We start from the raw sequence: 56,655 nt of genomic DNA, 5'->3' as shown, positions 1-56,655 counted from the left end.
CATATCCCTGACGGGAAGCTCGGGTGTGTCGCGACGCTCCCTGCCTGGATCGACGCGCAACACCTGCGCGCGGCGCGCTGATCCCGTAACGTCGCGCCCATGCGCCCGGAGATTCTCAACCCGCTGTTCCGGCCCGTCTCGTCGCTGAAGGGCGTCGGGCCGAAGCTCGGCAAGGCATTCGAACGGCTGCTCGATCCGCCCGACGGCGGCGAGCCGCTGATCGCTGACCTGCTGTTCCATCTGCCGACGGGCATCGTCGACCGGCGGCTCCGGCCGGGCGTCGCCCGGATGCCGCACGGGTCGGTGGTGACGCTGACCGTGCGCATCGACCGCCACGAGCCGCCGCGGCCGGGCTCGCGGGCGCCCTACAAGGTGTTCGGCCACGACGAGACCGGCGAGGTGGCGCTGATCTATTTCCACCCGCGCGCCGACTGGCTGGAGAAGCAGCTGCCGGTCGGCGCCGTCCGCCACGTCTCGGGCTTGGGCGAGTGGTTCAACGCGCGGGCGCAGATCGCCCACCCGGACTATGTCGTCGCCGAGGACGACCTCGCCAGCCTGCCACTGGTAGAGCCGGTCTATCCGCTCACCGAGGGCGTCGGACAGAAGAGCCTCGCGCGGGCGGTGGCGGCGGCGCTCGCGGCGGTTCCGGTGCTGCCGGAGTGGCAGGATGCGGCGTGGCTGGCGCGTCAGGGGTGGCCCGGCTTCCGCGAGTCGCTCGCCGACGTGCACGAGTTGAGGTCCGCGGGCCTCGACGGGCCGGGCCGGTCGCGCCTCGCCTATGACGAGCTTTTGGCGAGCCAGGTGGCGCTGGCGCTGGTGCGGGCGCGCCAGCGCAAGGCGGTCGGGCGGGCGCGGCCGCCGAACGGGCGGATCACGGAGAAGCTGCGCACAGCCCTGCCCTTCGCCCTCACCGGCTCGCAGGACACCGCCATCGCCGAGGTCGCCGCCGATCTCTCCGCGCCGCACCGGATGCTGCGGCTGCTGCAGGGCGACGTCGGCTCCGGCAAGACGATGGTGGCGCTGTTCGCGGCAGCGATGACCGCCGAGGCGGGCGGCCAGTCGGCGCTGATGGCACCGACGGAGCTGCTCGCGCGCCAGCACTACGCCTCGATCGCGCCTCTCGCGGAAATCGCAGGGCTGCGGGTGGCGCTGCTGACCGGCAAGGACCGCGGCCGCGATCGGCAGGCGGCGCTCGCCGGCCTCGCCGACGGCACGATCGACGTCGCCATCGGCACGCACGCGCTGTTCCAGACCGGCGTGGCGTTCGCCGATCTGGCGCTCGCCGTCGTCGACGAGCAGCACCGCTTCGGCGTCCACCAGCGCCTGGCGCTGACCTCGAAGGGCGCCGGCGTCGACGTGCTGGTGATGACGGCGACGCCGATTCCGCGGACGCTGGTGCTGTCGCTGTTCGGCGACATGGACGTGTCGCGGCTTACGGAGAAGCCCGCCGGTCGCCGCCCGATCGACACCCGCACGGTGCCGTTCGAGCGGATGGAGGAGCTCGTCGAGCGCCTCGCGGTGGCCACTGCCGAGGGCCAGAAGGCCTATTGGGTGTGTCCGCTGGTGGAGGAGAGCGAGCTCGTCGACCTGTCGGCCGCCGAGGAGCGCTTCACGGCGCTGAAGGCGCGCTTCGGCGGGATGGTCGGGCTGGTGCACGGGCGGATGTCGACGGCCGAGAAGGACGCGGCGATGGCGGCCTTCCGCTCCGGCGAGACGCGCATCCTCGTCGCCACCACCGTCATCGAGGTGGGCGTCGACGTGCCGGACGCGACGATCATCGTCATCGAGCACGCCGAGCGCTTCGGCCTCGCGCAGCTGCACCAGCTGCGCGGCCGCGTCGGCCGCAGCGACCGGGCCTCGGTGTGCCTGCTGCTTTATCGCGGACCGCTGGGCGAGACGGCGAAGGCGCGGCTCGCGGTGCTGCGCGACAGCGACGACGGCTTCCGCATCGCCGAGGAGGACCTGAAGTTGCGCGGCGAAGGCGAACTGCTGGGCACTCGCCAGAGCGGCAGCCCGGGCCTCCGCATCGCCGATCTGGCGTTGCACGCCGAGCTGGTCGAGGCGGCGCGGGACGATGCACGGCTGATCCTGGCGACCGATCCCGAGCTCGCCGGCCCGCGCGGGCAGGCGCTGCGCGTGCTGCTGCACCTGTTCCGGCGCGATGCGGCGGTGCGGCTGCTGCGGTCGGGGTGAGCTACTCGGCCGCCGCCGGCAGCGCCGCCGCCACGGGAACGGGTGGTACGGGCTGCACGCTGCCGGGCTTGTCGCCGGGCATGACGAGGCCAGCGGAGATGACGAGCTTCGCCGCCTCCTCGACGGTCATGTCGAGCTCGAGGATCTCCGAGCGGCGCACATAGAGAAGGAAGCCGGACGTCGGGTTCGGCGTCGTCGGCAGGAACACCGAGACGACGTCGTCGTCGCCGGGCAGCTTTTCGGCGACCTCGCCGCGGGCGGTGGACGAGATGAACACGATCGACCACAGGCCGAGCCGCGGATACTCGATCAGGCCGGCTTTCTTGAAGGAGTTGTCCGAGCGCGTCAGCACCGTCTGGAAGATCTGTTGCAATCCCCGGTAGAGATTGCGCACCAGCGGCATGCGGTCGAGGGCATGCTCGCCGACCCTCAGCAACGAGCGGCCGACGAAGTTCGCGGTGAGGAAGCCGAGGAGCGTCAGCGCGGCGAGGGCGAACAGGAGGCCGACGCCGGGGACCGAGAACTCGAGATAGGCGTCGGGGTTGTAACCGGCCGGGATCAGCGGTTTCACGATGGTGTCCACCCAGTGGATGAACGACCACGTCAGATAGAACGTGATGCCGAGCGGCCCGGCGACGATGATGCCGGTGAGGAAATAGTTGCGCAGGCGCGTCATCGCTGTCCCGTCGGCTCGGCCACGACCCCGACCTCCATGCAATCGCCCGGCCACCCAAATGGCAAGGCGAACCTTCGCAGGGGCCGCTATGCCGCGGCGACGGCGCTATTCCACCGTGACGGATTTGGCGAGGTTGCGCGGCTGGTCGACGTCGGTGCCGTTCACCACCGCCGTGTGGTAGGCGATCAGCTGGATCGGCACCGCATAGACGAGCGGGGTCACCTCCTCGGGCATGTCCGGCAGCACCAGCGTCTCGGCCGGATCTAGGCCGGCGTTACGCCGCCCTTCCGCATCGGTGAGGAGGATGATGCGGCCGCCGCGGGCGGCGACCTCCTGCATGTTCGAGGCGGTCTTCTCGAACAGGCGGTCGGACGGGGCGATGACGACCACCGGCACCTTCTCGTCGACGAGCGCGATCGGGCCGTGCTTGAGTTCGCCCGCCGCATTGCCTTCGGCGTGGATGTAGCTGATTTCTTTCAGCTTCAAGGCGCCCTCGAGGGCGATCGGGTAGCTCAGGCCACGGCCGATGTAGAGGACGTCGGCCGAGCGGTGGATGCGGCGGGCGAGTGCCTCGATCTGCGGTTCCAGACGCAGCGCCTGCGCCATCAGACGCGGCACCTCCGACAGCGCCCGCACCAGCCGCGCCTCCTCCGCCGCGTCGACCCGGCCCCGGGCCTTGCCCGCGACGATCGCGAGCGAGGCGAGCACGGCGAGCTGGCAGGTGAAGGCCTTGGTCGAGGCGACGCCGATCTCGGGCCCGGCGAGCGTCTTGAAGACGGCGCCGGCCTCGCGGGCGATCGTCGAGGTGGTGACGTTGACGATGGCGGCGATCGGGCTGCCGCCGTCCTTGCAGTAGCGCAGGCTTGCGAGCGTGTCGGCGGTCTCGCCGGACTGCGAGACGACGAGGGCGAGGTCGCCGGGCAGGATCGGCGCCTCGCGGTAGCGGAACTCGGAGGCGACGTCGATCTCGACGGGGATGCCGGCGATGCGCTCGAACCAGTACTTGCCGACGAGGCCGGCATAGAAGGCGGTGCCACAGGCGGTGATGGTGATGCGCTTGACGTCGGCGAAGTCGAAGGCGAGGTCGTCGAGGGGGCGCACCGTCTCGGTGGCGAAGTCGAGATAGTGGGCGAGCGTGTGGCCGACGACCTCCGGCTGCTCGTGGATCTCCTTCGCCATGAAGTGGCGGTAGTTGCCCTTGTCGACGAGGAAAGCGCTCGCCGCGGCGACCACGACGGGGCGCTCCACCGGCCGGTCGTGCTCGTCGAAGATCTCGACGTTCTCCCGCGTCAGCACCGCCCAGTCGCCGTCGTCGAGATAGACGACGCGGCTCGTGAACGGGGCGAGCGCGATGGCGTCGGAGCCGAGATAGACCTCGCCGGTGCCGAGGCCGATGGCGAGCGGAGAGCCGCGACGGGCGGCGAGGAGGAGGTCCTCCTCGCCCTTGACGATGGCGGCGAGCGCGAAGGCGCCGCGCAGCCGCTTCAGCGCCTGTCCCATCGCCGCGCGCGGCGAAAGTCCCTCGGCGAGGCCACGGGTGATGAGGTGCGCGACGACCTCGGTGTCGGTATCGCTCTCGAACTTGGCGCCGCCGGCGACGAGCTCGTCCTTGAGCTCGCGGAAGTTCTCGATGATGCCGTTGTGGACGACGGCGACGCGGTCGGTGGCGTGCGGATGGGCGTTACGCTCGGTCGGCGCGCCGTGGGTCGCCCAGCGGGTGTGGCCGATGCCGGCGGTGCCGGTGAGGGGCGCACGGTCGAGGGAGGCCTCGAGGTTCTTGAGCTTGCCCTCGGCGCGCCGGCGGGTGAGATCGCCGTGCTCCAGCACGGCGACGCCGGCCGAATCGTAGCCGCGGTATTCGAGCCGCTTCAGCGATTCGACGATGCGCTCCGCCACCGGCCGCGTGCCGAGGATGCCGACGATGCCGCACATGGACGCGTTCCCCGTACCGTTTCCGTTCCGCCGTCGGTGTAGAGGAGCGGACGGCCGGCCGCCAATCAAACTCGGTGTCGGTTTGTGACCGCTCGGCAGCACTTTGCGCCACCGCCTCTTGCTAGTGTGTGGACGAGCAGCGGCGCTCCGCGTGCCGCTGTCCGCCCGCCCTGCCCTTTTCCCCCACGCGATCGGAAGCGATGCCAACGTTCAGCCCGGCCGGCGACTTCTTCCTGATCCTCGCGGCGGTGTCGGTCGTCGCCGTGCTTCTCCACCTCGCCTTCTACCTTCCACGGCTGCGCGGCGAGGACGGCAAGTCGAAGCCGAGCGAGAACCTCCAGGGTGTCTTCGGCGGCATGTTCGCCCTGTCGATGGCGTTCCTGGCGAACGCCACCTGGGCGACGGACGACCGGGCCCGGGAGGCGGTGAACGCGGAGGCCCGCAGCATCCGCCTGATGGAGATCTATTCGGCTCCGCTCGGCCAGGCTCTCAACCAGGACCTCGACCGCCTGCTGGCGGAATATGCCGAGGCCGCGGCGCGGGAATGGAAGGACATGGTGGACGGCCGGGCGAGCGAGGCGGCGGAGCGGGAGCTGAAGGAAGTCTACGATTTCGTCCTCGGCGGCCTGCCTGCCGACGGCTTCACGCCGCTCGTCCAGCAGCGGCTCCTCGTGACGCTCGACAGCCTCTCGGCGGCGCGTCAGCTGCGGCTGTCGATCGCCCAGGAGAGCGTGCGCGGCTGGCAGTGGTTCCTGGTCGTCGGACTGGCGCTGATCCTGATGGTCGCCGTGGCGACGGTCCACGCCGCCGTTCCGGCGGCGCGGCGTCGGGCCCTCGCCATTACCGTCGCGGCGATCACCACGATGTTCTTCGTCGTCCTCGCCTACCAGCACCCCTTCAGCGGCTTCGCGTCGCTGACGCCGGCACCAATCCTGGAGGCCGCGAAGGCGCTGCGGTGAGGGTGGGAGGATTTGAGAACAGGCAATTCTCAGCTTGAGAGTGGCACACAATCGAGGCATCCACTTGGTCTCGGCTGCAACGGCGCAATGTGGGTCGTTGGCGATGCCGCCCTCTAGGAACGGCCACAACGGGCCGCCGCATCTATGGAAGTGATCGAGACGACGCCGGGCAGCTCAGTGATCCGACTGACCGACGATGAACTCATGATGCTGAAGAACGCCATGAACGAAGTATGCAATGGCGTTCACATCGGCAATGGTTTCGAGACGCGATTGGGCGCAACGAGATCTGAGATGCGCGAGCTACTGGAAGAGCTTTACCGTCTGTACGCCTCGCAACGTCGTCGCTAACTCACTCCCCGCCCCGCTGCTTCGACCGCGCCCGGATCTCACCAGCGCGGCCTTCCTTCACGACCTGTCGGCCGCGGGCGATGGCGAGGGCATCCGGCGGGACGTCGTCGGTGATGACGCTGCCGGAGCCGACGTAGGCGCCGGCGCCAATCGTCACCGGGGCGACGAGGGCGGAGTTGGAGCCGATGAAGGCACCCGCGCCGATGTCGGTGAAGTGCTTCGACCCGCCGTCGTAGTTGCAGGTGATGGTGCCGGCGCCGACGTTGGCGGCGCGGCCGACGCGGGCGTCGCCGATGTAGGAGAGGTGGTTGAGCTTGGCGCCGTCCTCGACAGTGGCGTTCTTCACCTCGACGAAGTTGCCGACCCTGGCCCCGGCACCGATCGCCGCCCCCGGCCGCAGCCGGGCGAACGGGCCGATGCTGGCGCCGGCGGCCACCGTGGCACCTTCGAGGTGGGAGAAGGCGTGGATCACCGCCCCCTCTCCCACCGTGACGCCCGGCCCGAAGACGACGTTCGGCTCCACGAGCACATCGCGGCCGAGCACTGTGTCGGTGGAGAAGAACACGGTCTCTGGGGCGATCAGGGTGGCGCCGGCGACGAGTGCCGCGGCACGGGCACGGGCCTGGAACACCGCCTCGCAGCGGGCGAGCTGGGCGCGGTCGTTGACGCCGAGCACCTCCTCCTCGCCGGCGACGACCACCTCGACCTTGAGGCCGCGGGCGTTGGCCCCGGCGACCGCGTCGGTGAGGTAGAACTCGCGCTTGGCGTTGTCGTCGGAGATGTCGTCGAGGAGCGGCAGCACGCGGTCGCCGCGGAAGGCGAGGATGCCGGAGTTGCAGAGGCGCACCATCCGCTCGGCCGGCGAGGCCTCGCGGTCCTCGCGGATGGCGACGAGCCGGCCGCCGTCGACGATCAGCCGGCCATAGCCGGTGGGATCGGCCGCCTCGAAGCCGACGACGACGACATCGGCGCCCTCGGCGAGGCGGGTGCGGGCGGCGGCGATCGTCTCCGGCCGTACGAGGGGCGCGTCGCCGCAGAGCACGACGACGTCGTCGGCCGGCGCCTCCAGCGCCTCGCGGGCGGCGAGAACAGCGTGGGCGGTGCCACGACGCTCGACCTGAACGAAGGTCTCTGCCGCCGGCGACAATGCCTGAACGGCCGCCGTGACCTTCTCGGCGCCGTTGCCGACGACGACCGCGAGGCGTCCGGCGCCCGCAGCTTCCGCCGCGGCGACGACATGGGCGATCATCGACCGGTTGCCGACGGCATGCAGGACCTTCGGGCGCGCCGAGCGCATCCGCGTGCCTTCACCCGCCGCGAGTACCACCGCCAGGCAGCCGCGTTCGCTCATCGTCTTCTCCTTCGTCCTCGCCGACCCGCGCCGTTTGGCCGAACGGCGGCCGTCCTCGGCAGCGGAGGCGCACTTGTCCTCGCCGTCACGAGCGCGTCAAGGCGACGGCGCGCGCTTGCTCCGTCGCGGTCCCTCCCCCAAAGTGCCGACGAATTGATGGCGGCCGCGGCGCCGGCCGCATTGGTGTGACGATCACGGCGAGTCTCGTCCTGCGGCCTCTTTGCCGACGCGCGTGACGCCCGTCACAGCGTCGCCGGGGTGACCCGTTAGTCTGAATGTCTCGATTCCAGACGCCGCCCCCCGGCGTCCGCCTCTCGTCTCCGGTGCCGCCCGCGACACCGCCCCGTCCTTCCGAGTGCCGCAATGCGGTGCTTTCTCTCCCCGGTCCGAACCGGACCCCCCAAGGAGCCTTCGATGCCCCGACTTCCGCTACGCCTCGCCGGACCCAGCCTCGCCGTCCTCATCCTCGCCGGCGCGCCGGCGCTCGCGGCCGACCCCACCGGCAACGCCATCGCCGATGCGGTGATCGCGGGCATGGAGTCGGGTGGCGCCACCAACATCAGCTGGGGCGGCGTCAGCGGCGATGCCGACACCGCCACGATCACCGACCTCAAGGCGACGACGGCACCGGGCGAGAACGGCAAGACCTCGACGCTGACGATCGGCTCGCTGACGCTCGACGAGGCCTCCGTCGCCGACGGGCGCATCGAGGCCGGCGCCGTGGCGGCGACCGCGATCGCCATCAAGGAGGACGGCGGCAGCGCCGGCGTCACCATCGCGCAGATCACCGGCGCCGGCGTCGCCGGCTCGGTCGAGGACGCGGTGTCGCCGGATCTCGACACGACGCTCGGCGAGATGACCGCGACCGGCGTCGTCATCACCGTCGATGACGGCACGTCGATCCCGATCGAGACCGTCGAGGTGAAGACCGGCGACGTCGTCGACGGCACGCCCCGCGAGATGTCGTTCGCCGCCGACAACATCGTCATCGACGTCGCCAAGCTGCCCGACGAGGACACGAAGGCGCAGCTGACCCGCCTCGGCTACGACACCCTGAAGCTGTCGCTGGTGCTGGCCGGCGGCTGGGACGCCGACGAGGAGAGCCTGACCGTCGAGGAGATCACCATCTCTGGAGACGCCATGGGCTCGCTGTCGCTCTATGCGAGCCTCGGCGGTCTCACCGAGGAGGTGATGGCGCAGCTGAAGGCCGACGGCAACGACGATCAGAAGATGCAGTTGCTGCAGGGCCTGACGGTTGAGGAGCTCGAGATTTCCTTCGAGAACCAGTCGGTGGTGAACCGCCTGATCGACGCGCAGGCGAAGGACGCCGGCACCACGCCGGAGGCCCTCGTCGACCAGCTGACCCAGGCGCTGCCGCAGATGCTGCAGATGATCGGCAACCCCGACTTCGAAGGCAAGGTGGCGGCCGCCGCCACCGCCTTCCTGAAGGCGCCGCAGAACCTGACGATCACCGCGGCACCCGCCCAGCCGGTGCCGATCGCCCAGCTCGTCGGTACCGCGATGATGGCGCCGCAGTCTCTGCCGACGGTGCTCAACGTGACGGTCGACGCCAACCAGTGATAGCATGGCGGGCGCCGCCCTTCGGCGCCCGCCACGGCCCCCTCGCCTGCCGCCGCGACCTGACGACAACCGCGGCCGCACGCGTCGGCAGAAGCGACTTCACCGCCGCTACGATCCGCCTTCCCCTCCAAGACCTCTGCGAGACGCCCCATGACGCGACGTTCCTGGCCTGCCATCGGCGCCGCCGCCCTGTTGTCGGCGACCGCGCTGCCGTTTCTGTCCCTCCCCGTCGCGGCCGCAGAGGGCCGCGACATCGTCGAGGGGTGGAAGGCCTGGGCCGCGGGGCTGAACGTCGAGGGTCTCGATTTCGAGATCGCCGCGGTCGAGGAGGCGGAGGGCGGCGCCGTCACGGTGATGAAGGGCCTGGAGCTCACCTGGACCGGGGTCATCACGATGCCGTCCAGCGACGCGAACACTCCGGCGGAGCGCCTCACCTACGCCCTCGAGGCGTCGATCCCGGAGATGCGCTTCACCGACCTCCGGCGGACCAGCGAAGGTTTCGCGGCGGCCTCGTTCGCGGCGCCGGTGATGACGCTGGCGGCCTCCGGCGAGGTGGGTGGCGAGGGTCTCGGCTTCCGGGAGGTGCTCCACGACTACACCTCGACTGAGCCCCGCTGGGCGGCCTGGCCCGATATTCCCGCCGACCCCGACCGGCCGTTCTCTCGCTTCGAGCCGCTCTGGCGGATGGGCGTGCAGTGGTCGGCGAGCGCCGACCGCGTCGAGCGCACCGAGGTGGAGATCATCCAACCGGACGGCGGGCAGACTATGACGATGGGGCCGATGGAGGTCTCCGGCACGTCCGGGGGCACCTTCGAGCGCGTCCTGATCGGCCCCTCCGAGGGGACGATGATCATGGAGGTGGCGAACTTCACGCCGGGGCCTGACGGCACCCTGCCGCCGCCGACGCGCCAGGAGATGACGGTTCGCCAGGGCCCGCAGGAGCTTCTCGGCTACGCCTATGCACCCTTCTACGACGCGATCTTCCGCGGCGGGCCGGGCCTCGGCAAGCCGCCGGTGTCGATGCTGGCGAGCGCCAAGGTCGGTGCCGTGGAGGTGAGCGGCGCGGACCTCGGCTACACCATCGGCGCACAGTCGATCGAGGACGTGCGCGTCGGCGTGCCGGAGGTGAACGTCGCCCGCGAGATCGACCGGCTGATCCTCGCGGCCCAGGCGGGTTCCGTCGATCCCGCCGACGTCGCCGACCTCGCGCTGACCGTCTACCAGGGCTTCGCGGTCGGAAGGCTCTCGGCCGAGGGCTTCTCGTTCGACATGCCGGAACTCGCGATGAGTTTCGGCGAGATGGTGCTGGAGCGCCTCTCCAAGGACGGCATGGGGCTGTTCTCGATCGGCAAGATCGAGGCGCGCGGCGAGGACGGGCCGAACAATCTCGGCACCTTCGCGCTCGGCCGCTTCGCCATCCGCGATGTCGTCTTCCCGACGAAGGAGGCGATCATGGCGCTCGCCCGGCTGGGCAGCGATCCGCTCGGCGGCGGCCAGCCGATCGAGCCGTCGACGCGGCAGATCCTCGACGTCGTGCCGATGATCGGCGGCGTCGAGCTCGAAGGCCTCGCCGTCGACAGCGACATGACTGGGCCGGTCGCCCTGGACCGCTTCGCCCTCACCCTCGGCGGCTTCGTGCCGCCGGTGCCGACGGAGACGGCGATCGAGCTTTCCGGCCTGTCGTTCCCGACCGCGCTCGTCACCGATCCGGACGCCAAGGCCTTCCTCGAGCAGGCCGGCATCGAGCAGGTGAACATCGACGGCCGCTACGTGACGACGTGGACGGAAGGGGCGAACACCTTCGACCTCGACCCGTTCGCGCTCACCGTCGAGGGCCTCGGCTCAGCGGAGGTGACGATGGCGCTGTCTGGCGTGCCGCGCACCGTCTTCGAGGCGCCGGACAAGGCACAGCTCGCGATGCCCGAGGTGATGGTGGACGGCGTCACGGCGCGCTTCTCCAATGCGCCGAAGCTCGCCGGCCCGCTGGCCGACTTCGCCAAGGAGCAGCAGATCTCGCCGGAAACGGCGATCGGCGTGATCGGCGACGTCATCCGCAACGAGCTCGCACCGATGTCCGGCGACGGCTTCGCCGACAGCCTCGGCAGCGCGGTGAAGCAGTTCCTCACCGGCCCGACCGGCAGCCTCGAACTCGTCGCCCGCCCGGCCCAGCCGGTGCCTCTGGTGCAGGTCGTCGGCGCCGCGACGCTGGCGCCGGGCTCGCTGGTGAAGCTGTTGAATGCGGTGGTGGAGTACCGGCAGTAGGGGAAGCGGTGCGCAAGCATCGACGCCTCGCTCCGGCGCGCACCACCGACGTCATCCCGGACAAGCGAGGCGCAGCCGAGCGCTGATCCGGGACCCAGCGGGACATTGCGCGCCGGAGGCGCGTCTATTGCGTCGCGCTCTGCGCGACGACCCTTCCGCTGGGTCCCGGATCGCTCCGCGTTGCTTCGCGTCCGGGATGACGGCTGGAAGGGCGGCGCCGAGGGCGGACGGACTCCCCCTCCCCGCCTCAGGCCGGCTTGACGACCCGGAGGTTGAGCTCGCGGAGCTGCTTCGGGGTGGGGTCCGCGGGGGCGCCCATCAGCAAGTCGATCCACTGCTGGTTCATCGGGAACAGCGCCACCTCGCGCAGGTTCTGGACGCCGCAGATCAGCATCGCCACGCGGTCGACGCCGGCCGCCATGCCGCCGTGCGGCGGAGCGCCGTACTGGAAGGCGCGGTACATGCCGCCGAAGCGCTCGATCAGCACGCTCTCGTCGTAGCCGGCCACCTCGAAGACCTTCTTCATGATCTCCGGCTTGTGGTTGCGGATGGCGCCGGAGGCGATCTCGTAACCGTTGCAGACGAGGTCGTACTGGTAGGCCGACAGGGCGAGCGGGTCGGTGGATTCGAGCCCCTCGAGGCCGCCCTTCGGCATCGAGAACGGATTGTGGGCGAAGTCGACCCGCTTCTCCTCCTCGTTCCACTCGAACATCGGGAAGTCGACGATCCAGGCGAGGGCGAAGCGGTCCTCGTCGATGATGCCAAGCTCGCGGCCGATGCGCGTGCGCGCCGCACCCGCAAACGCCGTGAACTTCTCCGGCCGGCCGGCGACGAAGAAGCAGGCGTCGCCGACGCCGAGGCCGAGCTGGGCAGCGATCGCCGCCGTGCGCTCCGGGCCGATGTTCTTGGCGAGCGGGCCCGCGCCGCCCTCCTCGCCCTCGCGCCAGAAGATGTAGCCGAGCCCGGGCTGGCCCTCGCCCTGCGCCCAGGAATTCATGCGGTCGCAGAAGGCGCGGTTGCCGCCCTTCGGCGCCGGGATCGCCCAGATCTCGACCTTCGGGTCGTTGGCGATCATGCCGGCGAAGACCTTGAAGCCGGAGCCGGCGAAGTGGTCGGTGACGGCCTGCATCTCGATCGGGTTGCGCAGGTCCGGCTTGTCGGAGCCGTACTTGCGCATCGCCACCGAGTGCGGGATGCGCGGGAATTCCTGGGTGACCGGGAAGCCGTTGCCGAACGTCTCGAAGACGCCGCGCATCACCGGCTCCATCGTCTCGAAGACGTCGTCCTGCTCGACGAAGCTCATCTCGAGGTCGAGCTGGTAGAACTCGCCCGGCAGTCGGTCGGCGCGCGGGTCCTCGTCGCGGAAGCACGGGGCGATCTGGAAATAGCGGTCGAAGCCCGCGACCATCAGCAGCTGCTTGTACTGCTGCGGCGCCTGCGGCAGGGCGTAGAACTTGCCGGCGTGGATGCGCGAGGGGACGAGGAAGTCGCGCGCGCCCTCGGGGCTCGAAGCGGTGAGGATCGGCGTCTGGAACTCGGTGAAGCCGGAAGCCTGCATCCGCTTGCGCATCTCGGAAATGACCGCGGTGCGCGTCATGATGTTCTTGTGCAGCGTCTCGCGGCGCAGATCGATGAAGCGGTAGCGAAGCCGCGTCTCCTCCGGATAGTCCGGCTCGCCGAACACCGGCAGCGGCAGCTCCTTCGAGGCCGACAGCACCTCCGCCTCGCGGACGAAGACCTCGACGCGGCCCGTCGGCAGGCGGTCGTTGATGGTCTCGGGCGTGCGCGCCTTCACCTCGCCGTCAATGCGCACGACCCACTCGGCGCGCAGCGTCTCGATCACCGGGAAGGCGGGCGAATCCGGATCGCAGACGATCTGCGTCAGGCCGTAATGGTCGCGCAGGTCGACGAAGAGGAGGCCGCCATGATCGCGCACCCGGTGAACCCAGCCGGACAGACGGACGCTCGTGCCGACGTCGCTCTCGCGCAGGGCGCCGCAGGTGTGGCTTCTATATCTGTGCATGACTGGCTCTCGGACGGCGGTGCGCAAGGGGTCGGCGGACGGCCCGGCGGGTTTCCGGCGGGCGGCGGAACACGGCACGCGACCGGCGCCTTGTCAAGGACGGCGGGGTGTGGCGCCACGGAGCACCCGTGGTGCAATGGCGAGCGCGCGCGGCCGGCCGGTCGGCGGACACCTCGACGCGGCGGCGGCATCGGGGTGGTGCCGGCGGGAGCGATGTTGTAAAAGCCGCCCGACTTCACGATATCCCCCTTGCCCGCGTCGGTCCCGGTCCCCTCATGGAAACCGTTCTTCTCGTCATTCACATCATGGTCGTGCTCGCGCTCGTCGCGGTCGTGCTCCTGCAGAAATCCGAAGGCGGTGCGCTCGGCATCGGCGGCGGTGGCGGCGGGGGTGGCGGCTTCTTCTCGAGCCGCGGCACAGCGAACCTGCTGACCCGCACGACCGCGATCCTGGCCGGCGTCTTCTTCCTCACCTCGATCGGGCTGACCTTTGTCGGCAGCCGCCAGTCGAACACGGATTCGCTGCTCGAGCGCGTGCTCGGCACCGACCCGCTGCCGGGCGGCGCTCCGGGCGCACCGGGCGTCCCGGGCAACGACGGCACCCGCGGCACGGGCCAGGGCATTCTCGATACCCTCCGCGGCCCGGGCGACCAGCCCGACGCGGCGGCCCCGCCGGCGCCGCCGGCGCCCACCGGCCCGCAAGTTCCGAGCGGCGACTGACGGTCGCGACGTCCGCCCGACCGGGTTTCCCGGCGGGCCTGCCGGCCACCGTCCGGTGGCCGCCGCCGGGGTGCGTTCCGCCCGGGCGAATCATGGTTTTGTCTGTTAGGGTGGCCCCCCATGGCGCGGTACGTCTTCATCACCGGCGGCGTGGTCTCATCTTTGGGCAAGGGGCTCGCGTCGGCGGCGCTCGGCGCGCTTCTGCAGGCGCGCGGCTACAGCGTCCGCCTGCGCAAGCTCGACCCCTATCTCAACGTCGATCCGGGCACGATGTCGCCGTACCAGCACGGCGAGGTCTTCGTCACCGATGACGGCGCCGAGACCGACCTCGACCTCGGCCACTACGAGCGCTTCACCGGCCGTCCGGCGAACCGGATGGACAACATCACCACCGGGCGCATCTACCAGGACATCATCGCCAAGGAGCGCCGCGGCGACTATCTCGGCGGCACCGTGCAGGTGATCCCGCACGTCACGGACGCCATCAAGGACTTCGTGCGCACCGGCAACGAGGGCGTCGACTTCGTCCTCGTCGAGATTGGCGGCACGGTCGGCGACATCGAGGGCCTGCCGTTCTTCGAGGCGATCCGCCAGCTCGGCAACGAGCTGCCGCGCGGCGACGCCGTCTTCATCCACCTGACGCTGATGCCCTACATCCCGAGCGCGGGCGAGTTGAAGACCAAGCCGACCCAGCACTCGGTGAAGGAACTGCGCTCGATCGGCATCCAGCCCGACATCCTGCTGGTGCGCTGCGACCGACCGATCCCCGATTCGGACCGCCGCAAGCTGGCGCTGTTCTGCAATGTGCGCGAGAGCGCGGTGATCCCCGCCCTCGACGTCGCCTCGATCTACGACGTGCCGGTCGCCTATCACGAGCACGGGCTCGACGCGGAAGTGCTCGCCGCCTTCGGCATCAAGGACGCGCCGGAGCCGAAGCTCGATCGCTGGCAGACGATCTCCGGCCGCATCAAGAACCCCGAGGGCACCGTCACCATCGCCGTCGTCGGCAAGTACACGGGGCTGAAGGACGCCTACAAGTCGCTGATCGAGGCGCTCGTTCACGGCGGCATCTACAACAACGTGCGCGTCGAGATCGAGTGGATCGAATCGGAAATCTTCGAGGAAGAGGATCCGGCGCCATGGCTCGAGCGGGTCAACGGCATTCTGGTGCCGGGCGGCTTCGGCGAGCGCGGGGCGGAAGGCAAGATCGCCGCGGCCGGCTTCGCGCGCCGCCGCAAGGTGCCCTATTTCGGCATCTGCTTCGGCATGCAGATGGCGGTGATAGAGGCCGCCCGCAGCCTCGCCGACATCCCGCTCGCGAGTTCGACCGAGTTCGGCCCGAGCGCCGAGCCCGTCGTCGGCCTGATGACCGAGTGGATGCGCGGCAACGAGCTCGAGATCCGGCTCGCCGGCGGCAACCTCGGCGGCACCATGCGCCTCGGCGCCTTCCCGGCGACCCTCGCCGAGGGCAGCCTGATCGCCTCGATCTACGGCACCACGCACATCTCCGAGCGCCACCGCCACCGCTACGAGGTCAATGCGGGCTACCGCGAGCGCCTGGAGGCCCAGGGGATGCGGTTTGCCGGCATGTCGCCCGACGGGCTCTTGCCGGAGACGATCGAGCTCACCGACCATCCCTGGTTCGTCGGCGTGCAGTTCCACCCCGAACTGAAGTCGCGCCCCTTCGACCCGCACCCGCTGTTCGCCTCCTTCATCGGCGCCGCGGTCGAGCAGAGCCGCCTCGTCTGATGGCGCTGGCGGCGCCGACCCATCTCGCCGCCGCCGCAATGTGGGTCGATCGTGCCGTGCGTGGGGAGTTGAAGACAGGCTTCGGGGGGAGCCGGGCGAGGCGGGCGGAATGACGGTGCAGGCGGTGCAGCGACCGGCGACGGCTCTCGGCGGGATCGCGGAGACGGCCTGTGCCCCCCTCGTCGCGCGCGCCCTCGCGGCCGACGTCGCCCCGGATCTCGGCTTCCGCGACCGCGCCGCCGAGACGATCTACCGCTCGATGCAGCCCGAGCTCGAGCCGCACCGGGCAGCCAAGCCCGCGATGCTGGCGATGATCGCCACCACCTGGGTGATCGACCAGATCGTCGGCTCCTTCACCTCCCGCCACCCGCACGCGCAGATCGTCGATCTCGGCGCCGGGTTGTCGACGCGCTTCCAGCGCATCGACAACGGCATGCTGACCTGGATCGACGTCGACCTGCCGGAGATCGTGTCACTGCGCGAGACGCTGTTCCCGTTCTGCGACCGCCGCCACCTGATCGGCGCCGACATCGGCCGGCCCGGCTGGATCGACCGGCTGGAGCTTCGCCGGGCGCCGACGCTGGTCGTCGCCGAGGGGCTGTTCGCCTACGCCCCGGCGGAGACGATGACCACCGTTCTCTCAGACCTCGCAGCGGTGACGGGGCCGCAGACCGAACTCCTCTATGACTACACGAGCCCGCTGATCGCGAAGCGGTTGTCGCCGCGCCCGACCTCCGCCGACACCCCGATGCGGCGCGGCATCCGCCGCCAGCGCGAGCTGACGCGCGAGGGCTGGCAGCTGATGCGCATCCATGCCGTCTACGAGGCGATGGGCCTGCCCTATTCGGCGATCGGCCCGGTGCTGCGCCGTCTGACGCGCCTCTGCCCGCACGGCGTCGCCCACCTCGTCTGCACGGCCGCACCAGTGGTCGAGCGCGAGGCCGAGGCGGCGACGGCACCTGTGCCCCCTGCCCCGCCCGCCCGCGAGGCCGTCGAGACCCGCGCCGCGCCGCGACCCGCCGCCGCGACCAGGCCGCCCGCCGCCCCGCCACCGCCGGCGCGCCAGCAACTTCCGAAGTAAGCCACGGACGGGACAACCCCGCCGTCCGCGCCGCAACGGCGCGAAAGGAGAGCATGAGATGACTGCGCCCGCCCATCCCACGCTCGTGCCCGACGCCGTCGTCAGCGTCGGCGCCGTGCGCTTCGGCAACGGCCTGCCGATTTCCATGATCGCCGGCCCGTGCCAGCTGGAGAGCCGGTCGCACGCGCTGGAGGTGGCGCAGGCGCTGAAGGAAATTGCGGCGCGCCTCGGCATCGGCCTCGTCTTCAAGACCTCCTTCGACAAGGCGAACCGCACCAGCCTCGGCGGCGCGCGCGGCGTCGGCCTGAAGGCGGCGCTGCCGATCTTCGCCGAGATCCGCGAGGCGACCGGCCTGCCGGTGCTGACCGACGTGCACGGCGCCGAGCAGTGCGCGCCCGTCGCCGAGGCCGTGGACATCCTGCAGATCCCGGCCTTCCTGTGCCGGCAGACCGACCTCCTGATCGCCGCCGCCGCGACGGGGCGCGTCGTCAACGTCAAGAAGGGGCAGTTCCTCGCCCCGTGGGACATGGCGCACGTCATCGCCAAGGTGACCGGGGCCGGCAACACCCGCGTGCTCGCCACCGAGCGCGGCGCGAGCTTCGGCTACAACACACTGGTCTCCGACATGCGCGCGCTGCCGATCCTCGCCGAGACCGGCGCGCCGGTGATCTTCGACGCCACCCACTCGGTGCAGTCGCCGGGCGGCAAGGGCGGCTCGTCGGGCGGCGACCGCCGCTTCGTCGCGCCGCTGTCGCGCGGGGCGGTGGCGGTGGGTGTCGCGGGCCTCTTCATCGAGACGCATCCGGACCCCGACCACGCCCCGTCTGATGGGCCGAACATGGTGCCACTGTCGGAGTTCGAGGCCCTCGTCGCCTCGCTGATGGCGATCGACGCGCTGGTGAAGCCGGCAGCGGCCGCCTGAGGCGGGGGGCTGGCGCGCGGCACGCCGAGCGGGTCCCGGAGACCACGGCTGCCGGCTTTCGCCACCTGCGCGGTCTCGCCGGTTGACGCGGCCGGCGCCACCGCTTAACCCGTGGCCGCCGACCCCGCCGCGCCGCAACCGCGCCGGCCACCCAAGCGGGGATCGCGCACGAGCCCGTAGCTCAGCCGGTAGAGCACGTGACTTTTAATCATGGGGTCGTGGGTTCGAGTCCCACCGGGCTCACCATGAAAATGAGAGGCTGACAACAGCCTGCCCATAGTGTGACCGCAGCCAATTTCGGCGTCTTCGTGGACCAGCGCTGGCTGAGGTGCATCGCGCCGTCCAACGCGAACCAGACCTTGCAGGTTCGCCAGCCTGTCACCGGTGGCATGGGCTTTCACGCGCCGGTCGCGCGTGTATTCTGCGGCAATGAACAACTCTCCCCATGATTTCACGCCACACTTCGACAACCACGCCCGTGACTGTGATATCGAGCCGGTTTCGGACGCTTGGGAATGGCATGAACTTGTTGGCCCGCCGCCAAGACGGCGAAGATTCGACACATGGTCCAGCATCCGGGCTCTGCGACCGGTGAAGCCGGTTCCCGCTCCGCTGCATCTTCGGCAGGCATGCCTGTCGTTACCGATGAAGAGAGCCTACCGGTCAGTCTTCCAGTATCCAAGGCCTTGGATACTGTTCCCGGGCCCGCGGCCTGGAGTTCGGTGGCTCTTGTATTTCCCAAGTCCGCAGATCGAGCCGGTGTTTGCTGAGCACTCTGGTTTCCACCGCCGGGCGAGCGCCGAGTACCGTACGCCGATGCCGATCCAGTTTGCAGGCAGAGGACGACGATTTCGCCCGGCGAACGAATTCGGACCGAGCCTAGAGGCCCTGCGCAAGAGAATGAGCCACCTTGCCTGGCAGCGGCGCTACGAGTTGCTTCAAAGCGAAACTCCTCCTTACTGGGCTCCACATTCAGACTGAACGAAGGCGCTCGGCTGCCGAAGCGCCTCGGAGTGGTGGTGCCGTGCGCGTCGCTCCAAAGCGACCAGGCAAGGCCTCTTCCACAGCCCCCACAACTCCGCGTGACTGGCACCCACTAGCCTCATCGCCGGCATCGACAGCACAGGTTGCAATCACGTATGCCTGCTCGCGCGGGCCTGAGGCGGCGCATCGATCCCCCATCGACCAAGGCGACCTTCCGTCCCGCGACCGACCCCCGTCCCTCCGCCCCCCACGACGACCCCGGACATTCGACCGTCCGGGCGGCTTACGGCCGGCGGTGGCTGAACGTGCCTCCTGCCCCCCAGTCTGTTGGAGTACCCCCGATGCTGAAGACCCTTCTCGCGGCCGGCTCGCTCGCCGTGCTGTCCGCGACCCTCACCCTGCCGGCCCACGCCGCCGATCAGCGGCTCGAATGCGAGGCCGAAGGGGCCGGCGACATCTCCATGGATGCCCGCTACGAGACCCGCGGCACCCGCGAGCGCTTTTCCACCGAATTCGAGGCGGCTCCGCGCGGCGCGTTCAAGGCCGGCCAGCAGATGACCGTCATCGTCAAGCAGACGATCGTCGGCGCCGTCGCGCTGAAGAAGGTGAAGGGCGGCGACATCGTCGGCGACCTCAACCTCGGCCGCGACGGCAACCCGATCCCCCAGGGCTTCCCCAAGGTCCGCAAGGACACGAAGGTCACGGTCCAGGTGGACGGCCAGACGGTGCTCGCCTGCAAGCTGAAGTTCGACGACTGAGATCGTCCAAGCCTGATCCGGCGCGATAGCCGCGCCGGTCGTGGGGGCCGCGGGCGTTCTTCGCCCGCGGCCTTTTTTTTGTTGCCGGCGAAGCCCGCCGGCCCTCACCGTCACACCAGATCGAAGCGATCCGCGTTCATCACCTTCGTCCAGGCCGCGACGAAGTCCTTCACGAACTTCTCCAGCGAATCGCTGCAGGCGTAGACCTCGGCAAAGGCGCGCAGCTGCGAGTGCGAGCCGAAGATCAGGTCGACGCGCGTCGCCGTCCACTTCTCGACGCCCGTCTTGCGGTCGCGGCCCTGGTAGATGCCCTCGGCGTTCGGCGCCTGCCAGGCCGTGCCCATGTCGAGCAGGTTGACGAAGAAGTCGTTGCTGAGGACCCCCGGCCGCTTCGTGAAGATGCCGTGCGGCGTGGCGCCGACATTGCCGCCGAGAACCCGCAGGCCGCCGACGAGCACCGTCATCTCCGGGCCGGTGAGCCTGAGCAGCGCCGCACGGTCGACGAGCGCCTCCTCGTCCTGCATGAACTGGTGGCGCTTGCGGTTGACGTAGTTGCGGAAGCCGTCCGCCCGCGGCTCGAGCGGCGCGAACGACTGCACGTCCGTCTCATCCTGCGAGGCGTCCATGCGGCCGGGCGCGAACGGCACGGTGACCGTGACGCCGGCGTCGCGCGCCGCCTTCTCGACCGCCGCATTGCCGGCGAGCACGATGAGATCGGCGAGCGAGATCTTCCTGCCGCCGGCGGCCGAGGCGTTGAACTCGCCCTGGATCTTCTCGAGGGTCGCGAGCACGGTCGCGAGCTGCGCCGGCTCGTTGACCTCCCAGTCCTTCTGCGGGGCGAGGCGGATGCGGGCGCCGTTGGCGCCGCCGCGCTTGTCGGAGCCGCGGAAGGTGGAGGCGGACGACCAAGCGGTGGAGACGAGCTGCTGCACTGTCAGGCCGGACGCGAGCACCTTTTCCTTCAGCGCCTTCACGTCGGCGTCGTCGACGAGGGGGTGATCGACCGGCGGGATCGGATCCTGCCAGATCAGCGTCTCCTTCGGCACCAGCGGGCCGAGATAGCGCGCCACCGGCCCCATGTCGCGATGGGTGAGCTTGAACCACGCGCGGGCGAAGGCGTCGTTGAAGGCCTCCGGATTGGCGTGGAAGTGGCGCGAGATCTTCTCGTAGGCCGGGTCGGCGCGCAGCGCGAGGTCCGTCGTCAGCATCGTCGGGACGCGCTTCTTCGACGGGTCGAACGGATCGGGGATCGAGGGCTCGGCGTTCTTCGCCTGCCACTGGAAGGCGCCGGCGGGGCTCTTCGTCAGCTCCCACTCGAAGCCGAACAGGTTGTCGAAGAAGTGGTTGCTCCAGCGCGTCGGCGTCTGCGACCAGATCACCTCCGGACCGCCGGTGATGGCGTCGCCGCCTAAGCCGGTGCCGTGGGTGCTCTTCCAGCCGAGGCCCTGGTCCTCGAGCGCGCCCGCCTCCGGCTCCGGCCCGATGAAGGACGGATCGCCAGCACCGTGGGTCTTGCCGAGGGTGTGGCCGCCGGCAATCAGCGCCACCGTCTCCTCGTCGTTCATCGCCATGCGGAAGAACGTCTCGCGGATGTCCTTGGCCGCCGCGAGCGGGTCGGGCTTGCCGTTCGGCCCCTCCGGGTTGACGTAGATGAGGCCCATCTGCACGGCGCCGAGGGGTTCGGCCAGCTGGCGCTCGCCGCTGTAGCGCTCGTCACCGAGCCAGGTGCCCTCCGGACCCCAGAACAGCTCCTCGGGCTCCCACACGTCCTTGCGGCCGCCGGCGAAGCCGAAGGTCTTGAAGCCCATCGATTCCAGCGCGACGTTGCCGGCGAGGATCATCAGGTCGGCCCAGGAGAGCTTGCGGCCGTACTTCTGCTTGATCGGCCAGAGGATGCGCCGCGCCTTGTCGAGGTTGGCGTTGTCCGGCCAGGAATTGAGCGGCGCGAAGCGCTGCTGTCCGGCCCCTGCGCCGCCCCGGCCGTCGGTGATGCGGTAGGTGCCGGCGCTGTGCCAGGCCATGCGGATCATCAGGCCGCCATAGTGGCCCCAGTCGGCCGGCCACCACTCCTGCGATTCCGTCATCACCTTGTGCAGGTCCTGGACGACGGCATTGAGATCGAGCGACTTGAACTCGGCGGCATAGTCGAAGTCCGGCCCCATCGGGTCGGAGAGGTTCGAATTGCGGTGCAGCATCTCGATGTCGAGGGCCTCGGGCCACCACGAGCGGTTGCCGCCATGACGGGCGCCGCCGCCGGACATCGGGCACTTGCCTGCGCTCTCGTCGGTCTTCGCGTCCATGGTTTCCTCCTGTGACCGTAGTCGTCGCATTTTGGAGCAATTGTAGCCCGAGCAGTCGGACGGGTGAATGGCGGCCGGGGCGCGGCCGCCGGCCGCGGCCGCTTGCGCGCCTTCGAACTTGAATGGGTTCGGCACGCGGAGGTTTCAACCCGGGCGGAGGCCGGAACCCTCCGCGCGTGCCGCGAGGTGTTGTCAGGCAATCATATTGTCATATGGTGTACGTCGCGGTCGACACCGGCAGCGACAGCATTCGCCCACGAGGCGCTCCCGAGGATGGCCGGCCCACAAGGCCGTCCCGGGACAAAAACGGGGAGAGAGACATGGAAGACTTCAGCATCGACAGGCGCAAGCTGCTGCTCGGGGCGACGGCGCTCGGGGCCGGTGCCCTGGCGCCCGCCGCGGCGCGGGCGCAGGACGCAGGCACGACCGCTGCGACCGGCACCGCCGCCGCGGCGAACGGCCTGCCGAGCCGCGGCGAATTCCTCATCAAGGGCGCCACCGTCCTGACGATGGACGATACCGTCGGCGATCTGCCGGTGGGTGACGTGCATGTGCGTGATGGCGAGATCGTCGCCGTCGGCGAGGTCGTCGTCGCCCCGAACGCCACCAACATCGACGGCAACGGCATGATCTGCATGCCGGGCATCGTCGAGACGCACTTCCACCTCTGGACGTGCAGCGTCCGGCCCTTGGCGAACTCGAACGTGCCCGAAAAGGGCTACTTCCCGATCACCGGCACGCTCGGCCCCTTCTACGAGCCGGACGACGCCTACGACAGCGTCCGGCTCGGGCTCGCCGAGGCGCTCGCCGGTGGCGTCACCTCGTTCCAGAACTGGGCGCACAACACCCGCAGCCCCGAGCACGCCGACGCCGAGATGCGGGCGATGCGCGACATGGGCGTGCGCGGCCGCTTCGCCTACGGGACGCCGCAGAAGGGCGCCACCGACAAGCCGATGGACGCCGCCGACCTCGCCCGCGTGCAGAAGGAGTGGATCACTCCGGACGGGCTGCTGACACTCGGCATCTGCTCGCGCAACGTCGCCGGCAACAATGCGCAGCGGGCGGCAATCTCGATCGAGATGGCGCAGGAAGACTGGGGCGCGGCGCGCAAGCTCGGCCTGCCGATCACCATGCATACCTCGTCGGGAAGCCCGGTGAAGATGCTCGACGACGCCGGCCTGCTCGGGCCCGACGTACAGCTCGTGCATCCGCTGATGACGTCGGAGGACGACCGCAAGATCCTCGCGGCCCGCGGCGTCAGCTACTCGACCTCGCCGCTCGGCGAGGCCAAGCGCGCCAAGGACCGCGGCGAGATCCAGCTCGCCGAGCTGATCGAGGCGGGCGTGAAGGTGTCGATGTCGATTGACGTCTCGGCCGACCAGAACTGCGACTGCTTCAACTGCATGCGGCTGCTGTACTCCCTCCACAAGCACCGCCTGCCCGACGTACCGCTGTCGACGAAGCGGCTCGTGCAGCTCGCCACCATCGACGGCGCCCGCGACCTCGGCATCGACCAGAAGGTCGGCTCGCTGACGCCAGGCAAGCGCGCCGACATCATCCTGATCCGCACCACCGATCCGAACATGGCCCCGGTCGGCGATCCCTACGACGCCCTCATCAACTTCGCCGCGCCGAGCAATGTCGACACCGTCTTCGTCGACGGTCGGATGCTGCGCCAGAACGGCCAGTTCACCGCCGTCGACTTCCGCGAGGTGGCGACGAAGGCGCGCGAGTCGATCTTCGAGGTGGCAAAGCGCGCCGGCTGGAGCTGAGGGCGGGCCGCGCCGCCGCACCGTCCTGCCCCAGGCGCGGACGGACAGCACACTGAGCAAGACGGAGGGCCCCGGCATGTTCGGGGCCCTTTGCACGTTACGACGGCGCGCGGTCGGCCCCGCGTGCGGCCGTTGACAGTCTCGGACGGGGGTCGATAGCGTCGACTGGTCCGGTGAGCGGACCACCAGGCCGGCAAAGGGGGCGTCGCGTGTCGCGAGGGCGGACCACCAGCTCGGCCGTGCTGACCAGCATCACCGAAATGCGGCGGGGCATCGAGAAGCGCACCGTCACCGAGATGATTGGGGACAAGCTCGAGTCGCTGATCGCCTCCGGTGTGCTGCAGGCGGGCGACGAACTGCCGGGCGAGCGCGAGCTCGCGAGCGCCCTCTCGGTCAGCCGCCAGACCATTCGCAATGCGGTCCAGGGGCTTGCGGCGCGCGGCATCGTCGACGTCTCGCAGGGCTCGCGCACGCGCGTCGCCGGTGCCGATCTCGGGCTGCTCAAGATCGGCGCGATGACGGCGCGCACCATCAACAGCTACGACCTCGAGGCCGTGCACGAAGCGCGCCTGCTGATCGAGTGCGCCGTGGTGCGCGATGCGGCCATCGCGATGGACGCCGAGACGCTGGCGCAGCTGCGCCATTCGCTGGAGGTGCAGCGCGCCACCCTCGACGATCCCGTCCGTTTCCTGATCTGCGACCGCGAGTTCCACGTCGCCATCTACCGCGCCTCGCGCAACCCGCTGCTCGCCGACGTGGTCACCGACCTCTACGCCTACATGATGGACAACCGCCGCCGCGCCATGGGCGAAGCCGGCGCCATCCAGCGCTCCTACGAGGACCATGTGGCGATCGTCGAGGCGTTCGCCGCCGGTGATGCCGACGCCGTGGTGGCGGCCTTCGAACAGCATCTCGCCCGCATCTACGAGACGACGCGGCAGCAGCTGGCGGTTGGCGCCAGCTCGGAGGTGTTCCCTCCGCTGCGTGGCCGGGGACGTTCGCCGACGGCGGCCTGAGTGTCGCTTTCGCGATTCACTCTCACTGGACTTTTCGACAGACCAGTGGTCATCTGAGAGCGGCGCCGGGACGACAACGAGACGCCGCATTCGGGAGGGGACGCTTGAGCGACACGCACCTGCGGGACGTGGGGTTCATCGGATTCGGCATCATGGGGCGCGGCATGGTCCGCAACCTGATCGCCGCCGGCCATGCCGTCACGATGTGGAACCGGACCACCCGGCCCGTGCCGGAGGGCCTCGAATCCTGCACCGTGGCGCCGTCGATCGCCGCCGCTGTCGCCGGCAAGCCGATCGTCGTCGTGTGCCTCACCGGCCCCGACGCCCAGCGCGACACGCTCCTCGGAGACGACGGCGTCTTCGCCCATGCGGCCGCCGGCACCCTCATCGCCGACGCCACGACGACCGACCCGACCCTCACGCTCGAACTCGCCGAAGCGGCGTCCGCGCGCGGGCTGCGCTACCTCGACACGCCGGTGTTCGGCTCGAAGAACGAGGCCTGGGAGGGCAAGCTCGACTTCGTCTGCGGCGGCGAGCGCGCGGACTACGACGCCGCCCTGCCGGTGCTGCAGACGATGGCCGCGACCGTCCACTACATGGGCGGACCGTCGAAGGGTGCGGCGGCGAAGCTCGTCGGCAACCTGCTCGTCGCAGCCCAGATGGTCTCGCTCGGCGAGGCGCTCGCGATGGCGAAGAAGGCCGGCCTCGAGAGCGAGGCGCTGATGGGCTACCTCGACGTCACCGACTTCTCGTCCGGCCTCATCCGCGGCGTCGGCCGCGCGAGCCTCGCCGGTGACTTCTCACCGCACTTCTACCTGAAGCACATGCTGAAGGACGCCCGCCTGATCGGCGCCTACGCGCGCGCGCTCGGCGTCGCGACGCCGAGCACCGCGGTGACGGCGGAGCTCTACCAGGGCGCCGTCAACAAGGGCCTCGGCGATCTCAACGCCTCGGCGCTGCACAAGCTTCTGTTCGAGCTCTCCGGCACCTGACGGCGCGCCCGCGCGCGACGCATCCGGAGGCTCCACCGTGCCGTCGTCGGCCGACGCTGGCCCCGTTGCCCGACGCACCCCCTCCGCCAACCGCGGAGCAAAAAACGACAACGACCGTTCGGCCAGGGAGTGAACGATGACGAGGAAGACGATCCTTCTCGCCGGTGCCGCCGCCATCGCGGTCGGCCTCGGCGCCGCCGGAGCCGCCACGGCGCAGGACACGAAGCCGACCATTGCGACGATCGTGAAGATCAGCGGCATCCAGTGGTTCAACCGCATGGACGAGGGCGTCAAGAAGTTCGCCGCCGACACCGGCGCCAACGCCTTCCAGGTCGGCCCGGCGAAGGCCGACGCGCAGCTGCAGGTGCAGCTCGTCGAGGACATGATCGCCCAGGGCGTCAACGCCATCGCCATCGTGCCGTTCGCCCCCGAGGCGGTCGAGCCGGTGCTGAAGAAGGCGATGGACGCCGGCATCAAGGTGGTGGCGCACGAGGCCTCCGCCATCCAGAACGCCGACTACGACATCGAGGCCTTCCAGAACGGCGCCTATGGCGAGCACCTGATGAAGGCGCTCGGCGAGTGCATGGGCGGCAAGGGCGAGTACGCCGTGTTCGTCGGCTCGCTGACGTCGAAGTCGCACAACGAGTGGGTCGACGGGGCGATCGCCTATCAGAAGGCGAACTTCCCCGAGATGACGCTGGTCGGCTCGAAGAACGAGACCTTCGACGACCAGCAGCAGGCCTATGCGAAGACGCAGGAACTGCTGCGCGCCTTCCCGAACGTGCGCGGCTTCCAGGGCAGCGCCTCCACCGACGTCGGCGGCATCGGCCTGGCGCTCGAGGAGCGCGGCATGGCCGACGACACCTGCGTGATGGGCACCAGCCTGCCGTCGATCGCCAGCCAGTATCTCGAGACCGGCGCGGTCGACATGATCTCGTTCTGGGACCCGGCGCTCGCCGGCTACGCCATGAACAAGCTCGCCGTCATGCTGATCGACGGCCAGCCGGTGACGGACGGCATGGACCTCGGCGTCGAGGGCTACAACAAGCTCTCGCTCGACGGGAAGGTGCTCTACGGCCAGGCCTGGGTCGACGTGACCAAGGAGAACATGGCCGAGTATCCGTTCTGAGCCACTGACGGGCGGCCGCGGCGAGACCTGCGGCCGCCCTCTCCTCCCGTCCGTCAGCCCCGGAGCGCGACCATGCCGGAAGCCCGGCAGGCACCGTTCGTCGAGATCACCGGCGTGTCGAAGAGCTATGCCGGCGTGACGGCGCTCTCCGACGTCGGCTTCACGCTCTCGCCCGGCGAGGTGGTCTGCCTCGCCGGCGAGAACGGCAGCGGCAAGTCGACCCTGATCAAGGTGCTGTCCGGCGTCGTGCGCCCCGATCGCGGCGGTGTGACGATCGACGGGGCAACGGACCGCGTACAGTCGCCACGCGATGCGATCGCCGCCGGCATCCAGGTGATCTTCCAGGATTTCTCGCTGTTTCCGAACCTTTCGGTGGCGGAGAACGTCGCCTTCTCCGCGGAGCTCTCGGAGGGCCGACGGCTGGTGCGGCGTTCGCAGATGCGGAAGATCGCGGCGGCGGCGTTCGAGCGCGTCGGCGTGGCGATCGACCTCGAGCGGCGCGTCGACACGCTGTCGGTGGCGGACAAGCAGCTCGTGGCGATCTGCCGGGCGCTCGCCTCGAAGGCCCGCCTCATCGTCATGGACGAGCCGACGACGGCGCTGACCGAGCGCGAGGTGCGCTCGCTGCTCGCCATCATCCGCCGCCTCAGCGCCGACGGCGTCGCCGTGCTGTTCGTCTCCCACAAGCTCGCCGAGATCTTCGAGGTCTGCGAGAAGATCGTCGTGCTGCGCAACGGCGCCAAGGTCGCCGAGGGGCCGGCCGGCGACTTCGACCTCGCCGGTCTCGCCTTCCACATGACCGGCCGCACGTTCGCGGAGACGGCACCGGAGCCCCTGCCCCCCGGCCGGCCGGTGCTGCTCGAAGTCGAGCGGCTGAACCGGGCCGGCCTGCTTCAGGACGTGTCGCTGTCGCTGCGCTCTGGCGAGGTGCTCGGCATCACCGGCCTGCTCGGCTCGGGCCGCACGGCGCTCGCCAAGGCTTTGTTCGGGCTGCTGCCACTCGATTCCGGCCGCATCGCCGTCGACGGCAAGGAGGTCACGCTCGGCTCGCCGCGCGATGCCATCGCCGCCGGCATCGGCTACGTGCCGGAGGACCGGCTGACCGAGGGATTGTTCCTCTCGCAGTCGATTGCCCGCAACATCGCCGTCGGCCGCCTCGATGCGCACCGTGCCGGCGGCGGCTTCATCGATCGAGCGAGCCTCGACCGCGAAGTCGCTGACTGGATTACACAACTGCGCATCGTTGCCCCGGACGCGGAGGCGCCGGTGCAGTCGCTGTCGGGCGGCAACCAGCAGCGCGTCGTGCTGGCGCGCTGGCTCGCCACCGCGCCGAAGGTGCTGGTGCTGAACGGTCCGACTGTCGGCGTCGATATCGGCTCGAAGGCCGATATCCACGCCGTCGTGGCGCGGCTGTCGGCGGAGGGCATGGGCGTCATCGTCATCTCCGACGACCTGCCCGAGGTGCTCGGCACCTGCCACCGCATACTGGTGATGAAGGCGGGGCGGATCGTCGACGAGGTGGCGGGCGGCAGCCTCAGCGAGGGCGACCTCGCCCGGAAGCTCGCGGCATGAACGGCGGACGCGCGATGCCGAGGCTCGACCTCACCCGCAACGAGACGCTGGTGGCGCTGGTGGTCGTCGCCTTCTGCGTGGTGACGGCGATCGTGCAGCCGAACTTCCTGTCGCTGCCCACGCTGTTCGACCTTTTGCGCGGCTCGATCGTCATCGGCATCTTCGCGATCGGCGTGCTGCTGGTGCTGATCTCCGGCGGCATCGACGTCAGCTTCACGGCGATCGCCGCCTTCGCCATGTACACGACCACGCTGACGCTGACCTCGCTCGGGATCAACATCCCGTGGCCGCTCGCCTTCCTGATGTCGATCGCCATCGGCACGGCGCTCGGGCTGCTGAATGCCGTCTTCATCGCCGGCTTCCGCCTGCCGACGCTGATCGTCACGCTCGGCACGCTGTCGCTGATCCGCGGCTTCCTGCTGACCTTCGTCGGCAGCCAGCTGATTTCCAACATGCCGCCGAGCCTGCGCGAGTTCTCGCGGCTGATCATGGTCCGCGGCACCACCGCAGACGGCTTCTTCTTCTCGCTGCCGTGGGCGTTCGCCGCCCTCGTGGCGGTGGTCGTCGGCACCTGGTTCCTGCTCTATCGGACGATGCTCGGACGGACGATCTTCGCGATCGGCGGGTCGGTCGAGAGCGCGCGGCGCATCGGCATCCCCGTTCGCGGCGCGCAGGTGTTCGTCTACGCCTATGTCGGCGCCCTGTCGGGGCTCGCCGGCATCATCCACGCCTCACTCGCGCGCGTCGCCAACCCCTTCGACCTCGTCGGGCTGGAGCTGTCGGTGATCGCCGCGGTGGTGCTCGGCGGCGCCCGTCTCGCCGGCGGCTACGGCACCATCACCGGCACGCTGCTCGGGGTGGCGCTGATCGTGCTCGTCAACAACAGCCTGATCCTGCTCGGCATCCCGTCGACCTGGCAGATGGTGGTGATCGGCGCGCTCATTCTCGTCGGCACCGGCGTGCCCGCCTATCAGGCGAAGCGCGCCGCCCTGAGGGCGGGGTGAAGCCGATGACGGACGATACCAACACCGCGAAGGCCCCGCCGCGCCGCTTCGATGCGGGCGCCTTCCTGTTCTCCGAGACCGGCCGGCTCGCCGTCATCACGGTGCTGATCTTCGTCGCCATGGCGCTGCTCGCCCCCGGCGGGCGCTTCGTCTCCGGGGCGAACCTGTCGTCGATGGCGTTCCAGTTTCCCGAGTTCGCCATCCTGGCGCTCGCGATGATGCTGGCGATGCTGACCGGCGGCATCGATCTGTCGATCATCGGCATCGCCAACCTGTCGGCGATCGCGGCGGCGCTGGTGCTGTCGAGCCTGTTCGGCGCGCAGGCGGCGGGCGCCGACGCGGGGCTCGCGGTGGCGCTGGCGATCGTTGCGGCGCTCGCGGTCGGGCTCGCGGCGGGCGTGGCGAACGGCATCGTCATCGGCGTCTTCGGGCTGCCGCCGATCCTGGCGACGCTCGGCACCGGACTGATGTTCACCGGGCTCGCGGTGGCGATCACCGGCGGCAGCGCCGTCATCGGCTTCCCCGCCGCCTTCGCGACGATCGGCAACGGCGCCGTCTACGGCGTGCCCGTCCCGCTCATCATCTTCGCGGTGCTGGCGGCGGCGGTGGCGGTGGTGCTGAACCGCACCGCCTTCGGGCTGAAGGTGCAGATGCTCGGCACCAACCCGCTGGCGGCGCGCTTCGCCGGCGTCGACGACCTCGCGGTTACGCTCCGCACCTACATCATCAGCGGCGGCCTCGCGGCAGTCGCCGGCCTCGTCATCATGAGCCGAGCGAACTCGGCGAAGGCCGACTACGGCGCGAGCTACCTGCTGCTCTCGATCCTCATCTGCGTTCTGGGCGGCATCAACCCCTATGGCGGCTTCGGGCGCGTCGCGGGCCTCGTGCTCGCCGTGCTGTCGCTGCAGTTCCTGTCGAGCGGCCTCAACATGCTGCAGGTGTCGAACTTCGCCCGCGAGCTAATCTGGGGGGCGCTGCTCCTGCTCGTCATGGTCGTCAACGGCTTCGGCTTCCGCCGCTCCCGCTGACCATCCCTTTTTTCGCAAGAACCGCAGAGGCGGACGATGAAGAAGATCCTCAACGACCCGGCCCGCTACGTCGACGAACTCCTGCAGGGCATGGTGCAGGCGCACCCGCAATACTACCGCCAGGTCGGCGACGGCCGCGTCATCGCGCGCGCCGGGAGCCCACGGCCGGGCAAGGTCGGCATCGTCTCGGGCGGCGGCTCCGGCCACCTGCCGATCTTCACCGGCTATGTCGGGCCGGGCCTGCTCGACGCCTGCGCCGTCGGCGACGTGTTCTCGTCACCCTCCGCCGACCAGATGGCCGAGGCGATCCGCGCCGCCCACGCCGGCGCCGGCGTGCTGCGCCTCTACGGCAACTACGGCGGCGACATCATGAACTTCGACATGGCCGGCGACATGGTGGAGATGGACGACATCCGCACCACCTCGGTCATCCTCGCCGACGACGTGGCTTCGGCGCCGACGGCGGAGGCGGAAAAGCGCCGTGGCGTCGCCGGCATGGTCTACGCCTTCAAGATCGCCGGTGCCGCGGCCGAGGCTGGGCTCGACCTCGACGGCGTCACCGCCGTCGCGCAGTCCGCCGCCGACGCCTGCCGCTCCGTCGGCGTGGCGCTGTCGCCGTGCGTCGTGCCGCTCGCCGGCCGGCCGACCTTCCAGATCGGCGAGGGCGAGATGGAGATCGGCATGGGCATCCACGGCGAGCCCGGCGTCCGCCGCGGCCAGCTTCGCCCTGCCGACGAGATCGCCGACGAGATGCTCGACATGCTGTTCGCCGACCGGCCGGTGGAGCGCGGCGAGCGGTTGTCGCCGCTCGTCAACTCGCTCGGCGCGACGCCGCCGGAGGAGCTCTACATCCTCTATCGCCGCGTGAAGGCGCGGCTCGAGGACGCCGGCGCCACCATCGTCATGCCCTTGGTTGGCCGCTACGCCACCTCGATGGAGATGGCCGGCGTGTCGTTCACCCTCTGCCGCCTCGACGGCGACCTCGAGCGCTATCTCGCCGCGCCGGCCGAGTGCGCGTTCTGGAGGGTGTGAGGATGGCGCTCGATCATGCCGCCCTGTCGGCGGGGCTCGCGGCAATCGCCGCCCACATGGAGACGGTCGCCGACGAGCTCAACGCCCTCGACGGCCAGCTCGGCGACGGCGATCTCGGGGTGACGATGGTGCGCGGCGGCCGCGAGGTCGTCGCCAGCCTGCCGAGCCTGCCGCCGGAGGTCGGCGAGAGCCTGATGAAGGTCGCGCAAGCTTTCACCAAGGTGTCCGGCTCGAGCTACGGCACGCTGCTCGCCACCGGTCTGATGTCCGCGGCGAAGGCGACGCACGGCCGCACCGACGTGCCGTGGAGCGAGGTGTCGCCGCTGCTCGAAGGCGCGCTCGAGGCGATGCGGACGCGCGGCAAGGCCTCGCTCGGAGACAAGACGGTGCTCGACACGGTGGCGGCCGCCGCCGAGGCGACGAAGGGGCTCGACGATCCGGCCGAAATCCTCACCGCCGCCCGCAAGGCGGTGGCCGAGACGATGGACCGCTTCCGCGGTCAGCCGGCGAAGATCGGCCGCGCCCGCATCTTCGGCGAGAAGAGCATCGGGCTCGACGACCCCGGCATGCGCGCGTTCAAGGACATCCTCGACGGGCTGGGGTGACAGCGGCCTCGCGGTTCGCGCCGGTTCCGCTCTGGCCCAGCCTCAGAGGCAGGTGCTGAGGGCGAGGACCGGGGCGAAGGTCGCGAGAGTAGAGGCGAGCGCCGCCAGTGCTGCGCCGAAGCCGACGGTGCCCAGGAACCGTCCGGGCGGGTCGCCGCCGTCTGCGAAAGCGGCCGGCCTTAGCGCCCAGGCGGCGGCGGCCGAGGCTGCCGTCGCGACGAGGAAGAGCAGCACCAGTTGCGCCCGCTGCAGGCTGACGAGGCCGCCGAGGCGCACCTCGTCCCAGCCGAAGGCGCAGCCGAATGACAGGCTTGCGTAGATCAGCACGAAGGCGAGCGCCCACACGGTGAAGCCGGCCGCGGGCAGCAGCAGCCGGGACGAACCCGCCCTCACCGCCCCGGCTCCACGCCGGCGAGCAGCGACAGCGCCACGGTTGCCGCGAGCGCAATGATGCCGGCGACCGCCGTGTAGTCGTGCCAGAGCGAGCCGATCCGGAGATCGACGCTGCGGGCGGCGGAGAGCCGTCCGGTGACGCTGCGGGCGATGCCGTGGAGGGCGAGGATCAGTCCGATCGCGGCATGCAGGGCAGCATAGGCGAGGACGATGAAGAGCACCGCGCGGTGCGCGTGACCCGTGGGTTCCGGTACGCCCGCGGCGAGCGTAACCAGTGCAGCGACGGCGGCGCCCTGCGCGAGCGCAGTGGCGACGAGCCACGGCATCGGCGACGCGCCCGCCGTCAGTCGCGACAGGGCCAGCCGGGCGGCGACGGCGGCGACGACCAGCGCCAGTGCGGCGATCGCCGAGGTCGCGAGATCGGGCGATGCGATCGCCGCGGGTGGCCAGGCCGGCGCCACCAGCCAGAGGAACAGGCCGCCGAACAGCAGCGACGCAAACAGCACCGCATCGGCCGCGAGGGTGAAGGTCATCGCCCACCATGAGGGTGGCCGCTCGACCTCCAGGTGCGTCGGCAGCTCGACGCCGTGGCCGACCGGCAGCGCCCCGATGTCGCGGCGCTCGCCGGTCGCGGCGGTCCAGGCGAGTAGCAGGCCCACGGTGACGGCGAGCATGACGAGCGCCAGCCAGTAGATCTTGAACAAGACGCAGAGCACGAAGCCGCCGGTGGCGAGCGCCGTCCACAGCGGCAGGAAGGTCGAGCGCGGCAGCACGACGATGTGGGTGGGGCGGCCGGTGACCATGTCGACGGCGATCGTCTCCATCCAGCCGTTGCGCACGGCGCCGAGAAAACCGTCGCCGCGGGCAAGGCGCGGCCCGAGTTCGTTCGGGTCGAGGCGGTCGGCGCGATCCTCGATGAGCGGCAGCGAGGCGAAGGCGTAGGAGGTGGCGGGCGTCGCCGTCGCCCATTCGAGCGTGCGCGCCCCGAACGGGTTGCGGCGTGTCGCCTTGCCGAAGCGCACCTGCACGATGACGTCGACGACGAAGAGCGCAAAGCCGATCGTCATCAGGAAGCCGCCGATGGAGGAGATCAGGTTGAGCCAGTCCCAGCCGGCTTCCGCTGGGTAGTAGGCGATGCGCCGCGGCATGCCGAGGAGGCCGGTGAGGTGCATGAGGAAGAAGGTGAGGTTGAAGCCGCCGAAGATCAGCCAGAAGGCGGGCACGGCGAGGCGGTTGTCGGAGGCGCGGCCGGTGACGTGCGGCAGCCAGTAGTAGGCGGCGGCGAGCATCGGGAAGACGAAGCCGCCGACGAGAACATAGTGCAAGTGGGCGACGACGAACTGGGTGTCATGGGCCTGGAAGTTGAACGGCACCATCGCCAGCATGACGCCGGTGAGGCCGCCCAGAACGAAGACGACGAAGAAGCCGGCGAGGTAGAGCATCGGCACGTCGAAGCGCGGACGGCCCTGCGCCAGCGTCGCGATCCAGGCGAAGATCTGCACCGCCGTCGGGATCGCCACCAGCCCGCTCGCCGCCGAGAAGAAGGCGAGCGCGAGGTGCGGGATGCCGACGGTGAACATGTGGTGGACCCACAGCCCGAACGACAGGAAGCCGACGGCGATGACGGCGATGACGATCGCCCGGTAGCCGACGAGCTCGTGGCGGGCGAAGGTCGGGATCATCATCGAGACCGCGCCCGCGGCCGGCAGGAAGATGATGTAGACCTCCGGGTGGCCGAACAGCCAGAACAGGTGCTGCCAGAGCAGCGGGTCGCCGCCGCGCGTCGGATCGAAGAACGGCAGGTCGAAGGCGCGCTCGAGCTCGAGCAGGATCGAGCCGAGGATCAGCGGCGGGAAGCCGAACAGCATCATCAGCGCGGTGACGAGCAGGTACCACGCCATGATCGGCATGCGGTCGATCGACATGCCCGGCGCCCGCACCATCAGGATCGTCACGGTGATCTCGACAGCGGCGCAGAGCGCGGAGATCTCGACGAAGGTGACGCCGAGCAGCCAGACGTCGGCGTTGATCCCGGGCGAATAGGTCGACGAGGTGAGCGGCGTATACATGAACCAGCCGCCGTTCGGCGCGACGCCGGCGAGCATCGCGACGATCAGGATCGTGCCGCCGAAGATGTAGCACCAGAAACCGTAGGCGCTGAGGCGGGGAAAGGCGAGGTCGCGGGCGCCGAGGATCTTCGGCAGCAGGTAGAGTGCCAGCCCCTCGAACATCGGAATGGCGAACAGGAACATCATCACCGTGCCGTGCATGGTGAAGATCTGGCTGTAGACCTCCGGCCCGACGAAGCCGCTGTGGGAGGTGGCGAGCTGGGCGCGGATCAGCATGGCGAGACCGCCGCCGATCGCGAAGAACACGAAGGCGGCGAGCATGAAGCGCTTGCCGACGATGGTGTGGTTCACCGCCGAGAGCCGGCCAAGGCCGGGCGGCGTGTCCCAGATGGCGGCGAGCTGCTTGTGCAGGCGGATCGCCGAGGGAGACGGCAGCGGCTCGTCCATCACTCGGCCTCCCGCGCCAGCACGGCGGCGTAGTCTTCAGCCGGGTGCGCCTCGACGGTGAAGCGCATGGCGCTGTGGCCCTCGCCGCAGAATTCAGCGCAGACGCCGCCGTAGCGGCCCGGGCGATCGGCACGCAGGCGGATGCGGTTCACGTGGCCGGGGACTGCGTCGATCTTGCCGCCGAGCCGCGGCACCCAGAAGCTGTGGATGACGTCGTCGCTGGTGACGACGAACTCGACGTCGCGACCGGCGGGAATGTGCAGGACGTTCTCGGTCATTCCGCCCTCGTTCTCCGGGTAGCGGAACTCCCACGACCACATGCGTGCCGCCGCCTCGATCCGCAGGGGCTCGCGGTCGCTGCGCATCAGCAGCGCCTCGCCGAGCGCGAAGGCGGTCGTCACGAGGGCCACGAGCACGACGGACGGCATCACGAGCCCGCCCCACACCACGAGGCGGCGCGCCGGCGCGGGGCCGAGACGCTGGGGCGCCAGCCACGCGACCAGGAGGACCGCGCCCACGCCGACGAAGAGCACGGCCGCGCCGGCGAGCATGATCCACCATAGGCGGGCGATGGCGTCCGCCGCGGGCCCTTCCGGCTGCAGGGTGGACAGGTCTCCCGAGCAGGCCGACAAGACGAGGCCAGCGGCGATCACGGCGGCCGGTGCGGCGAGCGGGAACCGCACGGCCGTCCGATGTGTTGGCGCTGAGGCCGGAGGTGCGACGTGAACGAGATCCGCGACAGGGACAACCCCGTCATCGAGGCGCTGGCGGAAGCGCCGGTGGAGTCTGCCGTGGCCGTCGCCGGCCATCCGCTGCACGCGATGAGCGTCCACTTCCCGATCGCGCTGGTGATCGCGACGCTTGGATGCGACGTCTTCTACTGGTGGACCGGCGACCCGTTCTGGGTGCGGGCCGGCATCTGGGCCTGCGGCTTCGCCTTTGCGACCGGTGTCGCGGCCGGCCTGGTCGGCACCGCCGAGCTGTTGCTGGTCGCCGGCATCCGCTCGCGGGTGGCGAGCTGGACGCACGCCATCGCGGCCATGATGCTGATCTCCATCATCGGCATGAACTGGGGCCTGCGCCTCGCCGACCCCAGCCAGGTCTTGCCGCACGGGCTGATGCTGTCGGTGCTGGCGAGCGTATTCACGGGCCTCGCGGGATGGCACGGGGGCAAGCTCGTGTTCGATCACGGCATCGGCCTCATCATTTCGGGAAAGGACTGAGGTCGACGACGAGGCCGCTGAGCCCGCCTGGATCGCGCAGCACGGGCGGGATGAGGTCGGGCAGCGCCGGCTTGGCGAGGACGATGAAGAGGACGAGGCAAACCGCAACCAGTGCCCCGGCCGTGGCCATCACGAAGCGCCAGACCGGATAGAGGCTGCCTTCCTCGAACAGACGGATGATGACGAGGCCGGTGAGGATGTGGATGACCACCATCACGCCGACGAACACGAGCTTGAGGGAGAACCAGGGCTCGAAGGTCTCGCGCAGGAAGATGAGCGCCGTGCCGGAGCCGACGGCGACGAAGGCCGCCGGCGAGACGATGCGGACATAGAGGAAGCGCACCATCGTCTGAAGGCGGTGCAGCGCGTCGTCGTCGGGAACGTGGGCGCGGCGGACATAGAGGCCGGGCAGGCAGATCAGCCCGGCGCTCCAGACCGCGATGGCGGCGACGTGCAGGAATTTCAGCCAGATCATCCGCCGGTGACCGGCTGCGCGCGCGCACCGTCTGCCACCGGCTGCAGGCGCAGGACGATCAGGATCATCGCGACGAGGTAGGGCAGCGCCGCGGGCACCCAGAGGATCAGGCCGGCAAGCTGCTGGTCCTCGAGGGGCGACAGGCCAAAGGGGATGGTCGTCGTGGCGTGAGCGGCATAGAGCGGCCGCGTCGCGAAGGTCAGCAGCGCGCCGAGCATGCCCATCTGCACGATGGTGGCGAGGAGGGCCAGCAACGCCGGTCCGGGTCGCGCGTGCAGCGACAGCACCGCCTGCCAGAACAAGACGCCACTGCCGAGAAGGCTCGCCTGCATCACCCAGTAGAGGGGCCCGGACGAGATCCCTGCGGCGTAGAGGGAGGGCGCGTGCCACATCCACATCGCCACGGTGCCGAGCGCCACCAACCCACCGAGGGACAGAAGCGGCGACCGCACGTGGTGGAGCCCGAAGGCCGTCACCAGCAAGGGAGCGGCGACGGCGACGAGGAGCACGTGGTGAACGGCCCGCGCGGAGAAGAGAGCCACGGTCAGGGAACAGAGCGGCGACAGGAAGAGAAGCGCCAGCAGCCCGACCCCGAGGGCGAGCGGCAGCCGGCCCCCTGCCCTCGTCGCAGCGTGGAGTACGACGAGAACCATGCAAACGCCGATCGCGACGATGTCGACGTTCCACGCGAACAGCAATTGCTCAGGGGTCGGCGCCGGGCCGCAGTAAACGTCTTCCATCGCCCCCTCGTCTGGCACCGGTCCACGGCGCTGGATGCCGCACCCGGCGTCCGTCGCACGATCGTGTGGACATCTGCTGGCCAACGAGGAAGTCGCAGAATGGTTCCAGCGGCCGACAGACGCCTGACCAAAGGCCGCCGAAGTCGTCACGACGCAGGGAGTTGAAGGGGCGCGCCGCGGGCTGCACACGCGGCAAGACGTGGGAGAGCGGGCGGCGGCGCAGGTGAGCGCGGCGCCGCTACCGGAACGTCTCGGACCGTAACGTCTCGAAGGGGCCGTCCGTCGCTCAATCCATGCGAGGCCGGCGCCTCCTGCTATCTGGAGGCGGGCTTGCGGCTCCGAACGGGACGGATCGCGGTCAGCGGGCTGCCACCGAAGGTCTTCTCCATCAGCGTCGTGCCGCTGGCGCCGGCAGTCTGGCTGCGGGCGGGCTCCAGGGTCTCCTGGGTCGCTACACGCTCGTGGCGCTCGTCGTCGCTGCGGATGCGATATTGGGGGGAATCGCCGCGCACCGGCAGCGTCGCCAGGATGCGGTAGACGCTCCCGGCGTCGGCCGAAATCCCGAAGCCGCCCTTCAGCCGCACCATTTCGCCCACCGCATAGAGGTGCAGGCTGCTGTCGCGGGGGGCGGGCGCGGACTGGCCCCGAATGTCGTTCGTGATGGTCATGGAGACTGTCGATCCTCGTCGGTGCGTTGGCGCGACCGGGCCGCCGGCCATGCCGCACGTTCCTGCCTGCGTCTGGTCGATCTGTTGAAGCCCTATCCGCGGGTCACTCGCCCGCCGGCCCGACGATGCGTCGGCCGAGGTCGGCGGCGTGCAGGACGTTGAAACCCACACTGCGCAACCAGCGCCCTGCGAGAAGTCTTTCGCGGAATACGACTCACCTGCCGAAGCGGGTGATTCCGTAAAATGTAAGAATTGAAAGCTTGCGCCTCGTTTGCGCTCAAAGCAAGGCAAATGCCACTATCGCCCGGTCACGGCGCGAATTCACCGTCATGCGGGACGATTGACGCGTTTCGGCCGATCACGGCGCGACAGTTTTTCGGTAGCGACGGAGCCCGGGCGCCGACGTGAGAAGTCGCACTGGACCCTTGGCACGGGCCCCATCGATTCGTCGGCGCTGCCAGAGGCCTTGGCGTTGCCGCCGCCGGTCGAGTCGGCTCAGGGGCGGCGGCCTTCAGCATCGACGACGACCTCGCCATCCTCCTTGGCGAAGGCCCCCTTCTGGGGGGCCGGCAGGATGTCGAGGACGACCTCCGACGGCCGGCACAGCCGGGTCCCGAGCGGGGTCGTGACGAACGGCCGGTTGATCAGGATTGGGTGGGCCATCATCGCATCGACGAGCACCTCGTCCGACAGCGCCAGGTCGCCGAGGCCGAGCGCGGCGAAGGGCGTGCCCTTCTCCCGCAGAGCCTGACGGATGGTCAGGCCGGCGGCGGCGATGGTGCTGATCAGCTCCTCGCGTGTCGGTGGCGTCTTCAGGTACTCGACGACCCGCGGCTCGAGGCCGGCGTTGCGGATCAGCCCCAGCACGTTGCGGGACGTGCCGCAGGCGGGGTTGTGCCAGATGGTGACGGTCGCCTGTTCGCTCATCGGTGGCTCCCGGGTGCGTCGGCCGCGGGGCGCGACCGGGTGGTGGTGCGTCGCACCGATGGGGAGGCCTCGTACCAGCCCTTGGTGCGGTTGACGATGGCGACCACCGACAGCATCACCGGCACCTCGACGAGGACGCCGACGACGGTGGCGAGCGCTGCCCCCGAGGACAGGCCGAACAGGGCGATGGCGGCCGCCACGGCGAGCTCGAAGAAGTTCGAGGCGCCGATCAGAGCCGACGGGCCGGCGACGCAGTGCTGCTCGCCGAACGCCCGGTTGAGCAGATAGGCGAGACCGGAGTTGAAGTAGACCTGGATCAGGATCGGCACGGCGAGGAGCGCGATTACCAGCGGCTGCGCCAGGATCTGGCCGCCCTGGAAGGCGAACAAAAGCACCAGCGTCGCCAGCAGGGCAACGAGCGACAGCGGCTGGACGAACCACAGGAAACGGCCGAGCGCCGCCCCTCCCCCGGTCGCCAGCAGGCGGCGGCGGATCAGTTGCGCGGCGATCACCGGCACGATGATGTAGAGCCCGACCGACAGGAGCAGCGTCTCCCACGGCACGGTGATGGAGGAGATGCCGAGGAGGAGCGCGACGATCGGCGCGAAGGCGACGATCATGATGGCGTCGTTGAGCGCCACCTGCGACAGCGTGAAGTGCGGCTCGCCCTTCATCAGGTTCGACCACACGAAGACCATCGCGGTGCAGGGGGCTGCGGCGAGCAGGATCAGGCCGGCGATGTAGCTGTCGATCTGGTCGGCCGGCAGCCAGGGGCGGAACAGCCAGCCGATGAACAGCCAGCCGAGCAGCGCCATCGAGAACGGCTTCACCGCCCAGTTGACGAACAGCGTCACCGAGATCCCGCGCCAGTGCCGGCCGACCTCGGCGAGCGCCGCGAAGTCGATCTTCACCAGCATCGGCACGATCATCAGCCAGATCAGCACCGCCACCGGCAGGTTGACGTTGGCGACCTCGGCCGATGCGATCGCCCCGATGAGCCCGGGTGCGACCCAGCCGACGAAGATGCCGGCGACGATGCAGAGGATCACCCAGAGGGTGAGATAGCGCTCGAACAGCGACATGCGGCGAGCCTCCGTCGCTCAGGCGACCGTGGTGTATGCGGGATGGGCGGCGCCGGCCGTCAGGCCGCCGGTGCGCTCTCGTCGGCCTTCGCCTTGCCGATGGCATCGAGGCGGGACTGGAGCGAGAGCCGGTCGAGCGAGCGGATCGGCAGGTTGACGAAGATCGAGATGCGCTGCGTCAGCATGCGGAAGGTGTCGGCGAAGGCGAGCCGCACCTCGGTCTCGGTGCCGCTGGCGCGGGCCGGGTCGGGCAGGCCCCAGTGCGCCGTCATCGGCTGACCCGGCCAATACGGGCATTCCTCGTTGGCGGCGTCGTCGCAGACTGTGAAGACGAAATCGAGCTCGGGGGCGCCCGGCGCGGCGAACTCGTCCCAGCTCTTCGACCGGAAGCGCGAAATGTCGAAGTTCATGCGGCTGAGCAGGTCAGCGGCGTAGGGGTGGACCTCGCCCTTCGGATGGCTGCCGGCCGAGTAGGCCGTGAACTTGCCCATCCCCTCGCGGCCGAGGATCGCCTCGGCGAGGATCGAGCGGGCGGAATTGCCGGTGCACAGGAACAGGACGTTGAACGGCTTGTGTTCAGCGGCGTCGCTCATCGGGGCGTCCTCGGAGGGGTAGTCAGGGCGGATTTTGGATCGGAGTGTGTGTCACGGTCCTTGTCGCCGCCCGGCGGGCAGTCGCAGGACGGTGCGAGGAGGTCGGTGATCGGTCCGCAGACCTCCGGCCGGCCGCCGCAGCAATCGGCGAGGAGAAAGGCGACGAGGCGGCGCATGCCGGCGAGATCGGCGCGGTAGACGATCGAGCGGCCGCTGCGCGTCGCCGAGACGAGGCCGGCGCGGGCGAGAATGGCGAGGTGGGTTGACAACGAGTTGTGCGGAGCGCCGACGGCGGCGGCGATCGCACCGGCCGCCAGACCGTCCGGCTCCTGCCGCACCAGCAGGCGAAACACCGCGAGCCGGATTGGCTGGCCGAGCGCGGCGAGGCCGGCCAGCGCGCGGGCGGACGGATCATCCGCGTCGTCGCCCGGCAAGTGCGAGGGCGTCGGCGGCGCGGCCGCGAGAGCGGAGATGAGATCGTCGGCTTCCATTCGTCGATGATTATCGACAGATCGAAGCGACGTCACGTGAACCTTGTGTGACGCTTCGGCGATCGCCATCGGCGACCGCCCGAGCCTCGCAGTCACATCGAGTTGCGCCAGCCCGGCGGGACGCCCCCGAGCCGCCCCCTCTCAGGCCTTGCGCTTGTTGTAGACGTCGAGGCAGACGGCGCCGAGGAGGACCAGACCCTTGATGACCTGCTGGTAGTCGATGCCGATGCCGAGGATCGACATGCCGTTGTTCATCACGCCCATGATGAGCGCGCCGATCACCGCACCGCCGACGCGGCCGACGCCGCCATAGGCCGAGGCGCCGCCGATGAAACAGGCGGCGATGACGTCGAGCTCGAAGCCGAGCCCGGCCTTCGGCGTCGCCGTGTTGAGGCGGGCGGCGAAGACGAGCCCGGCGAGTGCGGCCAGCACGCCCATGTTGACGAAGGTTAGGAAGGTCAGCCGCTCGGTCTTGATGCCGGAGAGCTTGGCCGCCCGCTCGTTGCCGCCGACGGCGTAGATCTGCCGGCCGATGGTGGTGCGCGTCGTCACGAAGCCATAGAGGGCGATCAGCGCCACCATGATCACGAGCACGTTCGGCAGGCCACGGTGCGAGGCGATCAGGTAGGCGAAGTAGACGATGACGGCAAAGAACAGCGCGTTCTTGGCGAGGAAGAAGCCGTAGGGCTCCACCTCCATGCCATGGTGCTCCTGGCGCGTCCGGCTCCTGAAATTCTGCCAGACGAGGCCGAGGGCGAGCAGTGCGCCGATGGCGAGCGACGTCGGATAGAGCGAGCCGGCGTCGGGGATTAGTTCGGGGATGAAGCCCGAGGAGAGCTTCTGGAACGTCGGCGGGAACGGGCCGATCGACTGGCCCATCAGGATCGCGAGCGCCAGGCCCTTGAAGACGAGCATGCCGGCGAGCGTGACGATGAAGGAGGGTATCTTGAAGTAGGCGACCCAGTAGCCCTGCGCCGCGCCGATCAGGCCGCCGAGGATGAGGCAGAGGATGGTCGCGGGCACGAAGTGCATGTCGTAGCTCACCATCAGCACCGCCGCGACGGCGCCGACGAAGCCCGCGACCGAACCGACCGACAGGTCGATGTGGCCGGTGACGATGACGAGCAGCATCCCCAGCGCCATGATGACGATGTAGCTGTTCTGCAGCACGAGGTTGGTGAGGTTGAGCGGGCGCAGCAGCGTGCCGTTCGTCACGATCTCGAAGAACAGCATGATGACGAGCAGCGACAGCAGCATGCCGTACTCGCGAAGATTGTTCTTCCAGAAGCCGCCGCCCCTGGCGGCGCCGGGCAGGGCTGCGACCTTCTCGGCAGTCTTGTCGGTCATGGGCGCTCCTCTCCCCGGCGCATGATGGCGCGCATGATCTTTTCCTGGGTGGCCCCCTCGCCCGGCATCTCCGCGACGAAGGCGCCGTCGGCCATGACGAAGATGCGGTCGCACAGCCCGAGCAGTTCGGGCATTTCCGACGAGATCACCACGACGCCTTTGCCGGCATCGGCGAGCTCGTTGATGATGCAGTAGATCTCATACTTCGCGCCGACGTCGATGCCGCGCGTCGGCTCGTCGAGGATGAGCACCTTCGGGTCGGTGAACAGCCACTTCGACAGCACGACCTTCTGCTGGTTGCCGCCGGAGAGCTTGCCGGTGTCCTGGTAGACGCTCGAGCAGCGGATGTGCATCCGCCCGCGATAGTCGGTGGCGACCTGCAGTTCCCTCATGTCGTCGATGACGCGGGCCGACGCGACGCCGTCGAGATTGGCGAGCGTGACGTTCTTGCGGACGTCCTCGGCGAGCAGGAGGCCGAGCTCCTTGCGGTCCTCGGTGACGTAGGCGAGCCCGGCGTCGATCGCGCGGCGCACGGTCGAGAGGTCGACCGGGCGGCCCTCCAGCTCGGCGCGGCCGGTGATCCTGCGCCCCCACGAGCGGCCGAAGACGCTCATCGCGAACTCGGTGCGTCCCGATCCCATCAGTCCGGCGATGCCCACCACCTCGCCGCGCCGGACGGCGAAGTCGACGTTCTTGATGACCTGGCGCTCGGGATGGATCGGATGGAAGACCGACCAGTCTTTCAGCTCGAAGATGGTCTCGCCGATCTTCGGCGTGCGCTTCGGAAAGCGGTGCTCGAGATCGCGGTCGACCATCTTGCGGATGATGCGGTCTTCTTCCACTGGCCCGTCGCGGCAGTCGAGGGTGTCGACGGTGCGTCCGTCGCGCAGCACGGTGATGCGGTCGGCGACGCGGGCGATCTCGTTCAGCTTGTGCGAGATCAGGATCGAGGCGATGCCGTGGGCGCGGAACTCGAGCAGCAGGTCGAGCAGCGCCTGGCTGTCGGTCTGGCTGAGGCTCGCCGTCGGCTCGTCGAGGATGAGCAGGCGCACGCGCTTCGACAGCGCCTTGGCGATCTCGACGAGCTGCTGCTTGCCGACGCCGAGGTCCGTGACGAGGGTATCGGGCTGCTCGTCGAGGCCCACCTTGGCGAGAAGCTCGCGGGTGCGGTTGTGGACGGCGGTGCGGTCGATGATGCCGAAGCGGGCGGGTGGACCCGAGATGAAGATGTTCTCGGCGATCGACAGCTGCGGGATCAGCGCCAGTTCCTGGTGGATGATGATGATGCCGAGCGTTTCGGACTGGGTGATGTCGCGGAAGTGGCGCTCCTCGCCGTCGAAGACGATCGCGCCCTCGTAACTGCCGTGCGGATAGACGCCGCTCAGCACCTTCATCAGCGTCGACTTGCCGGCGCCGTTCTCGCCGACGAGGGCGTGGATCTCGCCGGGCTCGACGGTGAAATTCACGTCCGACAGCGCCTTCACGACGCCGAAGGTCTTGGAGATGCCGCGCATCTCGAGAATGGCGTTCATCGCGGGCGCTCCGGGATGATGGGCGGGCGGGCGGCGGCCGGGTTCGGCGCGCCGCCCGCCCTGCGCCTCACTCGATCTGGTCCTTGGTGTAGTAGCCGCTGCCGACCAGCACTTCTTCCCAGTTGGACTTGTCCACTTCGACCGGCTTCAGGAGGTAGGACGGCACCACCTTGACACCATTGTCGTAGGTCTTGGTGTCGTTGACCTGGACTTCCTTGCCGCTGAGGGCGGCGTCGACCATGTCGGCGGTGACGCGGGCGAGGTCGCGGGTATCCTTGAAGATCGTCGAATACTGCTCGCCGGCGAGGATCGACTTGACCGAGGGCACCTCTGCGTCCTGGCCGCTGACGATCGGCATCTTCATGTCGCCGCTGCCGTAGCCGACGCCCTTCAGCGAGGACAGGATGCCGATGGAGAGGCCGTCATAGGGCGACAGTACCGCGTCGACGCGCTTGTCGCCGTAATAGGCGCTCAGGAGGTTATCCATGCGGGCCTGGGCGGTCGCACCGTCCCAGCGGAGCGTCGAGACCTTGTCCATGCCCAGCTGGCCGCTCTGGACGACGAGCGTGCCGTTGTCGATCAGCGGCTGTAGCACCGACATCGCGCCGTCGTAGAAGAAGTAGGCGTTGTTGTCGTCCGGCGAGCCGCCGAACAGCTCGATGTTGAACGGCCCCTTCGCCTCCGGCAGGCCGAGGCCCTTCAGGAGCGACTGCGCCTGCTGCACGCCGACCTGGAAGTTGTCGAAGGTCGCATAGTAGTCGACGTTCGGCGTCGCACGGATCAGGCGGTCGTAGGCGATGACGATGATGTCCTGGTCCTTCGCCTGCTGCAGCACGTCCGACAAGGTCGTGCCGTCGATCGAGGCGATGACCAGCACCTTGGCGCCCTTCGTCACCATGTTCTCGATCTGCGAGAGCTGGTTCGGAATGTCGTCCTCGGCATACTGCAGGTCGGTGCCGTAGCCGCGCTCGGTCAGCACCTTCACCATGTTGTCGCCATCGGCGATCCAGCGGGCGGATGACTTCGTCGGCATGGCGATGCCGACCGTCGGCTTGTCCTGCGCCAGTGCAGGTGCGGCGAGGAGTGCCGCCCCGAGCGCGAGGGCGGAGAGTGTCGCTGCGAACTTCATTGTTCCCTCCCAGGATAAAGCTGCCTGCGCCCGATCGAGCGGGCTTTTCGTCTTGCGCCGCGGTTGCGCGGTCGCACGTCTCCCGCCCTCGTCCGAGGGTCCGGGTTTCTCTCCGCCTCCCGCTTGCCCATCGGCCGCTACCGTGGCGGCCTCCGGGGGGCAGATGCGGCGACGCCGTGTTACGGCGCCGCCTTCGGCCTCAGTGGTTGTCGCGCGGGATGCCCATCGTCTGGGCGAGGCGCTGGTAGCGCACCGCCGGTTCGAGCACGGCACCGGTTTCCAGCTGGCCGACGAAGGTGCGCTGGATCTCCTGCCACGGCGTCTGGTGGGCCGGGTAGGCATAGCCGCCGGCCTTTGCGAGCGCCTCGCGCCGGGCCTCGAGTTCCTCTTCCGGGACGAGAATGTCCGCGGTGCAGAGCCGAAGATCGATGCGCACGCGGTCGCCGGTCTGGAGCAGCGCCAGCCCGCCGCCGGCCGCCGCTTCCGGCGAGGCGTTGAGGATCGACGGCGAGCCCGACGTGCCGGACTGGCGGCCGTCGCCGATGCAGGGCAGCGCATGCACGCCGGCGCGGATGAGGTAATCCGGCGCACGCATGTTCACGACCTCGGCTGCGCCCGGATAGCCGATCGGGCCGGCGCCGCGCATGACGAGGATGGTGGTGTCGTCGATGGCGAGCGCCGGATCGTCGATGCGGGCGTGGTAGTCCTCCGGCCCGTCGAACACCACGACCGGCCCCTCGAAGGCATCCGGATCGTCCGGGTTGTTCAGGTAGCGGTCGCGGAACTCGTCGGAGATGACGCTCGTCTTCATGATTGCCGAGGAGAACAGGCTGCCGCGCAACACGCGGAAACCGGCGCGCAGCTTCAGCGGCGTTTCGAAGGTGCGGATGACGTCGGCGTCGAGGATGCGCGCGTCGCGGCAGTTGTCGCCGATGGTGTGGCCGTTGACCGTCGGAGCACCCTCCTCGATCAGGTTGTGCCGCATCAGCTCGGCGACGACGGCCGGTACGCCACCGGCGTGATAGTAGTCCTCGCCGAGATAGTCTCCGGCCGGCTGCAGGTTGACGAGCAGCGGCACTTCCTCGCCGAAGGTCTGCCAGTCGTCGATCGAAAGCTCGACGCCGACGTGGCGGGCGAGCGCATTGAGGTGGATCGGCGCGTTGGTCGAGCCGCCGATCGCGGAGCAGACGCGGATGGCGTTGATGAAGGCCTCGCGCGTCAGGATGTCCGACGGCTTCAGGTCCTCGCGGACCATCTCGACGATCCTGAGACCCGTCCGGTAGGCCATCTCCTGGCGGTCGCGGTAGGGCGCCGGGATCGCCGCCGAGCCCGGCAGCTGCATGCCGAGCGCCTCGGCGAGCGAGTTCATCGTCGTCGCCGTACCCATGGTGTTGCAGAAGCCGGTGGACGGCGCCGATGAGGCGACGAGCTTGATGAAGCCCTGGTAGTCGATCTCGCCGGTGGCGAGCAGCTCGCGGGCCTTCCAGACGATCGTGCCGGAGCCGGTGCGCTCGCCGCGGAACCAGCCGTTCAGCATCGGCCCGACCGAGAGCGCGATCGCCGGGATGTTCACCGTCGCCGCCGCCATCAGGCAGGCGGGCGTGGTCTTGTCGCAGCCGATCGTCAGCACGACGCCGTCGAGCGGGTAGCCATAAAGCACCTCGACGAGGCCGAGATAGGCTAGGTTCCGGTCGAGGCCGGCGGTCGGCCGCTTGCCGGTCTCCTGGATCGGATGGACCGGGAACTCGATGGGGATGCCGCCCTGCTCGCGGATACCATCTCGGACGCGCTTGGCGAGCTCGAGGTGGTGGCGGTTGCACGGCGACAGGTCGGAGCCGGTCTGGGCAATGCCGATGATCGGCCGGCCACTCTGCAGTTCTTCCTGGCTCAGGCCGAAGTTCAGATAGCGCTCGAGATAGAGCGCCGTCATGTCGGCATTGTCCGGGTTGTCGAACCAGCTCTGCGACCGCAGCCGTCCGCCATTCCGCGGTTCATGGCCGTGCATCGGTATGCTCCTTGATCAGGCGTCGGCGAACGGGCGCCACAGTGGAAGGGCTCTCATTTACGGCGGGGACGGCCGGCGCAGATAGCCCCCGGAGGTGATGAACAAGACACAGGCTGGTGAGGGGCAGCGCGCCCCGAAGCGCCCTCACCGCCCCCACCGCAGCACCATCGGATCGAGCCTGCGCGCGATCTCGAGAAGGCCGGCGCGGGTCGCCGGGTGGAGCGGCGGCAGCGGCGCGCGCAGCGTCTCATGGGCGATGACGCCGCCTTCCTTCATCAGCGCCTTGCAGGCGGCGAGGCCGCACTGACGGTTCTCGTAGTTGATCAGCGGCAGCCAGCGTTCGTAGGCGGCGAGCGCCTCCTCGCGGCGACCGGCGAAATAGGCGTCGGTGATCTGGCGGATGCCATCGGGATAGCCGCCGCCTGTCATCGCGCCGGTGGCGCCGGCATCGAGGTCGGCGATCAGGGTGATCGCCTCTTCGCCGTCCCACGGACCCTCGATGGCGTCGCCGCCGAGCTCGATCATCGTCCGCAGCTTGGCGGCCGCCTGCGGCACCTCGATCTTGAAGTAGGCGAGGTTGTCGATCTCCCGCGCCATCCGGGCGAGGAAGGCGGCCGACAGCGGCGTGCCGGCCACCGGCGCGTCCTGCACCATGATCGGGATCGTGATGGCGTCGGAGACGGCCTTGTAGAAGTCGTAGATCGCCTGTTCCGGCACGCGGATGGTGGCGCCGTGATAGGGCGGCATCACCATCACCATCGCCGCCCCCGCCGCCTCGGCGCGGCGCGAGCGCTCGGCGCAGACAGCAGTGCCGAAATGCGTCGTGGTGACGATTACCGGCACACGGCCGGCGACGTGATCGAGCACCGTCGCCATCACCGTCTCGCGCTCGGCGTCAGTCAGCACGAACTGCTCGGAGAAGTTCGCGAGGATGCAGAGGCCGTGCGAGCCGGCGTCGATCATGAAGTCGGCGGCCCGCTTCTGGCCCTCGAGGTCGAGCCCGCCGTCGGCGTCGAACACCGTCGGCACGACGGGGAAGACGCCGCGGTAGGGGCGGTTGGCGGCTCGGGAGGGAAGGCTCATCGGGTGGTCGACCTCTTCATTCATTCCGGGGCCGTCACGGTCGGCGCGCCGGCGTGGCGCTGCCGGCCGTTGAGGATCACGGTGGTCATGGCCTCGGCCGCCGCCTCCCCGTCGCCCGCCTCGATGGCGTCGACGATGCGGCCGTGGGCGGCGACCGTGATGCGGTAGGCCTCCTCGTCCGCGGGTGCGCTGAGGACGAAGGACGAGCGTAGCGCCGCCTCGATGACGGCCCCGATCGAGCGCATGAACGGGTTGCCGGAAGCGCTGGCGATGCGCAGGTGCAGCGCGAGGTCCGCCTCGGCGAAGGCGGTCGAGCCGTGGCCCGATTCGATCGCCATCTGCCGCACGGCCGCCCGCATGGCAGCGACGTCCTCCGCGCTCCGCCGTTCGGCAGCGAGGGACGCGGCCCGTGGCTCGACGGCGAGCCGGATCTCCGCGAGGTCGCCGAGGAAGCGGCTGTCGATGCCCGCGTCGAGGTGCCAGGCGAGCACGTCGGGATCGAACATGTTCCAGGCGCCGCGCTCGCGCACCACCGTGCCGACCCGCGCCTTCGTTGTGAGCAGGCCCTTCGCGACCAGCGTCTTGACGCTCTCGCGCAGGACCGGCCGCGAGACGCCGAAGAGCACCGTGAACTCGGCGTCTCCGGGCAGCTTGGAGCCCGCCGGATAGCGTCCGGCGATGATGTCGATGCCGATGGTGCGCGCCACCTCGGCGTGGTTGGAGTGCGAGCGCCGGGCGGGGATGACGACGAGTTGCGGGCTCATGGCGCAGCCGCTCCCGGCAGCGCTGCCCCCGCTTTGCGTTGGCCGCGGCGCGACAGGCCGACGGACAGCTGCTGGAAGGCGATGAAGGCGAACAGCAGCAGGCCCGTGGCGATCTTGGCCCACCAGCTCGACAGCGATCCGTCGAAGCTGATGTAGGTCTGGATGAGCCCCTGGATGAGGACGCCGATGAAGGTCCCGAACACCGTGCCGTAGCCCCCGGTCAACAGCGTGCCGCCGATCACCACAGCCGCGATGGCGTCGAGTTCGACGCCGACGGCCGACAGCGAATAGCCGCTCGATGTGTAGAGCGAGAAGACGATGCCGGACAGTCCCGCGAGCAGGCTCGAGAACATGTAGATGCGAACGGTCGTCGGACCGACGCGCACACCCATCATCTCGGTGGACGCGCGGCTGCCGCCGAGTGCGTAGACATTGGCGCCGAAGCGCGTCGCGTGCAGCAGCACCGCGCCGGCGAGGACGACAGCGAGCATCAGGATGGCGATCAGCGTCAGCCGCCCTCCTCCCGGCAGCCGGATCACGGTGCTGGAGATCTCCGCATAGAGCGGCGCGTTGATGGCGATCGATTCCGTCGACATCAGGAAGCTCGCACCGCGCGCCAGGAACATGCCGGCGAGGGTGACGATGAAGGGCGGCATCTCGAGATAGTGGATCACCGCCCCCATGCCGGCGCCGAACAGCGCCGCCAGCACCAGCACCGCCGCGAACGCCACCGCCGGCGGCCATCCGAGATGCTCGATGGCGATGGCCAGGAAGACGGTGGTGAAGCCGATCACCGAGCCGACCGACAAATCGATGCCGCCGGAGATGATCACGAACGTCATGCCGACGGCGACGATGCCGAGGAAGGCGTTGTCGGTGAGGAGGTTCGCCACCACCCGCGTCGAGGCGAAGTTCGGGAACTGCAGCGAGCAGGCGATGAAGACGGCGATGAAGACCGCCGTCGTGACCAGGACGGGAAGGTGTCGCCTCATCGGGCCCTCCTGCGCAGGACGCCCGCGAGGCCGATGAGCCGCGGCGACTGGACCAGCAGCACCGCCATCACCACCACCGCCTTGACGACGAGATTGAACTGCGGCGGGTAGCCGGAGAGCAGGATGCCGGTGTTCATCGCCTGGATGATCAGCGCGCCGAGCACAGCGAGGCTGATCGAGAAGCGCCCGCCGAACAGAGACGTGCCGCCGATGACCACCGCCAGGATGGCGTCGAGCTCCAGCCACAGGCCGGAATTGTTGGCATCGGCGCCGAGGATGTCGGCGGCCGCGATGACGCCGGCCATCGCCGCGCAGAGGCTGCACCAGACGTAGACGGCGATCGTCATGGCTCGGGTGCCGATGCCGGCGAGCGTGCTCGCCCGCTCGTTGCCGCCCGTCGCCTCGATCATCAGCCCGAGCGCCGTGCCGCGCACCAGCAGCAGCGTGATCACCAGCATCACCACGGTGATCGCGACCGGCGCCGGCACCCCGAGCACGGACCCACCACCGATCCAGGCGAGCGCCGGGTCGGTGAAGGTAACAATGCGGCCCTCGGTGATGAGCTGGGCGATACCGCGGCCGGCGACCATCAGGATCAGCGTCGCGACGATCGGCTGGATGCCGAGGCCGGCGACGAGGACGCCGTTCCACAGACCGCACAGCAGGCCGACGCCGAGCGCGGCGGCGAGCGTCACCGGCAGGGAGTGGCTGTCGGCGAGGCTCGCGGCGATGGCGCCGCAGATCGCCATGACCGCACCGACGGAGAGGTCGATGCCACGCAGCGCGATGACCAGCACCATGCCGATCGACAAGAGCGCCACCGGCGCCCCGCGATTGAGGACGTCGATCAGGCTGCCGAACAGCCGGCCGTCCTGCAGGCGGATGTCGAAGAACTGCGGGGAGACGACCCAGTTGATCGCCAGGATGACGAGCAGCGCGAGGATCTGGGGGACGCCGCTGCGCGGCAGGCGGAGGGTCATGGGTTCCGCCTCACGCCGCCCTGGGGGCTTCGCCGGCGATGGCCGCGACGATCGCCGGGACGCTGACGTCGGCACCGGCAAGTGTCGCCACGTGTGCGCGATCCCGGAGCACGGCGACTTCGTCGGCATAGACGGCGATCTCCTCGAGCTCGGAGGAGACGACGAGCAAGGCCATGCCCTCGGCGCAGAGCTGGCGGATCAAGCGGATGATCTCGGCGTGGGCGCCGACGTCGATGCCGCGCGTAGGCTCGTCGAGGATGAGGAGGCGCGGCTCGGTGGCGAGCCAGCGGGCGAGCAGCACCTTCTGCTGGTTACCGCCGGACAGGAGCCCGATCGGGCGCTCCGGGTCGGCGGGGCGGATGTCGAGCAGGCGGATGAAGCGGCGGGCGATCTCGTCCTGCTCTCGCCGCGCCAGCGGCTTCAGGATGCCGCGACGGGCCTGCAAAGCAAGCACGATGTTCTCGCGCACCGTCAGCTCGGCGACGATGCCCTCGGTCTTGCGCTCCTCCGGGCAGTAGCCGAACCCGTGCCGGACAGCCTCGCGAGGGCTCGCGAGCCGCACCGGGTGACCATCGACGGTGACGGTGCCGCAGTCGGCTCGCTCCGCCCCGAAGACGAGCCGCACCGTCTCCGTGCGCCCGGATCCGAGCAGGCCGGCAAGGCCGACGACGTCGCCCCTTCGCAACGTCAGATCGAAAGGGGCGAGATAGCCGGATTTGCCGACACCCTGGAAGGCCGCGACGACCGGGCCCTTCGCCTCGTTGCCGGTCGCGGCGCGTTCGTGGGTCGCTTCCGTGAGCTCCCGGCCCAGCATCATGTGCACGAGGTCGAGCCTCGGCAAATGCGCGGTCTCGCGCTCGCCGACGAGGCGACCGTTGCGCAGGACCGTGATGCGGTCAGAGACGGCATAGACCTGATCGAGGAAGTGGGTGACGAAGACGATGCCGATGCCGCGGGCGGCGAGCTGGCGCATCACCGCGAACAGGACCTCGACCTCGTGGGCATCGAGGCTCGCGGTCGGCTCGTCGAGGATGAGGACGCGGGCGGATAGATCGACGGCGCGGGCGATGGCGACGAGGCTCTGCACGGCGACGGAGTATTCGCCGAGGGGGGCGTCGACGTCGAGATCGAGGCCGAAGCCGGCCAGCACCGCGCGGGCCCGGCGCCGCATCTCGCCGCGACGGACAAGGCCGAAGCGGGTCGGCTGCCGGCCGAGATAAAGGTTCTGTGCCACCGAGAGGTTCGGCAGCAGGTTGACCTCCTGGTAGACGGTGGCGATGCCGGCGGCGACGGCTTCGTCGGCGGTGTCCGGAGCGATCACCTCGCCGGCCAGGCGGAAAGTTCCCGCATCACGTGAATAGATGCCGGTCAACGCCTTGATAAGCGTCGATTTTCCAGCACCGTTCTCGCCCAGCAGCGCATGGATCTCACCGGCACGGACGGTGAGGTCGACGGCATCGAGGGCGCGCACGGGGCCGAAGCTCTTGCTCAGCCCCCGGATCTCGAGGAGTGGCGGCGCCGAGACGTCGGGCGGCATGAGGCGGTCCGGACTGGTGGACGGGAGGCTGCGAGGGCGGGACACGGCCGGCGCCCGCATGGGGCGCCGGCCGCACCGGTTGGCTCAGTAGCCGAGGTCCTTCTTGCTCTCGTAGACCGCCATCGGGTCGTCGGCGGCCGTGTAGAGCTTCGATTCCGTCTGGATCCACTTCGGCGGAACCGTGCCGTTCTCCTTGAAGGCGACGATGGCGTCGAAGGCCGGGCCGGCCATGTTCGGCGTCAGTTCGACGGTGGCGTTCGCCTCGCCGGCGGCCATCGCCTTGAAGATGTCGGGCACGGCGTCGATCGACACGGTGAGGATCTCGGAGCCGGGCTTCAGGCCGGCTTCCTTCATCGCCTGGATGGCGCCGACCATCATGTCGTCGTTGTGGGCGTAGACGGCACAGATCGACTGGCCGCCACCCTCGGCCTTGATGAAGCTCTCCATCACTTCCTTGCCCTTGGCGCGGGTGAACTCGCCGGTCTGGCTGCGGACGATGGTGACGTTGGCGTGACCGGCGATGCCTTCCTCGAAGCCCTTCTTGCGGTTGGTCGCGACGCTGGCGCCGACGGTGCCCTGGAGCTCGACGACATTGCAGGTCTTGTCGCCGACCGTCTTCACGAGCCACTCGCCGGCGACCCGGCCCTCGTGGACGCTGTCGGAGGTGACGGCCGTCAGATAGAGGTCCTTGCCGGACGGATCGATGTCGCGATCGAGCAGGACGACCGGAATCTCGGCCTCCTTCGCCTCGGCGAGCACCGTCTCCCAGCCGGTCGAGACGACGGGGGCGAGGAAGATCGCATCGACGCCCTGGGCGACGAACGAGCGGATCGCCTTGATCTGGTTCTCCTGCTTCTGCTGCGCGTCGGCGATCTTCAGCGTGATGCCGCGCTTCTCGGCCTCCACTTTGGAGACCGTCGTCTCGGCGGCGCGCCAGCCGGACTCGGAGCCGATCTGCGAGAAGCCGACCGTGAGATCGGCTGCGATGGCAGCCACAGGCAGCGCCGTCACGGCGAGGCTGAGGCCGAGGGCGGTCAGGCACGAGAATACGGGCGTGCGGGCAGTCATCGGGGCGTCTCCCTGGGGTGCACGGACATGCAGGCGCTTCTGCCGAGCGCTGGTCATGATCCTCCCACATCACATCCGGCTTGAATAGTCATATTATTTTACTTTTAGCGGCCGTTCCGCCGGTGCGGCAGGCCTATGGAGGCCCGGCGACGTCCTTCTGGCGATGCTGTGACTGGACCTCGCGCGCTACCGACTGCATGTTCGTGCCGCAGTCGGTGCTGCGGGGGAAAAGGCGACGGATCAACGGAAGGCGTTTGTGCCGGTTCAACCTAGCAGCGAGCCTCCCAGACCTTCCCCCCGCCCCGGTACCGCGTGGCTCGCCGCCAGCGTGCTCGCCGTCGTGCTCGTCCTGAGCGTGGTGGGGTTGTCGCTCTGGCAACAGAGGGCTGATGCCTGGCGAGCCGCGGAGCGGACGGCGGAGAATCTCCTTACGATCCTGTCCCTCGAGATCGCCAATCGCTTTGCGCTCGTCGATATCGTGCTTCGGGAGGCGGTGGACAGCTTCGCCGACACCAGCATCCCCAAGGACGCCCAAAGACGGATCCTGGCGCGCGCCGCCGCGACGGAGCGCTACATCGGCGCGGTGCTGATCCTCGACCCTAACGGAGAGATCGCGCTCGATTCGCAGAGGCCCGCCCGGAGCGCGAACTTTGCGGACCGGGACTACTTTTCCGTCCACAAGGAGCAGCCCGACCACGGGCTCTTCGTCAGCCGACCTTACCGCAGCCGGCTCCGGGGCGGGGACCCGAGCATCGGCTTCTCCCGGCGCCTCGTTTCACGTGACGGGTCATTCGCCGGGGTCGCCCTTGCAGCGTTGCGGCTCGCCTATTTCCGGGAGTTGCTTGCGAGCGTCGATGTCGGTCAAGGCGGAATTCTCGCCATCAATCGCACCGACCTCGTGCTCGTGGCACGCCAACCACCGCTCCTGGACGACCGGGACATGGGGATGGACGTCTCCGGAAGCTCGAACTTCCAGCGCATCATCCGGGAGCGGTCGGGCACCTTCACGGCGACGGCGGCCATCGATGGCGTCGAGCGCCTCTACTCCTTCCAGCCGATCCAGGGGACCGACCTCTTCCTGTCGGTCGGGCTGTCCGTCGACACGATCTTCGCGGAGTGGAACCGGCGCGCCCTGGTCATCGGCGCCGCCACGCTCTTCATCTGCGCCCTGCTCATCGGTCAGGCCCTCTTGCTACGCCGGGAGCTCCGCCGACGCACCGCGGCGGAGGCGGATCTGGCGCTGCTGTCGATGACGGATTCGCTCACCGGGCTACCGAACCGGAGGCACTTCGACGAGTTCCTCGCCCGGGAATGGCGACGCGCGAGCCGAACGGGAGCGACGCTCTCGATGCTGCTGATCGACGCCGATCGCTTCAAGGACCTGAACGACCGCTTCGGCCATGTCCGGGGCGACGAGGTGCTGCGCCAGCTCTCCGCCACGATCGATGGAGCGATTCGGCGTCCGGGCGATCTCGCCGCCCGCTACGGCGGCGAGGAGTTCGCGGTGGTGATGCCGGATACCGACGCCGCCGGGGCGCGGCGGGTTGCGGAGGCGATCCGCTACCGCGTGTCGAAGCTGGGCGTCGGCGATGGGTCGACGCTGACCGTCAGCATCGGCGTCGCCACCGCCAAACCGACGCCGGATACACCGGTCGCTTCCCTCATCGCCCAGGCGGATGCGGCGCTTTATGGCGCGAAGAGTGCGGGCCGCGACCGGGTGCACGACTCGGCTGTCGATCCGTCCGCGCACCGGTCTGCAACCGGCACCGTAGCGCTCTGACGCGGGGGCTGGGCGACCGCCGCCTCGACGGGCCGGCGCAGAAAAAAAGGCCGATCGCGAGGCGATCGGCCTAAGTCTAGGGAGGAAACGCCCAAGGAGGGCGATTCAGAAGCTAGCGCTGCGGTGCACAAAAATCAAGTGTGCATCGCACACCAAAACGAGAGCTGGAAGGGTCGACGCCTCACAGCATCTCGAGCGGCACCGACCTGCGCGGCGGCGGGAACAGCGCCGCGAGGCGTGCCCGGTCATCGTCATCGAGGCGCAGCGCCGCAGCGGCGATGTTGTCGTGCAGGTGCGTCGCCGTGGCGGTTTTTGGGATCGCGATCGTTCCGGGCCGATCGAGAACGAAGGCGAGCGCGAGCTGCGCGGGCGTCACGCCCTTGTCGGCCGCGAGCTGCCGCAGCCCGGAATGACGAACCAGGCGCCCCTGCTCGACAGGCGAATAGGCCATGATCGGGATGTTGTGCTCGGCGCACCAGGGCGCCAGATCGAACTCGATGCCGCGCCGCCCGAGGTTGTAGAGCACCTGATTCGTGGCGCAGGCCTTCATCTCGTCGAGCGCGGCCAGTTCCCGCATGTCGTCGATGTCGAAATTGCTGACGCCCCAGCGTCGGATCTTGCCGGCCGACAGCAGCTCCTCGAAGCCGGCCAGCGTCTCGGCGAGCGGCGGGCTGCCCCGCCAATGCAGGAGGTAAAGGTCCAGGCGGTCCGTCTTCAGGCGGCGGAGGCTGCGCTCGCAGGCGGCGACGGTGCCGCGGCGCGTGGCATTCTCGGGCAAAACCTTCGAGACCAGAACCACCTCGTCCCGGCGACCCGCGATCGCCTCGCCGACGATGGTCTCGGCCTCGCCGTCCGCATACATCTCCGCGGTATCGATCAAAGTGAGGCCGAGATCGAGACCGAGCCGCAGCGCAGCCACCTCCTCCGCCCGCCGGCTGGCCGCCTCCCCCATGCGCCACGTCCCGAGCCCGAGCACCGGGTAGGGCTCGGCGTAAGGCGGGGGAAGCGTCTGGATCATCACTCGGTCCGGCATCGTCGCGGTCCTTTGTTGGGTGGGGGCACGCGCCGCGACCCTACCCGGCGTCGCCCTGCAGGCAATCCTGAGCGACCCTGACGCGCCTCACCAGACTTCGCCCCGTTCGCGAAACCTCGGGCCTATGATGGGCCAACCCGTCAGAACGTGGCATTCTGGAACCCATCAGAAGAACCAATTTCCGCTTGACCTCCGCCCGGGCCCATGTCGATAGTCGTGCAAACGTTTGCGTAGCGGTCAATTTGCCGTTACGACGCGCTCATCGCCCAGATGAAGCAGGGAGGGAAAAACCAAATGAAGACCCAC

48 protein-coding genes and 1 tRNA gene (1 of these 49 only partly in view) are annotated in these 56,655 nt (G+C 69.4%); 23 read left to right on the top strand and 26 right to left on the bottom strand.

From position 1 onward, the window contains the following. Nucleotides 1–99: 99 nt before the first annotated feature. The gene (gene recG / locus RUR49_RS18430; RefSeq protein ID WP_409147866.1) at nucleotides 100–2,193 is read left to right on the top strand and encodes an ATP-dependent DNA helicase RecG; all 2,094 of its coding nucleotides are present in this window, start codon (nucleotides 100–102) and stop codon (nucleotides 2,191–2,193) included. Nucleotide 2,194: 1 nt separating this feature from the next. Here the strand turns inward: recG and RUR49_RS18425 are convergent, their stop codons facing one another. Together RUR49_RS18425 and glmS are read right to left on the bottom strand one after the other, a co-directional pair. Beyond that, the gene (locus RUR49_RS18425; protein WP_409147865.1) at nucleotides 2,195–2,869 is read right to left on the bottom strand and encodes a DUF502 domain-containing protein; all 675 of its coding nucleotides are present in this window, start codon (nucleotides 2,867–2,869) and stop codon (nucleotides 2,195–2,197) included. A 105-nt stretch (nucleotides 2,870–2,974) separates the two neighbouring features. Continuing rightward, nucleotides 2,975–4,801 (bottom strand): glutamine--fructose-6-phosphate transaminase (isomerizing), encoded by a 1,827-nt coding sequence (gene glmS / locus RUR49_RS18420; protein ID WP_409147864.1) that lies wholly within the window; start codon nucleotides 4,799–4,801, stop codon nucleotides 2,975–2,977. Nucleotides 4,802–5,001: 200 nt separating this feature from the next. Between glmS and RUR49_RS18415 the strand changes: the two genes are divergently transcribed. Together RUR49_RS18415 and RUR49_RS18410 are read left to right on the top strand one after the other, a co-directional pair. Further along, nucleotides 5,002–5,760 (top strand): hypothetical protein, encoded by a 759-nt coding sequence (locus tag RUR49_RS18415; RefSeq protein WP_409147863.1) that lies wholly within the window; start codon nucleotides 5,002–5,004, stop codon nucleotides 5,758–5,760. Nucleotides 5,761–5,904: 144 nt separating this feature from the next. Further along, nucleotides 5,905–6,111, top strand: coding sequence for a hypothetical protein (locus RUR49_RS18410; protein ID WP_409147862.1), 207 nt, complete (start codon nucleotides 5,905–5,907; stop codon nucleotides 6,109–6,111). Nucleotide 6,112: 1 nt separating this feature from the next. Here the strand turns inward: RUR49_RS18410 and glmU are convergent, their stop codons facing one another. Next, nucleotides 6,113–7,462 (bottom strand): bifunctional UDP-N-acetylglucosamine diphosphorylase/glucosamine-1-phosphate N-acetyltransferase GlmU, encoded by a 1,350-nt coding sequence (glmU, locus tag RUR49_RS18405; protein ID WP_409147861.1) that lies wholly within the window; start codon nucleotides 7,460–7,462, stop codon nucleotides 6,113–6,115. Nucleotides 7,463–7,876: 414 nt separating this feature from the next. Here glmU and RUR49_RS18400 point away from each other — a divergent pair, with 414 nt between their 5' ends. Both RUR49_RS18400 and RUR49_RS18395 read left to right on the top strand, forming a co-directional pair. Then, nucleotides 7,877–9,043, top strand: coding sequence for a hypothetical protein (locus tag RUR49_RS18400; protein WP_409147860.1), 1,167 nt, complete (start codon nucleotides 7,877–7,879; stop codon nucleotides 9,041–9,043). A 150-nt stretch (nucleotides 9,044–9,193) separates the two neighbouring features. Continuing rightward, nucleotides 9,194–11,305 carry a hypothetical protein gene (locus RUR49_RS18395; RefSeq protein WP_409147859.1) on the top strand — a complete coding sequence of 704 codons (2,112 nt, stop codon included), beginning with the start codon at nucleotides 9,194–9,196 and terminating at the stop codon, nucleotides 11,303–11,305. A gap of 247 nt (nucleotides 11,306–11,552) precedes the next feature. On the opposite strand, the gene aspS is transcribed toward RUR49_RS18395, so the two are convergent. Further along, nucleotides 11,553–13,328, bottom strand: coding sequence for an aspartate--tRNA ligase (gene aspS / locus RUR49_RS18390; RefSeq protein WP_409147858.1), 1,776 nt, complete (start codon nucleotides 13,326–13,328; stop codon nucleotides 11,553–11,555). 275 nt (nucleotides 13,329–13,603) lie between these two features. Here aspS and secG point away from each other — a divergent pair, with 275 nt between their 5' ends. The 6 genes from secG to RUR49_RS18360 all read left to right on the top strand — a co-directional run bounded on the left by secG (nucleotide 13,604) and on the right by RUR49_RS18360 (nucleotide 19,541). After that, nucleotides 13,604–14,047: a preprotein translocase subunit SecG gene (secG, locus tag RUR49_RS18385; protein WP_409147857.1), complete on the top strand. Its 444-nt coding sequence runs from the start codon at nucleotides 13,604–13,606 to the stop codon at nucleotides 14,045–14,047. Between the two features lie 120 nt (nucleotides 14,048–14,167). Then, entirely contained in the window at nucleotides 14,168–15,796 is a 1,629-nt protein-coding gene (locus RUR49_RS18380) for a CTP synthase (RefSeq protein ID WP_409147856.1), read from the top strand. Between the two features lie 109 nt (nucleotides 15,797–15,905). Next, nucleotides 15,906–16,877: a class I SAM-dependent methyltransferase gene (locus RUR49_RS18375; RefSeq protein WP_409147855.1), complete on the top strand. Its 972-nt coding sequence runs from the start codon at nucleotides 15,906–15,908 to the stop codon at nucleotides 16,875–16,877. Between the two features lie 58 nt (nucleotides 16,878–16,935). Next, nucleotides 16,936–17,799, top strand: a complete 864-nt coding sequence (gene kdsA, locus RUR49_RS18370) for a 3-deoxy-8-phosphooctulonate synthase (RefSeq protein ID WP_409147854.1) — start codon at nucleotides 16,936–16,938, stop codon at nucleotides 17,797–17,799. 170 nt (nucleotides 17,800–17,969) lie between these two features. Then, a tRNA-Lys gene (locus RUR49_RS18365) sits at nucleotides 17,970–18,045 on the top strand. 1,079 nt (nucleotides 18,046–19,124) lie between these two features. After that, nucleotides 19,125–19,541, top strand: a complete 417-nt coding sequence (locus RUR49_RS18360; RefSeq protein WP_409147853.1) for a hypothetical protein — start codon at nucleotides 19,125–19,127, stop codon at nucleotides 19,539–19,541. 110 nt (nucleotides 19,542–19,651) lie between these two features. On the opposite strand, the gene katG is transcribed toward RUR49_RS18360, so the two are convergent. Further along, nucleotides 19,652–21,841, bottom strand: coding sequence for a catalase/peroxidase HPI (gene katG, locus RUR49_RS18355; protein WP_409147852.1), 2,190 nt, complete (start codon nucleotides 21,839–21,841; stop codon nucleotides 19,652–19,654). A gap of 320 nt (nucleotides 21,842–22,161) precedes the next feature. Here katG and RUR49_RS18350 point away from each other — a divergent pair, with 320 nt between their 5' ends. The 9 genes from RUR49_RS18350 (at nucleotide 22,162) to RUR49_RS18310 (ending at nucleotide 31,991) form a co-directional block, all read left to right on the top strand. Next, complete coding sequence (locus RUR49_RS18350; protein ID WP_409147851.1) at nucleotides 22,162–23,613, top strand: amidohydrolase family protein; 1,452 nt, start codon at nucleotides 22,162–22,164, stop codon at nucleotides 23,611–23,613. A 260-nt stretch (nucleotides 23,614–23,873) separates the two neighbouring features. After that, nucleotides 23,874–24,629, top strand: coding sequence for a FadR/GntR family transcriptional regulator (locus tag RUR49_RS18345; RefSeq protein WP_409148128.1), 756 nt, complete (start codon nucleotides 23,874–23,876; stop codon nucleotides 24,627–24,629). A 104-nt stretch (nucleotides 24,630–24,733) separates the two neighbouring features. Beyond that, nucleotides 24,734–25,621, top strand: coding sequence for an NAD(P)-dependent oxidoreductase (locus tag RUR49_RS18340; protein ID WP_409147850.1), 888 nt, complete (start codon nucleotides 24,734–24,736; stop codon nucleotides 25,619–25,621). 136 nt (nucleotides 25,622–25,757) lie between these two features. Then, nucleotides 25,758–26,750, top strand: coding sequence for an autoinducer 2 ABC transporter substrate-binding protein (locus RUR49_RS18335; RefSeq protein ID WP_409147849.1), 993 nt, complete (start codon nucleotides 25,758–25,760; stop codon nucleotides 26,748–26,750). A gap of 72 nt (nucleotides 26,751–26,822) precedes the next feature. Further along, the gene (locus RUR49_RS18330; protein WP_409147848.1) at nucleotides 26,823–28,322 is read left to right on the top strand and encodes a sugar ABC transporter ATP-binding protein; all 1,500 of its coding nucleotides are present in this window, start codon (nucleotides 26,823–26,825) and stop codon (nucleotides 28,320–28,322) included. Beyond that, on the top strand, nucleotides 28,319–29,326 hold the full coding sequence (locus RUR49_RS18325; protein ID WP_409147847.1) for an ABC transporter permease: 1,008 nt from the start codon (nucleotides 28,319–28,321) through the stop codon (nucleotides 29,324–29,326). Before RUR49_RS18330 ends, RUR49_RS18325 begins: the two co-directional genes overlap by 4 nt. A gap of 5 nt (nucleotides 29,327–29,331) precedes the next feature. Then, nucleotides 29,332–30,354: an ABC transporter permease gene (locus RUR49_RS18320; RefSeq protein ID WP_409147846.1), complete on the top strand. Its 1,023-nt coding sequence runs from the start codon at nucleotides 29,332–29,334 to the stop codon at nucleotides 30,352–30,354. A 36-nt stretch (nucleotides 30,355–30,390) separates the two neighbouring features. Further along, nucleotides 30,391–31,386, top strand: a complete 996-nt coding sequence (locus tag RUR49_RS18315; protein ID WP_409147845.1) for a dihydroxyacetone kinase subunit DhaK — start codon at nucleotides 30,391–30,393, stop codon at nucleotides 31,384–31,386. Nucleotides 31,387–31,388: 2 nt separating this feature from the next. Further along, on the top strand, nucleotides 31,389–31,991 hold the full coding sequence (locus tag RUR49_RS18310) for a dihydroxyacetone kinase subunit L (protein WP_409147844.1): 603 nt from the start codon (nucleotides 31,389–31,391) through the stop codon (nucleotides 31,989–31,991). 42 nt (nucleotides 31,992–32,033) lie between these two features. On the opposite strand, the gene RUR49_RS18305 is transcribed toward RUR49_RS18310, so the two are convergent. Genes RUR49_RS18305 through coxB form a run of 3 tightly spaced genes read right to left on the bottom strand, consistent with a single transcriptional unit; the run spans nucleotide 32,034 to nucleotide 35,583 of the window. Further along, entirely contained in the window at nucleotides 32,034–32,384 is a 351-nt protein-coding gene (locus RUR49_RS18305; RefSeq protein ID WP_409147843.1) for a hypothetical protein, read from the bottom strand. After that, complete coding sequence (ctaD, locus tag RUR49_RS18300) at nucleotides 32,381–34,900, bottom strand: cytochrome c oxidase subunit I (protein ID WP_409147842.1); 2,520 nt, start codon at nucleotides 34,898–34,900, stop codon at nucleotides 32,381–32,383. Before ctaD ends, RUR49_RS18305 begins: the two co-directional genes overlap by 4 nt. After that, complete coding sequence (gene coxB / locus RUR49_RS18295; RefSeq protein WP_409147841.1) at nucleotides 34,900–35,583, bottom strand: cytochrome c oxidase subunit II; 684 nt, start codon at nucleotides 35,581–35,583, stop codon at nucleotides 34,900–34,902. The genes ctaD and coxB overlap by 1 nt, the downstream gene beginning before the upstream one ends. A gap of 48 nt (nucleotides 35,584–35,631) precedes the next feature. Here coxB and RUR49_RS18290 point away from each other — a divergent pair, with 48 nt between their 5' ends. Continuing rightward, on the top strand, nucleotides 35,632–36,123 hold the full coding sequence (locus RUR49_RS18290; RefSeq protein ID WP_409148127.1) for a DUF2231 domain-containing protein: 492 nt from the start codon (nucleotides 35,632–35,634) through the stop codon (nucleotides 36,121–36,123). On the opposite strand, the gene RUR49_RS18285 is transcribed toward RUR49_RS18290, so the two are convergent. From RUR49_RS18285 to ytfQ, 17 genes are all read right to left on the bottom strand, one after another. Continuing rightward, on the bottom strand, nucleotides 36,104–36,598 hold the full coding sequence (locus tag RUR49_RS18285; RefSeq protein WP_409147840.1) for a CopD family protein: 495 nt from the start codon (nucleotides 36,596–36,598) through the stop codon (nucleotides 36,104–36,106). The two genes, RUR49_RS18290 and RUR49_RS18285, sit on opposite strands and share 20 nt — an antisense overlap. Beyond that, on the bottom strand, nucleotides 36,595–37,338 hold the full coding sequence (locus RUR49_RS18280) for a cytochrome c oxidase assembly protein (RefSeq protein WP_409147839.1): 744 nt from the start codon (nucleotides 37,336–37,338) through the stop codon (nucleotides 36,595–36,597). The genes RUR49_RS18285 and RUR49_RS18280 overlap by 4 nt, the downstream gene beginning before the upstream one ends. Before the next feature lie 314 nt (nucleotides 37,339–37,652). Then, complete coding sequence (locus tag RUR49_RS18275; protein ID WP_409147838.1) at nucleotides 37,653–38,006, bottom strand: hypothetical protein; 354 nt, start codon at nucleotides 38,004–38,006, stop codon at nucleotides 37,653–37,655. Nucleotides 38,007–38,501: 495 nt separating this feature from the next. Then, a complete protein-coding gene (gene arsC, locus RUR49_RS18270) occupies nucleotides 38,502–38,933 on the bottom strand; it encodes an arsenate reductase (glutaredoxin) (protein WP_409147837.1) in 432 nt (143 codons plus the stop codon). Next, entirely contained in the window at nucleotides 38,930–40,015 is a 1,086-nt protein-coding gene (gene arsB, locus RUR49_RS18265; RefSeq protein ID WP_409147836.1) for an ACR3 family arsenite efflux transporter, read from the bottom strand. Before arsB ends, arsC begins: the two co-directional genes overlap by 4 nt. A gap of 59 nt (nucleotides 40,016–40,074) precedes the next feature. Further along, the gene (locus tag RUR49_RS18260) at nucleotides 40,075–40,608 is read right to left on the bottom strand and encodes an arsenate reductase ArsC (RefSeq protein WP_409147835.1); all 534 of its coding nucleotides are present in this window, start codon (nucleotides 40,606–40,608) and stop codon (nucleotides 40,075–40,077) included. Further along, nucleotides 40,605–41,099, bottom strand: a complete 495-nt coding sequence (locus tag RUR49_RS18255) for an ArsR/SmtB family transcription factor (RefSeq protein ID WP_409147834.1) — start codon at nucleotides 41,097–41,099, stop codon at nucleotides 40,605–40,607. The genes RUR49_RS18260 and RUR49_RS18255 overlap by 4 nt, the downstream gene beginning before the upstream one ends. Before the next feature lie 141 nt (nucleotides 41,100–41,240). Beyond that, nucleotides 41,241–42,446, bottom strand: coding sequence for a multiple monosaccharide ABC transporter permease (gene mmsB, locus RUR49_RS18250; RefSeq protein ID WP_409147833.1), 1,206 nt, complete (start codon nucleotides 42,444–42,446; stop codon nucleotides 41,241–41,243). Further along, a complete protein-coding gene (gene mmsA / locus RUR49_RS18245; RefSeq protein WP_409147832.1) occupies nucleotides 42,443–43,978 on the bottom strand; it encodes a multiple monosaccharide ABC transporter ATP-binding protein in 1,536 nt (511 codons plus the stop codon). Before mmsA ends, mmsB begins: the two co-directional genes overlap by 4 nt. Nucleotides 43,979–44,045: 67 nt before the next feature. Continuing rightward, nucleotides 44,046–45,107: a multiple monosaccharide ABC transporter substrate-binding protein gene (chvE, locus tag RUR49_RS18240; protein ID WP_409147831.1), complete on the bottom strand. Its 1,062-nt coding sequence runs from the start codon at nucleotides 45,105–45,107 to the stop codon at nucleotides 44,046–44,048. A 199-nt stretch (nucleotides 45,108–45,306) separates the two neighbouring features. Next, nucleotides 45,307–47,112: an IlvD/Edd family dehydratase gene (locus tag RUR49_RS18235; protein ID WP_409147830.1), complete on the bottom strand. Its 1,806-nt coding sequence runs from the start codon at nucleotides 47,110–47,112 to the stop codon at nucleotides 45,307–45,309. 144 nt (nucleotides 47,113–47,256) lie between these two features. Next, complete coding sequence (locus RUR49_RS18230) at nucleotides 47,257–48,195, bottom strand: dihydrodipicolinate synthase family protein (RefSeq protein WP_409147829.1); 939 nt, start codon at nucleotides 48,193–48,195, stop codon at nucleotides 47,257–47,259. A 20-nt stretch (nucleotides 48,196–48,215) separates the two neighbouring features. Continuing rightward, complete coding sequence (locus RUR49_RS18225; RefSeq protein WP_409147828.1) at nucleotides 48,216–48,959, bottom strand: FadR/GntR family transcriptional regulator; 744 nt, start codon at nucleotides 48,957–48,959, stop codon at nucleotides 48,216–48,218. After that, nucleotides 48,956–49,951 carry a galactofuranose ABC transporter, permease protein YjfF gene (yjfF, locus tag RUR49_RS18220; protein ID WP_409147827.1) on the bottom strand — a complete coding sequence of 332 codons (996 nt, stop codon included), beginning with the start codon at nucleotides 49,949–49,951 and terminating at the stop codon, nucleotides 48,956–48,958. The genes RUR49_RS18225 and yjfF overlap by 4 nt, the downstream gene beginning before the upstream one ends. Next, nucleotides 49,948–50,931: an ABC transporter permease gene (locus RUR49_RS18215; RefSeq protein ID WP_409147826.1), complete on the bottom strand. Its 984-nt coding sequence runs from the start codon at nucleotides 50,929–50,931 to the stop codon at nucleotides 49,948–49,950. Before RUR49_RS18215 ends, yjfF begins: the two co-directional genes overlap by 4 nt. Before the next feature lie 10 nt (nucleotides 50,932–50,941). Further along, nucleotides 50,942–52,468: a sugar ABC transporter ATP-binding protein gene (locus RUR49_RS18210; protein WP_409147825.1), complete on the bottom strand. Its 1,527-nt coding sequence runs from the start codon at nucleotides 52,466–52,468 to the stop codon at nucleotides 50,942–50,944. Between the two features lie 84 nt (nucleotides 52,469–52,552). Further along, complete coding sequence (gene ytfQ, locus RUR49_RS18205) at nucleotides 52,553–53,536, bottom strand: galactofuranose ABC transporter, galactofuranose-binding protein YtfQ (protein ID WP_409147824.1); 984 nt, start codon at nucleotides 53,534–53,536, stop codon at nucleotides 52,553–52,555. Nucleotides 53,537–53,864: 328 nt separating this feature from the next. On the opposite strand from ytfQ, the gene RUR49_RS18200 reads away from it, so the two are divergent. Beyond that, nucleotides 53,865–55,316 carry a diguanylate cyclase gene (locus RUR49_RS18200; protein ID WP_409147823.1) on the top strand — a complete coding sequence of 484 codons (1,452 nt, stop codon included), beginning with the start codon at nucleotides 53,865–53,867 and terminating at the stop codon, nucleotides 55,314–55,316. A 181-nt stretch (nucleotides 55,317–55,497) separates the two neighbouring features. Here RUR49_RS18200 and RUR49_RS18195 read toward each other — a convergent pair whose 3' ends face one another. Next, nucleotides 55,498–56,334, bottom strand: a complete 837-nt coding sequence (locus tag RUR49_RS18195) for an aldo/keto reductase (RefSeq protein WP_409147822.1) — start codon at nucleotides 56,332–56,334, stop codon at nucleotides 55,498–55,500. Nucleotides 56,335–56,643: 309 nt separating this feature from the next. On the opposite strand from RUR49_RS18195, the gene RUR49_RS18190 reads away from it, so the two are divergent. Further along, a protein-coding gene (locus RUR49_RS18190; protein ID WP_409147821.1) for an amino acid ABC transporter substrate-binding protein crosses the window boundary here: on the top strand, nucleotides 56,644–56,655 show its beginning. Its footprint extends 1,278 nt past the window's final position; only the first 12 of its 1,290 coding nucleotides appear in the window; it begins with the start codon at nucleotides 56,644–56,646; its stop codon lies beyond the right edge, outside the window.

This window comes from Pseudoxanthobacter sp. M-2 (assembly GCF_046156265.1).
Taxonomy (GTDB): Bacteria; Pseudomonadota; Alphaproteobacteria; order Rhizobiales; family Segnochrobactraceae; genus CAMDHY01.
The sequence above is the reverse complement of the archived record's forward strand: the minus strand, read 5'-3'. Positions and strand labels throughout refer to the sequence as shown.

Excerpts from the sequence above, each read along its gene's own strand:
- RUR49_RS18400 (WP_409147860.1), top strand. The coding sequence starts at position 7,877 with ATGCCCCGACTTCCGCTACGCCTCGCCGGACCCAGCCTCGCCGTCCTC.
- RUR49_RS18260 (WP_409147835.1), bottom strand. The coding sequence starts at position 40,608 with ATGAGCGACGCCGCTGAACACAAGCCGTTCAACGTCCTGTTCCTGTGC.
- RUR49_RS18320 (WP_409147846.1), top strand. The coding sequence starts at position 29,332 with ATGACGGACGATACCAACACCGCGAAGGCCCCGCCGCGCCGCTTCGAT.
- RUR49_RS18230 (WP_409147829.1), bottom strand. The coding sequence starts at position 48,195 with ATGAGCCTTCCCTCCCGAGCCGCCAACCGCCCCTACCGCGGCGTCTTC.
- RUR49_RS18380 (WP_409147856.1), top strand. The coding sequence starts at position 14,168 with ATGGCGCGGTACGTCTTCATCACCGGCGGCGTGGTCTCATCTTTGGGC.
- RUR49_RS18330 (WP_409147848.1), top strand. The coding sequence starts at position 26,823 with ATGCCGGAAGCCCGGCAGGCACCGTTCGTCGAGATCACCGGCGTGTCG.
- RUR49_RS18335 (WP_409147849.1), top strand. The coding sequence starts at position 25,758 with ATGACGAGGAAGACGATCCTTCTCGCCGGTGCCGCCGCCATCGCGGTC.
- recG (WP_409147866.1), top strand. The coding sequence starts at position 100 with ATGCGCCCGGAGATTCTCAACCCGCTGTTCCGGCCCGTCTCGTCGCTG.
- RUR49_RS18195 (WP_409147822.1), bottom strand. The coding sequence starts at position 56,334 with ATGATCCAGACGCTTCCCCCGCCTTACGCCGAGCCCTACCCGGTGCTC.
- arsC (WP_409147837.1), bottom strand. The coding sequence starts at position 38,933 with ATGAGCGAACAGGCGACCGTCACCATCTGGCACAACCCCGCCTGCGGC.
- RUR49_RS18280 (WP_409147839.1), bottom strand. The coding sequence starts at position 37,338 with ATGGAAGACGTTTACTGCGGCCCGGCGCCGACCCCTGAGCAATTGCTG.
- secG (WP_409147857.1), top strand. The coding sequence starts at position 13,604 with ATGGAAACCGTTCTTCTCGTCATTCACATCATGGTCGTGCTCGCGCTC.
- ctaD (WP_409147842.1), bottom strand. The coding sequence starts at position 34,900 with ATGGACGAGCCGCTGCCGTCTCCCTCGGCGATCCGCCTGCACAAGCAG.
- RUR49_RS18325 (WP_409147847.1), top strand. The coding sequence starts at position 28,319 with ATGAACGGCGGACGCGCGATGCCGAGGCTCGACCTCACCCGCAACGAG.
- RUR49_RS18410 (WP_409147862.1), top strand. The coding sequence starts at position 5,905 with ATGGAAGTGATCGAGACGACGCCGGGCAGCTCAGTGATCCGACTGACC.
- RUR49_RS18375 (WP_409147855.1), top strand. The coding sequence starts at position 15,906 with ATGACGGTGCAGGCGGTGCAGCGACCGGCGACGGCTCTCGGCGGGATC.
- chvE (WP_409147831.1), bottom strand. The coding sequence starts at position 45,107 with ATGAAGTTCGCAGCGACACTCTCCGCCCTCGCGCTCGGGGCGGCACTC.
- RUR49_RS18395 (WP_409147859.1), top strand. The coding sequence starts at position 9,194 with ATGACGCGACGTTCCTGGCCTGCCATCGGCGCCGCCGCCCTGTTGTCG.
- RUR49_RS18275 (WP_409147838.1), bottom strand. The coding sequence starts at position 38,006 with ATGACCATCACGAACGACATTCGGGGCCAGTCCGCGCCCGCCCCCCGC.
- RUR49_RS18210 (WP_409147825.1), bottom strand. The coding sequence starts at position 52,468 with ATGCCGCCCGACGTCTCGGCGCCGCCACTCCTCGAGATCCGGGGGCTG.
- kdsA (WP_409147854.1), top strand. The coding sequence starts at position 16,936 with ATGACTGCGCCCGCCCATCCCACGCTCGTGCCCGACGCCGTCGTCAGC.
- RUR49_RS18315 (WP_409147845.1), top strand. The coding sequence starts at position 30,391 with ATGAAGAAGATCCTCAACGACCCGGCCCGCTACGTCGACGAACTCCTG.
- RUR49_RS18255 (WP_409147834.1), bottom strand. The coding sequence starts at position 41,099 with ATGGAAGCCGACGATCTCATCTCCGCTCTCGCGGCCGCGCCGCCGACG.
- mmsB (WP_409147833.1), bottom strand. The coding sequence starts at position 42,446 with ATGACCGACAAGACTGCCGAGAAGGTCGCAGCCCTGCCCGGCGCCGCC.
- glmS (WP_409147864.1), bottom strand. The coding sequence starts at position 4,801 with ATGTGCGGCATCGTCGGCATCCTCGGCACGCGGCCGGTGGCGGAGCGC.
- RUR49_RS18215 (WP_409147826.1), bottom strand. The coding sequence starts at position 50,931 with ATGACCCTCCGCCTGCCGCGCAGCGGCGTCCCCCAGATCCTCGCGCTG.
- ytfQ (WP_409147824.1), bottom strand. The coding sequence starts at position 53,536 with ATGACTGCCCGCACGCCCGTATTCTCGTGCCTGACCGCCCTCGGCCTC.
- RUR49_RS18415 (WP_409147863.1), top strand. The coding sequence starts at position 5,002 with ATGCCAACGTTCAGCCCGGCCGGCGACTTCTTCCTGATCCTCGCGGCG.
- katG (WP_409147852.1), bottom strand. The coding sequence starts at position 21,841 with ATGGACGCGAAGACCGACGAGAGCGCAGGCAAGTGCCCGATGTCCGGC.
- mmsA (WP_409147832.1), bottom strand. The coding sequence starts at position 43,978 with ATGAACGCCATTCTCGAGATGCGCGGCATCTCCAAGACCTTCGGCGTC.
- RUR49_RS18425 (WP_409147865.1), bottom strand. The coding sequence starts at position 2,869 with ATGACGCGCCTGCGCAACTATTTCCTCACCGGCATCATCGTCGCCGGG.
- RUR49_RS18360 (WP_409147853.1), top strand. The coding sequence starts at position 19,125 with ATGCTGAAGACCCTTCTCGCGGCCGGCTCGCTCGCCGTGCTGTCCGCG.
- RUR49_RS18310 (WP_409147844.1), top strand. The coding sequence starts at position 31,389 with ATGGCGCTCGATCATGCCGCCCTGTCGGCGGGGCTCGCGGCAATCGCC.
- RUR49_RS18350 (WP_409147851.1), top strand. The coding sequence starts at position 22,162 with ATGGAAGACTTCAGCATCGACAGGCGCAAGCTGCTGCTCGGGGCGACG.
- RUR49_RS18235 (WP_409147830.1), bottom strand. The coding sequence starts at position 47,112 with ATGCACGGCCATGAACCGCGGAATGGCGGACGGCTGCGGTCGCAGAGC.
- RUR49_RS18345 (WP_409148128.1), top strand. The coding sequence starts at position 23,874 with ATGCGGCGGGGCATCGAGAAGCGCACCGTCACCGAGATGATTGGGGAC.
- arsB (WP_409147836.1), bottom strand. The coding sequence starts at position 40,015 with ATGTCGCTGTTCGAGCGCTATCTCACCCTCTGGGTGATCCTCTGCATC.
- RUR49_RS18285 (WP_409147840.1), bottom strand. The coding sequence starts at position 36,598 with ATGATCTGGCTGAAATTCCTGCACGTCGCCGCCATCGCGGTCTGGAGC.
- glmU (WP_409147861.1), bottom strand. The coding sequence starts at position 7,462 with ATGAGCGAACGCGGCTGCCTGGCGGTGGTACTCGCGGCGGGTGAAGGC.
- yjfF (WP_409147827.1), bottom strand. The coding sequence starts at position 49,951 with ATGAGGCGACACCTTCCCGTCCTGGTCACGACGGCGGTCTTCATCGCC.
- RUR49_RS18225 (WP_409147828.1), bottom strand. The coding sequence starts at position 48,959 with ATGAGCCCGCAACTCGTCGTCATCCCCGCCCGGCGCTCGCACTCCAAC.
- aspS (WP_409147858.1), bottom strand. The coding sequence starts at position 13,328 with ATGCACAGATATAGAAGCCACACCTGCGGCGCCCTGCGCGAGAGCGAC.